A 51,291-nucleotide genomic window follows, 5' to 3' on the forward strand; every position below is an offset into this window, starting at 1 on the left:
TCCTGCCAGGGTGTTGTCACGGGAATAAGGCTGTTCTTTGCGCTCTTTGAGAAGTGTCTGATATTCGCTTCCATGACTTTTGCCTAGCCTGACCCGGACTGAGTGAACGGGCAGGGAGGCTGGAATGGATAGGCAGGGAGTACAGGTCGTCGCGGTGTCGGAGAGGGAAGGTGTCAGCGCCGACATGAGTGCAGACGAAGCGGTGCTTCAGGCGCTGCGCAGCGGTTCCGCGATGCCGTTGTTGGAGGTGCTGGGCAGGCTCATGGACCTGGCTGGCGACAATGAGCAGGCCGCACGGCAGCTCATCGACAACGTGATGACGTATCAGGTGCAAGACCTTGAACAACTGCGTGTGTACAGGGAGCGGAACGACCGGCAGGCCATTGCCCGGTTGTGCCACAAGATGGCTGGGGCTGCCTGTGTGCTGAAGTACCAACCGTTGATCTCCAGCTGCCAGCAACTGAAGGAAATCTGCATCGAAGGGCCTTGGTCGGTGCTGCTGGAAAGGGCGCAGTCGGTCGAGCGGGCGCTGCTCAACCTCAAGGACATCTGCTGTGTAGCCATACGGGATGATGGGCCGATCAACCTGAGAGAACTGCCTCGTGAGCGTTAGTGCCTGCTGCACTGAAGAATGGTGCCCGGCGTCCTGTCGCGAAACCGAAAAATGCGGGTTCCACAACGAGCAGATGTCCATGCGCTGCTGTGTCCAAAGGGCTAGATGATTCCTTTTTGCCTGGCAATTTCAATCAGTGCCAGGAGATTGGACGTGTTGAATTTTTTCAAGAGCCTTACTTTGTAGGTGCTGACCGTTTTGTGGCTGATGAGCAACGTCTCGGCAATTTCCCTGTTGTTGAGACCCTGGGCCAGTAGCCTGAGCGTGGTGATTTCCCGGTTGGTCAATTGAGAGGCTGCAATGCTCTGCAATCGGTTGGTGTGGATACTTTCCTGCAATAAAACCAAAGAGCTTTCAGGAAAGTAGGTGTGCCCTGATAGCAATGCCTTTACCGCATCACCAACTTCACCCAGGGCCTCGTCCTTGCAAATGAACCCTGATGCGCCTCCGTGCAGGCAACGGACGGCAAAGTTTTTCGAATCGCTGGATGTCAATATCAGCGTTTTTACCAGAAAGTTATTAGCCTTGAAGTGAGTCAGTACGGATAACCCGTCCAGTTGGGGCAGGTCGAGGTCAAGTATGACCAAGTCCGGTTTGTACGTTCGTACCACTTGGATCGCATCTACGCCATTGTCGGCTTCGGCGGCGATATGGTGCCCATTTCGCTCAAGTATGACTCTCAGGGCAACTCTGACCAGTGGATGGTCGTCGACTATTACTATGCTTCCCATGGGGTGTTCTCTCTATAGGTGTTGCGTGTATAGGTTTTATATTTTTACTCTCTATATTTAATCTTGCTTATTGAGATTCGGCCTGTGTTGGGCGCTCGCTGCGCCGGCCGGCGGTAGACTCCTTTCATTTTTATAGGGTGACTAGCTAGTTCGTCTCGGACTACTGCCTTGCAGTCTCTTGAGCGCGGAGCTAAATGCTGCGGATTGAAGAAGTACACAGTCTTGTCTCATAAGTAAAGACGAAATCAATGGGCAGTTGATTAAGATTTTTCTGATGGGCGGTTCGGCCGTCTCTCAATTCAAAATCGAAGCTCGATCGGTAAGCTACGGCTTCCTTTGACTACCTGTTTCGGGGTGTCAAAGGTCCTGGCTAATTGTTGTCGACTAATCGACTTGGACTTTGAATGAGAGAGGCTTGAGGCTGTCGTGGCTGAAGTGATTTGGTCATGGCTGAGCCGGAGAGTTCGATCAATTAGATCAACTTTCTTTGCCGATCGATATGAACAAGGAAATCACATGAAACGTACATCTTTTTTGTCCCTGGCAACTTCCGGCTTGATGCTGGCCGCGCTGGTACCTTCGTTGTCCTATGCCACCGACGGCGTGATCAACTTCTCCGGCAGCATCACTGACGCGACCTGCGACATCAACGGCAAGGCGCCGGGCGAAGGCAACATCACCAACGTGGAACTGGGTCGTATCTCGCCGTCTACCTTCGTGAAGGTTGGCGACGCCTCGGCGTTCGAGAAATTCCAACTGGTACTGTCCGGCGCCAAGTGCACCGATGGCAGCAAGGTCGCCATCGACTTCGATCAGGTGGGGAACGTCGACTCCGCTAGCGGTAACCTCAAGCTGATCGGCAGCGCTCCGGCAACCGGCGTACAAATCCAGATCTACAACGACGACACCGCGGCGGGCAGCAAAATCCAACTCGGCCAGGCGGAAGCTTCGCCACAAACCGTCACTGTCAAGGACAACACCGCGATTCTCAAGTACAAGGCCAACTACGTCGCGACTACCGCCGGTGTTACAGCCGGTTCGGGTATTTCCTTCGTTCGCTACACCCTTTCGTACAAGTAAGCCCCACTAACGCTCAAGGAGTAAGTCATGACGCCGAAAGCGCATGCTGTTTATTCTTTCGTTCTCGGCGTTATGTTCTTGGGCGTATGTTCTGGAGCGGCACAGGCGTCGATCATCATTGAAGGGACTCGTTTGGTTTACCCAGGGGATGCCCGTGAAGTAACAGTGAAGATCAATAATGCCGGTGCCTCTCCGGTTCTGGCACAAAGCTGGTTGGACGACGGCGATGCGAGTAAGAACCCCGAGGAAATCAAGGTTCCCTTCCTGTTGTCTCCTGCTGTTATCCGATTGGATAAAAATAGTTCCGCCGCAATACGCATCACTTATACAGGTGAGGAACTTGCAAGGGACCGTGAGTCATTGTTCTGGCTCAATGTGCTGGAAACGCCTCCTCGTAAAGAAGCCGACGAAAATGTCTTGCAGTTTACTTTCAGGACTCGGATCAAGGTGTTTTTCCGTCCCGGCAACTTGAGTTCGGGGGCGGATCGGGCACCGAACCAACTTGAATGGAAATTGGATGAAACAGCCAAGGGGGTAACGGGTACGCATGCGGCTATAAAAGTTACTAACCCTACGGCCTTTTATATTTCTTTCGGTAAAGTCGAAGTCGCCACGGACAAACAACGTATTGCTGTCAACGACGCAATGGTCGCGCCATTCAGTAGCGAGACTTTTCCGCTGCCGGCAAATGCTCCGCGAATAGATCGCAAGTCTTCTGTTCATTACGAAGTCATCAATGACTTTGGCGGGCGACGTGTGCTTGAGAAACCGTTGTCGCTGTAACAGTGCTTTTTACCAAGAGCCTCTGTCATGTCTATAGCGTCGCGCAATACTGGTATCGAATATGTTGAATCTCCAGTGCAGTCACCTGGTCGTCTTGACCTGCGCGTTAGTTGTGCGCGGGTTGAATTCAGGGCGACTCTTGTTGTGCCTGGTTTCCATGGCGACCTTTGTCATGTCGACTGAAACACGCGCCGAGCCCCCGTCAGAAGGGCAACCTCGAGTGCCGGCTCAAACGCCCGCCGACTCGTCGAGCCAGGACGTGGTGTTCGACTCCCAGATGTTGTTCCAGGGCGAAGGCGCGAACATCGATACCAGCCGCTTCGAACGCCAGGGCTTTCTCATTCCAGGTCGCTATCGCATCGACTTGTTGGTCAATGGCCAATGGCGCACGACCGAAGAGATCGAACTTCGCGACAGCCACGGACCGCAAGGCGGGCAACCCTGCTACGACCGTGCGTTGTTGCTGCGTGCCGGCATCGACCTGGACAAGGCGTCTGCCGACCCGAAGGCGGAAGCCATGCCGGATGGATTCTATTGCGGGCCACTGAGCCGCTACATTCCTGGCGTGAGCGCGAAGGTCGACCTGACGAAACTGAAGATCGATCTTTCCGTGCCGCAGTATTTCCTCAGCCAGTCGCAGTCCAGGACCTATGTCGATCCGGCGAACTGGGACCATGGCGTTCCGGCGGCGCTGCTCAACTACAACACCAACCTGTTCAGTTCACAGAGCCACGGGCGCAGCCAGAGCAGCGGTTACGCCGGGCTGAACATGGGGCTCAATATCGGTGCGCTGCACTTGCGTCATAACGGCACCCTGACGTGGTCGCCGCAGGCCGGCAGCGACTACCAGCGCGGTTATATCTATGCGCAGACGGAAGTGCCGGACTGGCGTTCGCAGTTGCTGGTGGGGGAAAGCACCACCAGCGCGGAACTGTTCGATTCGGTGTCGTTTCGCGGTGCGCAGTTGTTCAGCGACGACCGGATGCTCCCCGACAATCAGCGTGAGTACGCCCCGGTGGTACGAGGCACGGCTGCTTCCAATGCCAAGGTGTCGGTGTATCAGCGTGGTTATCTGATTTCCGAAACATCCGTGGCGCCCGGTCCGTTCGAGATTACCGACTTGCAGGCCGCCAGCTTTGGTGGCGACCTGGAAGTCAGGGTCACCGAGGCCAACGGACAGACCAGCAGCTATACCGTGCCGTTCGCCACGACGGTGCAGTTGTTGCGCCCGGGCACTTCCCGTTACAACGTCACTGCCGGGCAGATCATCGATCCCGGGTTGCGCGGCGACACCCAATACGTGCTGCAAGGGACCGCGCAGCGCGGCCTCGACAACAGCTTCACCGGCTATGTTGGTACCGCGCTTACCGGCAGCTACATGTCGGCCTTGATCGGCAGCGCGATCAACACCTCGGTGGGCGGTTTTGCCGCCGACCTGACCCAGGCCCGGACCGAACTGCCCCGCGGCGGCGACATGGTGGGCGCGAGCCTGCGGCTTTCCTACAGCAAGAACCTGCCCGGGAGCGGCACCAACTTCTCGTTGCTGGCGTACCGCTATTCCACCAGCGGCTACCTGGGGCTGCACGATGCGGTCGCCCTGGAAGACCTGGCCCGGCGGGGCGAGGAGGTCGAGTCGTTCGCCCGGGTGCGCGACCGGCTGGACGTGAATGTCAGCCAGCAACTGGGGCCTGGCGCCGGGAATCTCTACCTCAGCGGGTCTGCGTTGCAGTACTGGAATCGCAAGGGCCAGGCGCTGAACTTTTCCATGGGCTACAGCGATCAGTGGCGGGGCAACAGCTATTCCTTGACGGTGCAGCGCATGCAGGACGGTGGCTCGTTCGGCCGTGGCGCGGACCGCAACAATACCGTGGTCAGTTTCAACCTCTCGATCCCGTTGGGGCGCGAGAGCCGCGGCGCGACGGTCATCAACAGCTTCCTCAGCCATGACCAGCGCACCGGCAACCACCTGACCAGTGGCGTTTCCGGCAACCTGGACGAGCGCGGCGATGCTTCCTATGCACTGTCCTTCTCGCGAGACGAGCAGCAGCGCCAGACCACCAGCAACGCCAGCCTCAATTACAGCCTGCCGCAGGTTGCCCTGAGTTCCAGTTTTTCCCGGGGGGACGATTATCGGCAGGGTTCTGTCGGCGCTTCCGGCGGGATGATCCTGCACCCGGGCGGACTGACGTTCGCCCAGTTCCTCAGCGAGACCCCGGGGCTGGTGCACGCCCCCGATGCCGAAGGCGCGGGTGTGGGGTACAGCGGTGCGCGGGTCGATAGCAGCGGCTACGCCGTGGTGCCGAGCCTCACTCCGTATCAGCTCAATACCGTCGATGTCGACCCGCAGGGCATGGCCGACGACGTCGAGTTGCAGGCCAGTTCGCGCAGTACCGCGCCGACGGCCGGGTCGGTGGTGATGCTGTCTTACCCGACGCGCAAGGCCCGGGCGTTCCTGGTCACCAGCCGACAACCCAATGGCGCGCTGTTGCCGTTTGCCGCGCTGGCGTTCGATGCCCAGAGCGGGGCGGAGCTGGGCGCGGTCGGCCAGGGCAGCCGCCTGGTGCTGCGCAGCGAAAAAGACCAGGGGTCGATCCGGGTCGAATGGGGCAGCGAGCCTGCGCAACAATGCCTGATCGACTATCGCCTGCCCAAGCGCGACAAGGCGTCCGCGAAGGGCTACGAGGTGTTCGACCTGCCGTGTCGCGCCTTGGCTGCCCGCGCGGTGCCCGCCCCGGCGGGGAGGCTCTGATGTCGCGGACCTGCCTGGCGTGGATCTGCCGTTGCCTGTCGATGCTGCTGGCGATGACGTTTGCGACCTGCGCCCAGGCGGCGCTGTCGATTACCGGCACGCGCTTCATCTACCCGGCCGCTACCTCGGCCCTGACGGTCAGGGTCGGCAATACCGGCGATGCGCCGATCCTGTTGCAGGCCTGGCTGGACAAAGGGGATACGCACGCCGACCCGAGCCACCTTGTCGTGCCGTTCGTGCTGTCGCCACCGATTTCCCGGCTCGACCCGCAGCAGCGCAGCGCCCTGACGGTGCGCTACACCGGCGAAGCCTTGCCCGCCGACCGCGAGTCGGTGTTCTGGATCAACTTTCTTGAAGTGCCTCCGCTGACGGCGACCGACAGCAATGTGCTGCGCCTGGCCTATCGCATGCGAATGAAGCTGCTTTATCGCCCAGCTGGCCTTTCCGGCAAGGCCGACGAGGCGATCCGGCAGGTGGCCTGGAGCCTCGACCAGAGCCCCGGCCCGGATGGCCGGAGCACCCTGCTGGCCACCAGCCGGGCGCCTTATTACGTGTCCATACCGCAGTTGGAACTGCGCGGTGGCGTTCAGTCGATCAGCGTGCAGGGGATCACCGTCGAGCCATTTGGCACGACGCGTATTGCCCTGCCCGCAAGCAAAGAGGCCGCCGCGAAGGCGACGGCCATCCATTACCAGGTTGCGATAGACAGTGGGGAAACGCTCAGTGGAAGTGCGCGGTTACAACAGTAGTTTGGCGACGAGCCAATGGGAACGCCATGCCCGGACGCCGCACGCACGGCGGTTCGGTCCACGCCTGGGCGGGTCGTGTCTGGCCCTGGCTGCGCTCCTGCCGCTGACGGCGCTGGCCCAGGTCCAGGTGCCCAACGCCGGCCAGGCGATCCGCAATATCGAAGCGGTCCAGCCGACGACGCCGGTGCCTTCAGACGTGGATCTGGACCTGCCCAAGGCCGAGTCCGCAAGCCCGCCGCCCAGTGCTCCGGATACCTCGGGGATCCGCGTCCAGGTCAGCGATTTCGTCATTGTCGGCAACCAGGTGTTCTCCGTGGAGCAACTGCGCCCGCTGCTGGCCGACCTGCAAGGCCAGGAGCTGGACCTGAACGGTTTGCGCGGTGCCGCGCAGCGCCTTACCGACTACTACCAGAAACAAGGCTACGTGCTGGCCCGGGCGTTCCTGCCGCCGCAGGACATCGACAACGGCGTGGTGCGGATCGAGGTGATGGAAGGGCGCTACGGCAACATCGAGGTGCAAAACAGCTCGCGGGCCCTCGACAAGGTGATAGCGGCGCCGCTGTCGGCCCTGCGCAATGGCGAGGCGGTACGCGACGCTTCGCTCGAGCGCAGCCTGCTGCTGTTGAGCGACCTTCCCGGCGTCCAGGCCAAGGGCACCTTGCGTCCGGGCCAGGAGCGCGGGACCACCGACCTGGTGGTCGATGCCGAGCCCGGGCCGCTGGTGAGCGGCACCCTGGAGGCCGACAACTTTGGCGGTTTTTACACCGGCGAGTACCGCCTGGGGGGCAGCCTCAACCTGAACAACCCCCTGCGCCTTGGCGACCAGCTCAGCCTGCGCGTCTTGAGCAGCGACAAGACGCAACGTTACTACCGCGCCGCCTACCAGTTGCCGGTCGGCCCGTGGTCGACCCGGGTCGGTGCCTCGTACTCGAAGATGAGCTACCGCCTGGGCAAGAGATTCGAGGTTCTCGATGCCCATGGGCTTGCCAGCATCCGTAGCTTTTTCGTCTCCCAGCCGCTGGTGCGCAGCCGCGTTTTCGACCTCAACCTGCAGCTGCAATACGACGACAAGCGGCTGCGCGACGATATCGATTTCTACAGTGACAGCAATAGAAAGCAGATCGACCTGTGGACCCTGGGGCTCAGTGGCAACGGCCAGGACCATCTGTTGGGCGGTGGACGGAGCTTCTTCGATCTCTCGTATGCCAGCGGCCGTTTGCATTTCGGCGATCGCGGTTATGAGGCCGGCGACCGGCGCACTGCGGGGACCGCTGGCGGCTTTTCCAAGCTGACGTTCAACGTCGCGCGGGTGCAGCGCCTGAGCGATCGCTTCCAGCTTTATACCCAGCTCAATACGCAGTGGGCTCCTTCCAACCTGGACAGCTCGGAAAAGCTCGGCCTCGGCGGGCCTTACGGTGTGCGCGGGTATCCCCTGGGGAACGGCAGCGGCGACCAGGGCTGGCAGGCGAGCGCGGAACTGCGTTACGCCCTGGCCCCGCGCTGGCAGCTCAGCGCCTTCGTCGACAAGGGCGAGGTCAAGTTCAACAAGCTGCCGTGGACGCCGGAGCGCAATACCCAGCGGCTGTCGGCGGCGGGGGTTGGCGCCACCTGGGTGGGACCTTCGCAGCAGGTCAGCCTGACGACTGCCTGGCCGCTGAGCGGCCAGGACAAAAACGACGAGTCGCAGCACTCCCCGCGGTTCTGGATCAATGCGACGCAATATTTTTAGGCCCGCCGGTTCGGCGGGAGCAGGGCCGTTCTGCAAATGGTTTGCAGGACGTTTGTGAGCGAAGAGGAAGATAAGCATGAACAAGGTATATGCACTGGTCTGGAACCAGGCCCAGGCTTGCTGGAGCGTTGCGCCCGAAGGCGCGCGGCGTCGGCGCAAGGCCGGGGTGCGCAAGGGGATGCTGGTGGCCGCGGTCAGCTTGTTGGGCAGTGGAATGATGTCATCGGCGTTCGCCTTGCCGACAGGGGAAAAGATTATTTCCGGTACCGGCGATATCTTGACCTTCGGTAATGGCAAGGAAATGTCGATCAACCAGCACTCTGACAAGCTGATCACCAACTGGAACGACTTCAGCGTGAATGCCGGAGAGAAAGTCACGTTCAACCAGCCGGGTAAAAACGCGGTGGCGTTGAACCGGGTGGTCGGCGTCAATGCCAGTGATATCCAGGGGCAGATCAACTCCAACGGCCAGGTGTTCCTGGTCAACCCCAACGGCGTGCTCTTCGGCCAGGGCGCCCGAGTGAACGTGGGCGGCCTGGTGGCCTCGACCAAGAACCTGAGCGACGACGACTTCAAGGCCGGCAACTACAAGTTTTCGGGCACCTCGCCAGCGGAAATCATCAACAACGGCACCATCACCGCGGCTGAAGGCGGCAGCGTGGCGTTGCTGGGTTCCAGCGTCAGCAACAACGGTGTCGTGCAGGCGCAGATGGGCCGTGTTGCCCTGGGCGCGGGCGATGCCTTCACCGTGAACTTCGACGGTAACAACCTGCTCAACCTGCAGGTCGACGGCGCGGCGGTGAATGCCCTGGTGAAAAACGGCGGCCTGCTCAAGGCCGACGGCGGCCAGGTGCTGATGACCAGCAAGACGGCCGGCACCATGCTGCAGACTGTGGTCAACAACCAGGGTTCGATCGAGGCCAATACCCTGCGCGGCGTGGCCGGCAAGATCACCCTCGACGGCGGCGACCTGGGCACGGTGCTGGTGGGCGGCGCGATGAGCGCCAGCGCCGTCGGCACCCTGGGCAACGGTGGCGTCATCGAGACCAAGGGCGGGAAAACCGAAGTACAGCTGGCGACCCGGGTCAACACCCTGGCCAGCAACGGCCAGACCGGTAGCTGGAAGATCAGCTCGTCCGAGGTCAAGGTCAGCCCGACGGCAGCTTCGGGGCGCAACACGGCCTACGCTGATACCCTGGGTCGCAACCTGGCGACCACCAATATCGAACTGGCCAGCAGCGTCGGTGACATGGTGGTGGGCGGTCCTATCACCTGGAACAGTGGCAACAAGCTGACCCTGTCGACCAATGGCAACCTGGAGCTCAACGGCGGGCTGACCAGCACCGGCGCCAACGCCCGGGTCGAAATGAACTCCAAGCAAGCGATCAAACTCAACGGCAACGTAAGCCTCAGCGGGGCCAACAGCAGCCTGGGGCTGAACCACGCCAGCGGCTATTCGCTGGCGCCGAACGCCACGGTCACGCTGTCTGGCGCCGGGGCGGGGTTCGACTCGAACGGCTCCAAGTACGGGGTCATTCAAAATACCGCGCAGTTGCAGAATATCAACACCAACCTCAACGGCCTGTATGTCCTGGGTAATAGCATCAAGGGCTACGGCGCTTTCAAATCCATCGGCGGCAATAACGCCTTCGCCGGCGCGTTCGATGGCCTGGGCAACACCATCAGCGGCTTCACTGTGACCAATACCGGTCCCAACGTCGGCCTGTTCGCGGCGAACTCGGGCAGCATCAGCAACCTGAAACTGGCCAGCATGACCATCAACGGCACCACCACCAGCGCCGGCTTCAGTAATATCGGCGGGCTGGTGGGCCTGAACACCGGCACCCTGACCAACGTCAGCGCCACAGGTCTGCGGGTGAACGGTAACGTCAATAACACCAACGTGGTCGGTGGCCTGGTCGGGCTCAACGCGGGCGGAGTTGTCGACCGCGCGTCGATGACGACGTCCAATGTCTGGGGCAATGCCTACACCTCCTCAATCGGTGGCCTGGTCGGCGAAAACACTACGGGCGCCATGGGGGCGGGCAGTATTGCCAACAGCATGGCTAATGTGGCCGTCTCCGGTTATATGCAGCGCAATGCGGTAGGTGGCGTTGGCGGGCTGGTCGGCAGCAACAAGGGCGGTTACATCGCCGACTCCTCGAGCGCCGGTAGCGTCGTCAGCAGTTCTGCGGGCCTGAACGTCGGCGGCCTGGTCGGCTACAACCAGAGCGGTGTGATCGAGCGCACCAGTTCTTCGGCCTCGGTGCGCGGTACTGGCGCCAGCAACATCGGCGGCCTGGTCGGGCTCAACGTCAACAGCGCGATCAAGGAGTCCAGCGCCAGCGGCGCAGTCAACGGCAATGGTAGCGTGGCGATCGGCGGTCTGATCGGTTCCAACCAGAGCAGCAAATTGTTCGACATCAAGTCGACCGGCACGGTCTACGACATGGCGGGCGCCAGTGTTGGCGGCCTGGTCGGGCTGAACAGCTATGGTCAGGTCGATACGGCTGAGGCCCTGGGCAACGTTACTGCCGGTATCAATGCTAACGCCGGCGGACTGATCGGCAACAACTACAGCGGCTCCGTCAGCCATGCGGTGGCACGTGGCAAGGTCACCGCCGGTTCTACGGCTCATGTTGGCGGGCTGGTCGGTCTCAATGACGGCGACCTGAACGCAGTCGAAGCCAGCGGCGATGTGGTCGGTGGGGTCAACAGCTTCGTCGGTGGCCTGGTGGGTACCAACGGTCGCAACCAGAACAACATCATCGACACGGCCTCGGCCAAGGGCAATGTCTTCGGTGGGTCGCGCAGCATGGTTGGCGGGCTGGTAGGGCAGAACCATGGCCAGGTCGTCAACTCCCTGGCCCAGGGCATGGTCGGTGGTGGCGGCTACGCGACACTGGGCGGCCTGGTGGGTCTGAACCGCGGCAACGTGCGTCAATCGCTGGCGACCGGCAAGGTCGACTTCAAGCCGAATCTGTATCAAACCTATGGCGGCCTGGTCGGCGTCAACTACGGGGAAATGCTCTACAACTCGGCCATGGGCGACGCCAGCATGGTGCCACTCGCCGGCCTCAACTATGGCGTGATCCAGTAACCCCACCAACTGCCTGCTGACAGGCAGGCGCAACGGCCCCGATACGTCAGGCCCTGGCAGGGCGTATCGGGGTTTATCAGGATTTATCCCCTCTTTTTGGGTGGTCGGTGTTACCGGCCATCGATGCCTATCGAGCCTCGGCCGCAGTGGTCGCTGTAGACGCCAGCCTGCGCCCGGCTCAACAAGGAATGCTCCCATGACCCAGCCATCGGCGTTCAGCCGCGCAAGCCATCGACCTCGACGCTACCGCTTTATCCAGGCCCTGGCTTGCCTGCTGCCCGGCCTGTTCGTTGGCGCGGCGCACGCCGTCATTGTGGAGAGCCAGGCGATCCAGTGTGAATTCACCAACGGCGCCGGCAGGCCCTGGGTGGAAGTGACGCCCCTGACCAGCAGCACACCGGTCGGTTCGGTGCTGTGGCAGCGACCGGTCTCCCTGGTGACCAACTACCGTTATGGCGGCATGACAGGCAGCACCCCTCATGAGCTGGTCTCGGCCGCGCACTGGACGGCGGGCACGCCGCTGTCCGACGCCGTGGCGCCGACCAACGTCAGCGGCATCGGCTTCAAGATCACCGCGAGCTCCAGCGACGGTATTCTCCGGGACATCACCCAGACTTCCCGGCCCGTGGCCATGGCCAAGGTCCCGGTACGCTATGACACCAGCGCCGGGCAGAACCAGCGTTCGCTGATGGTGACCAACTACGTCCAGTCGCTGATTCTCACGGTCCCGCCCAGCCAGTTGCCCAGTGGCGAACTGCGAGTCGACCGGGTCGACGGCAGCTCGGCGCTGATGCTGTATTCGGTCGACCTGCTCAAGGACGTCGCCAGCCTGGGCGCCGAGGTCAGCATTCCGGGCAACAACATTCCCCTGGGCATTTGTCGCAGGCCCTATGCGTTGATGGGCCCCGCCATTCTTGATATGGGCGGGGGCGGAATCACCGTACCCAATACCTGCGTGGTCGAGTCGTACCGCACCGTCCCGGTGAAGCTGGGGCGTTTTTCCCTGGCCACCTTTCCCAGCGTCGGCTCCACTTCGGCGCAGGTGCCGTTCAAGATCGAGCTGAGCCAGTGCGCGGTGAATGCCCGGCCGAAAATCACCTTCACCGACAAGATCGCCACCCATACCGATCCCACGGTGCTGAACCTGAGCGCCTCGCCCAATGCCGCCAAGGGCTTCGGCATCATCATGATCAACGACCTGAACCAGCAGCGGATCCGGTATGACGGCAGCAGCTACGACATGCAACGGATTGGCGACAGCGCGGTGATTCCCCTGCGCGCCGGCTACATCCGCACCGGCAGCGATGCCGAACTCAAGACCGGCGACGCCGACGGCGCGGCGGAGTTCACCTTCACCTTCCCCTGAGGCCGCGGCGCGATCCCGATAGACGCGATTGCGGGGCCTTTCTACACTGGGCTCCGACCTGGGGATGGAGAACTCGCGGATGAATCGCAACGAACTGCGCAAGGCCGATATCAACCTGATGGTGGTGTTCGAAACCCTGATGCTCGAACGCAATGTGACCCGGGCGGCGGAGAAGCTGTTTCTCGGCCAGCCGACCATCAGTTCGGCGCTCAACCGGTTACGAGCGATTTTCAACGATCCGCTGTTCATTCGCGTCGGCCACCGGATGGAGCCGACCGCCCGCGCCGAGGAGTTGATCCAGCACCTGTCGCCGGCGCTGGACGCCTTGTCCCTGGCCTTGAGCCTGACCCGGGATTTCGACCCCGCCAGCAGCACCATGACCTTTCGCATCGGCCTTTCCGACGACGTCGAGTTCAGCCTGCTGCCGCCCCTGTTGCGGGCCTTGCGCCTGGAAGCGCCGAACGTCGTGTTCGTGGTGCAGCATGTCGATTACTGGCGGGTCCCGGACCTGCTGGCCTCGGGCGACATCACCGTGGGCATCACCCAGACCCGCGAGCTGCCGGCCAATGCCAAGCGCAAGCTGTTGCGGCATATCCGCCCCAGCGTGTTGCGCGCCGATGCCAGCGATACGCCGCTGACCCTCGACGAATACTGCTCCCGGCCCCATGTGCTGGTGTCGCCCACGGCCAATGTCCGCGGGTTTGCCGACGACTGGCTGGCAGAGATCGGCCGGCAGCGCCAGGTGGTGCTGTCGGTGCCGCAGTACAGCGCGCTGCCGGCGCTGCTCGCGGGTACCGACATGATCGCCAGCCTGTCGGACTATGCCGCGGCGGCCATGGCCGCGTCAGGGCAACTGTTCCAGGAACCGTTCCCGTTCAAGACCCCGAACCTGGACCTGTCCATGGTCTGGCTCAGCCATGTCGACAGCGACCCGGCCGAACGTTGGTTGCGTTCGCGGCTGGAGACCTTCATGAGCGACCGTGAGCCGGGCGGGGCGGCCGTGCCCAAGGCGCTCTGAACTGCGCCGCGAGAGGCTTTGCTGTGTCTGCTGGCGGTGCCGCAGGATTTCTGCGAAAGCCGGCCAGCGCGCGGCAGGGCCTGCGTCTATAGCAGGCCCTGTTGCGCACAGACCTTGACCACCTGCTCGCGAAACCAGGTGTTGGCGCTGTCCTGGTCGGTGCGTTCGCTCCATTGCATGTCCAGGGTGAACCCCGGCAGGCCGTTGGGCGCTTCGCAATGGCTGAACACCGCGTCGTTGGTCAGCAGCGCCTGGACGCGCCGCGGCAGGGTCAGGATGAAGTCGGTGCCGGTGATCATTTTCAGCGCTGCGCTGTAGCTGTTGGAGCGCGCGACGATCTGCCGCCGGTGGGCCTGGCGGGTCAGCCAGCCGTCGACCATGTTGGTGGTCGAGGTCCAGGGCGTGGGGTAGACATGCCGCCGCTCGATGAACGCCTGCAGGCTGAAACGCGGCTCCAGCGGCGGCGTCGCGCGTTTGTCGAAGACGCACACCAGGTCGTCCTCGAGCAGCATCTGCGACTTGAGGTCGGCGTGGCTGTGGTGAAAGTTCGGGCCGAAGCAGATCACCAGGTCCAGGCTGCCGTCGCGCAGTTCGTCGGCGGGGATGTCGGTTTCCAGCTTGTGCACGTTGACCGTCACCGGCAGGTCGGCGAAGTCGAAGCCCTTGAGCAGCCGCGGCAGGATCAGCAGCTCGAAGTATTCCGGCGCGCAGATATTGAAGGTCACGGCCTCGCGGGTCGGGTCGAAAGCCTGGGCCCCGGAGTGGCACAGGTTGATGCTGTCGAGAATCTTCAGCACGTGGCTGTACATGGTGGTGGCTTTGTAGGTCGGACGCATCCCGGTGCGGGTGTTGATGAACAGTTCGTCCTCGAAGCCGGTGCGCAGTTTTTTCAGGCAGTAGCTGACGGTCGACTGGCTGACGCACAGGGTTTCGGAGACCCCGGTCACACTGCTTTGCTCGTACACGGCGACGAACACCATCAGGTCCTGCATGTCGAGCTTTCTAAGCAAGTTGCTGTTCAGCATCGGTTCCGTCTCGTTGGGCACCTCGCGCCGGTCGCGCGTAAACTCGCCAGATGCTAACGGAACGATCGTCCTAATTGAATCCTCGGGCCGGGGTTTCGCGGACAGCCAGGGGACAAATAATTCCGAGAACACGACCTGCGCGCAATGGCGCGGCGTGTCCCTTGGTTGGCGCCCCCGGCTCATGGGTCATGGGAAGTGCCGATGGTAGTGCCGAGGATCGAAGCGCAGGACCATCAGGATCATCAGCAGCATGACCGCGGTAAGCGCCCACCAGGCGCCCTCGAAACTGCCCAGGCGGTCGCGGATCATCCCGGCGAGCAGCGGCGACATGCCGGCGATCAGGTAGCCGATGCCTTGCACGAAGGCGGTCAGCCCGCCGGCGCGGCGCGGGTTGTCCAGGTGGTCGAGGGCGACGATCAGGCTCATGGGAAACAACCCGCCGATGCCCAGGCCGAGCAGGCACGGCCAGAGCAGGCTCGGCTGCCGGGGGCTGAGGATCAGCCCGCAGAAACCGACGACGATCAACAGCAGCAGCGCGACCAGCACCAGGCGCCGGTCGCGGCTGCGGTTGGCGATGGCCGGGGTGGCCAGGCCCGAGACCACCTCCATGGCGGTAAGCAGGCCCAGCAGCAGGCCGGCGTCCTGCTCGCTCCAGCCCAGCTCCACGTAATAGGGAGCCAGCCAGGCCAGCACACAGGTGTAGGACGCCGTGCCCAGGCCGAAGAAGATTGCCAGCAGCCAGGCGCGGCGGTTGCCAGCGAACGATTCGTGGCGGGTCGCGCTGCCCGGCAGCCTTGGCAGGGCCGCCCGTTGCGCGGACCAGAACAGCAACGCCAGTACCGCCAGCGCCGCCCAGATCGCCAGGCCCAGGCGCCAGCTGCCGGTGCGGTTCATCACCAGCGGCGCGAAGGACGCCGCGACGGCCGCGCCGCCCATGATCGAGGTGACGTACAGGCCCATGAACAGCGAGACGTTGTCGGCAAAACGCGACTTGATCAGCGCCGGCATCAGCGCCTGGATCAGGGCGATGCCGATGCCGGCGAACACGGCGCTGACAATCAGCCCGGTAGCCGAATCGAGGAACAGCCGCGCCACGGTCGCGACGCCAATGACCAGCAGCGAAACCACCACGCTGCGGTGCTCGCCCAGGTACTGGCCGATCCGCATGCCGAAGAACATCGCCAGGCCCATGGCCATGACCGGCAGCATGGTCAGCAACGCGGCGCCGCTGAAACTCAGGGCGATATCGCCGCGGATGCCGGACAGCAGGGGGCCGACGGCGGCCATCGAGGGCCGCAGGTTCAGGGCCACCAGGATCACGCTGAGCATCAGCCAGAAAGCGGGGCGGGTTGTTGCGCGAGCGTTTTCCATCAGCAGGCCTTGAAGGGGGCAGGTGCTGATTAGGCAGGTGCCGGCGCAAGGCCGGCAAATCAGAAAGTCGGTGGCGGTATCTAAAAATCAAATACCCGATACCGCCCCCTGTAGGAGCGAGCTTGCTCGCGATAGCCGCGCAGCGGCGGGGGACCCGACACCGCGCGTCATCGGCGCGGATTTATCGCGAGCCAGGGAAGGCGATCAGAACGGCTTGGTCGGCAGGTACTTGCCATCCAGGGTGATCACTGCGCGCGAGCCGCCTTCCGGGTCTTCGACTTTCTGGATGTCGAGCTTGAAGTTGATGGCGCTGATGATGCCGTCGCCGAATTGCTCGTGGACCAGCGCCTTGAGGGTCGAACCGTAGACCTGGAGCATTTCGTAGAAGCGGTACACGGTCGGGTCGGTGGGGATGCCGCCCGGGATGCTGCCGCGCGACGGAATGCTTTGCAGCAGGCGGCTGGCGTCCTGGTCCAGGCCGAGCTTGGCGCAGACCAACTCGGCGGCCGCTGCCGGCAGGGCGTGCTGGCCGAGCAGGGCGGCGGTGACGAATGCCAGGCTCAGCCCGGTGCCGTCGGCGAGCTGTTGCCACGACAGGTCCTTGCGCGCCTTGGCATCGATGATGGTGTCGGCCAGGGCCAGGCGTGGGGCTTGGGCGAATTGCGATTGCAGCATGTCGAGTTCCTCGTTGGGGATGGTGAAACCGTTGTTGAAAAAGCCGCGCTCAAGCCGCGTGTCGCGGTTTGCCGGCCAGGGCGCAGGTGTGTGGGTACTCGGCCAGGGGCACGAAAGCCTGGCTTGGGCCGTCCAGTGCGGCAATGCCGCCGCTTTCGATGTCGTAGACCCAGCCGTGCAGGTTCAGCCGGCCTTGTTCCAGGGCCAGGGCGATGGCCGGATGCGTCTTCAGGTTAGCCAATTGGGCGATCACGTTTTCCCGCACCAGGGCATCCAGGCAGGCCTGGGCCGAGGCGTGCTGGCGAGCGGCGTTGACCACCCTGGCCGACTCGGCGTGGCGCAGCCAGTTGGCGACGGCCGGCAGGTGGTCCAGGCAGGTGCAGTTGGCGATGGCGGTCATGGCGCCGCAGTCCGAATGCCCGCAGATCACAATGTCGCCGACCCCGAGCACCGCCACCGCGTACTCCACGCTGGCCGAGACGCCGCCGGGTTCCGGCCCGTAGGAGGGCACGATATTGCCGGCGTTACGGATCACGAACAGGTCGCCAGGCTCCTGCTGGGTCAGCAGTTCCGGCACCACGCGGCTGTCGGAGCAGGTGACGAACAGGGTGCTGGGGGTGTGGCGGGTGGCCAGTTGCTTGAACAGCGCGCTGCGTTGCGGAAAGGCTTCGCGCTGGAATTTGAGAAAGCCGTCGATGATGGCCTGCATGGTGGTTCTCCTTGCATCGCTGAGGGCACAAGGATGGAAAATTTCAGCTATAGGGTCCAAGACTGGCTTGTTATGCTTTCCATAAGCACTGCCTATAGTTGAGCGCCTCGCTCAGGAGACAACATGCTGCTGCGTCATATCCGTTACCTGCTGGCAGTGGCCGACCATGGCAACTTCACCCGCGCCGCCGAAGCCTTGCATGTGTCCCAGCCGACGCTGTCGCAACAGATCCGGCAACTGGAGGACAGCCTCGGTGCGCCGCTGTTCGATCGTTCGGGGCGCACGGTGCGCCTGACCGACGCCGGCGAGGCCTACGCGCGGCACGCGCGCCTGGCCCTGCAAGACTTGCAGGCCGCCCAGCGCGCCATGCACGACGTGCAGGATCTGCAGCGCGGCTCGTTGCGCCTGGGCATGACCCCGACCTTCACCGCTTACTTGGCGGGCCCGCTGCTGAGCCGTTTCAACCAGCGTTATCCAGGCATCGCCCTGAGCGTCGAGGAGATGAGCCAGGACCAGCTGGAAGCGGCCCTGGCCGAAGACCGCCTGGACCTGGGGATCGCCTTTGCCGGGCAGCACCTGCCGGACATCGACAGCCAGCGCCTGTTCGAGGAGCGTCTGAGCCTGATGGTCAGCCGCGAGCACCACCCCGAGGCGCCGCCAGGGCTGACGGCGGCGGAGCTGGAGCGCCAGTCGCTGGTGCTGCTCAGCGGCGATTTCGCCACTCGCCGGCATATCGAGGGTTACTGCCGCGAGCAGGGCATTGCGCCGCGGATCGCCATCGAAGCCAACTCCATCGGCGCGATTGTCGAGATCGTCCGCCGCGGGCTGCTGGCGACCATCCTGCCGCTGGCCATTACCGAGGAGCAGCCGGGGCTGCGGCCGCTGGACCTGCAACCGGCCCTGGCGCCGCGCAGCGTGGTCATGCTCGGGCGCAAGGGTGCTTATCGCAGCGCCGCCTGCCAGGCGTTTCGCGAATTGTTGACGGCTCAGGGCGAGGGCGCGGCCAACCACTGATCGACCACGCCCTTATAGAAGCCGGTGGCCTTGCTCAAGTGCAGCCACTGGTCGACGTAGCTTTTCCAGGCGACGTCGTCGCGCGGCAGCAGGAAGGCTTTTTCGCTGTATTGCAGGTACTGCTCGGGGTTCACCGCACAGAGCCCGGGCTTGAGTTTTTGCTGGAAGCGCGCTTCGGAGGCATCGGTGATCATCACGTCGGCCTTGTTCTCCAGCAGTTGCTCGAAGATGGTCACGTTGTCGGCGAACAGGGTCAGGTTGGCCTTGGGCAGATGGGCGCGGGCGAAGACCTCGTTGGTGCCGCCCGGCGGCTCGATCAGGCGCACCGACGGCTGGTTGATCTGCTCGACGCTCTGGTAGCGCTGCTTGTCCGCGCAACGCACCAGGGGGATCTTCCCGTCGACGCCCAGGGTGTCGCTGAAGAAGGCTTTCTTCTGCCGTTCCAGGGACACCGAAATACCGCCCACGGCGATATCGCATTGCGCGAGGAAGTCCGGCATCAGGGTTTTCCAACGGGTCTTCACCCACTTCACCTCGACCCCCAGGCTTTGCGCCAGGGACTGCGCCATGGCGATGTCGATGCCTTCGTAGGCGCCGTCCGGGCGCAGGTAGGTGTAGGGCTTGTAGTCGCCGGTGGTGCAGACGTTCAGGTGTCCGCGTTCGATCACCTGGTCCAGGTGCGAGGTCGTTGGCGCGGCGAATGCCGGGGCGCCTAGGGTCAGCAGCGAGCAGAAAAGAAGGCGGGCTTTCATACGGTCGGTCCTTGAGGGCGAGGGGAGAGGCCGGAGGCGCTCCATTATTTGCGCCCGACCGACACGGGGCAAGGCGCGTCGTATGCCGGGTTTGCCGGGAAAGTTTTGGCAAAGGGCCATGCCAACTATTTGTTGGCTTCTTTTTCACGAAACGTTGATGGTCGGCTACCTAAAGTTCGTGACGTCGTGGGAAGTCATTCAATAGCTGGCTTGTTGCCGACGCACTTCTTTCAAGGAACAAGCAGATCGTCATGTTCAATATCAAACCCCTGCGTCCCGAATGGGTGACGCTGATTGCCTGCGCCTTTTTATTGCTCGGTTGCAACTTTGTGTTGTGGCAGCACCTGTTCAGCATCACCAGTTCAGACGCCTCTGGCATCGCCATGCGCGTGGCCTTCGGGGTGATGATCTTCTGTGCCTTCAATATCATCCTGACCTGGCTGGCGTTTCGCCGGGTACTTAAGCCGGTGCTGATTCTGTTATTCATGGTCAGTGCTGGCGTGGCCTATTTCATGAGCCAGTACGGGGTCTTGATCGACGCCGGAATGTTTCGCAACTTCGCCGAGACCAATGCCACGGAAGTGCGCGGCTTACTGTCGCTGAAGTTGCTCGGTTATATCCTGCTATTGGGCGTCTTGCCTTCCTGGTTAGTGTGGAAGACTCCAGTTAGTTATCGCCGCTGGCACCGCGAGTTGTTAAGCAAGTTGCTGGTTTCCTTGTTGTCGGCGGCGGCCATCGGCGGGGTGGCCCTGGCCAACTACCAGGGGCTGGCGTCGCTGTTTCGCAACCACCACGAACTGCGCTTGATGATAGTGCCGAGCAACTATGTGGGGGCTTCCATCGGCTACCTGCGCGAGCAGGTGGTGTCGGCGCGCCAGCCATTCGTCAAGATCGGCGAAGACGCCCAGCGCAATCCGACCTGGCAGGGGCATGCGCGCAAATCGCTGACGGTGCTGGTGGTCGGCGAAAGTGCCCGGGCCGAAAACTTCGGCATCCTGGGCTACGAGCGCGACACCACACCGAAACTCAGCCAGGAACAAGGCCTGATCGCCTTCACCGACGTGACCTCCTGTGGCACCGAGACCGCGGTGTCTGTGCCTTGCATGTTCTCCGACATGGGGCGCAAGAACTACGACGCCGCCAAGGCCAGGAACAGCGAGGGGCTGCTGGACGTGCTCAAGCGTGCCGGGATCGACGTGATCTGGCGGGACAACCAGTCCGGCTGCAAGGGCACTTGCGACCGGGTCACCCTCGACGACGTCAGCAACCTCAAGGACCCGGCGCTTTGCGCCAACAGCGAATGCCGCGACGAGATCCTGCTGCAGGGCCTGCAGCATTTTATCGATACTCTGGACAAGGACACCGTGCTGGTCCTGCACCAGATGGGCAGCCACGGTCCAGAGTACTTCAAGCGTTATCCCAAGGAGTACGAGCGCTTCACCCCGGTGTGCCAGAGCAATGCCCTGAACAATTGCAGCCGCGAGAGCATCGTCAACGGTTACGACAACACCCTGGTGTACACCGACCATGTGCTGTCGACCCTGATCGACCTGCTGCGCCGCAACCAGGAGAAGGTCGATACCGCCATGCTCTACCTGTCGGACCACGGCGAGTCCCTGGGCGAATACAACCTGTTCCTGCATGGCACGCCCTACATGCTCGCGCCGTCGCAGCAAAAACATGTGGCGATGCTGGCCTGGTTCTCGGACAGCTATCAGAAGGCGTTCTCGGTGGACACCCATTGCCTGCAACAGAGCCGGGAAAAACCGCTGAGCCAGGACAACCTGTTCCATTCGATGCTCGGGCTGCTGGAGGTCGACAGCCAGGTGTACAAGCCTGGCCTGGACCTGTTCGCCGGCTGTCGCGGCAGCGTGGTCGACGGCGTGCTGGCGCGGCAATGAAGCCTTGAGCGGCGTTCGACCTTTTTTTCACGACCCGGGCTGTAAGCTGTTTTCCATCCGCTACCTACAAGAGCCAGCACCTCCATGTCCGCGCACCCGCCATCCCCTATCGAGCTTGAGTTCGCCAGGCGCTACGACCAGGCGCACGCGCGCGTCTGCGGCGACGAACGTCCGCTCGGGCTGGGGCGGCGGTTGTCGTTGTGGCGGGACGAACGCCTGGTTCGCCGGGCGTTGAAGGTGGCGGGCGAGCCGGGCCTGATCCTGGACGTGGCCTGCGGCGCCGGGCGTTTCTGGCCGGTGCTGGGCGAACACGGCAACCGGGTGATCCTGGCGGCGGACCCGTCCCAGGACATGCTCACTCATGCCCGGACCCATCACCCGAGCAGCCTGCTCAACCGGGTCAGGACCTTTCAGAGCTCGTCGTTCAGCATCGGCCTGTCGGCCAATGCGGTGGACTGCATCGTCTGCCTGCAACTGTTCCCCCACGTCGCCAGCAGCGAAGCGCGCCTGGCGTTGCTGCGCGAATTCCACCGGGTCAGCCGCGACTCGGTGATCCTGGCGGTGCGTATCGACAGTCGTTTCAAGGCCGTACAGGACTGGCTGCCGGGCAACAGCGCCCTGCAACTGCAACCGGTAGCGCGGGTGCCGATCAGCAGGGCAGGGATAGAGAGCGAGTTCAAGGACGCCGGGTTCGAGGTGCTCAGCCACCAGGATTTCATTCCCGGCTGTGCCGCGTGGCGGGTCTACGTCCTGCGCAAACAGGGCTAGCTGCCCGCTCCCGGACTATTCTTGTGGCCCGGGTGCCGATTTCGCGCAGGCTCTTGTCGAGTGAATGCTCAGAAATCGCCTAGGGCGATATATACTGCGCGCCATTCTTCAAGGGAGAGCCGTGTGGCCATCGATATTCACTGGATTCGCGACAACGATAGCCTCGGTCAATTCTGCACCGAGTGGCAGCAGCTGCCATTCGTCGCCCTCGACACCGAATTCATGCGGGTCGACACCTTCTACCCGATCGCCGGCCTGTTGCAGGTCGGCGATGGCCAACGCGCTTACCTCATCGACCCCTTGACCATCGACGACTGGCAGCCGCTGGCGGCCTTGCTGGAGAACAGCACGGTGGTCAAGGTGGTGCATGCCTGCAGCGAGGACCTCGAAGTCCTGCTGCGCCTGACCGGCAGCCTGCCGGCGCCGCTGTTCGACACGCAACTGGCGGCCGGCTACCTGAACCTGGGTTTCTCTATGGGCTATTCGCGGCTGGTCCAGGAAGTGCTGGGCATCGAGTTGCCCAAGGGCGAAACCCGTTCCGACTGGCTGCAACGCCCGCTGTCGGAAACCCAGGTCAGCTACGCCGCCGAAGACGCCGTGCACCTGGCCGAAGTGTTCACCCGCCTGCGGCCGAAACTGTCCGCGGAAAAATACCAGTGGGTGCTGGAGGACGGTGCCGAGCTGGTGGCCAACCTGCGTCGCGAGATCGACCCGTACGAGCTGTACCGCGAGGCCAAGCTGGCCTGGAAACTGTCCCGCGCGCAACTGGCGGTGCTGCGTGAGCTCTGTGCCTGGCGCGAACGCGAGGCGCGGGCGCGGGACCTGCCGCGCAACCGCATCATCCGCGAGCATTCGCTGTGGCCGTTGGCCAAGACCCAGCCGGACAGCCTCGGCGCCCTGGCGAAAATCGAAGACATGCATCCGCGTACCGTGCGCCAGGACGGCGAGTTCCTGCTGGACCTGATCAAGCGTGCCGGCAGTGTCGGCCCTGACCAGTGGCCGCCTGCCGTCGCCGAGCCGTTGCCGATGGAAGCCTCGGCCCTGCTCAAGCGCCTGCGCGCCGTGGGCCAGGCCGAAGCCGAACGCCTGGGCATCGTCCCGGAACTGATGCTGCGCAAGAAAACCCTGGAAAGCCTGCTCAAGAGCGGCTTCCCCAACGGACCCTACCAATTGCCCGATTCGCTGCGTGGCTGGCGCCGCGAGTTGATGGGCCAGGCGCTGCTCGACAGCCTGGCCGCCGCCGGAGAACAGCCATGAAACGTATCTGCTCCATCTACAAAAGCCCGCGCAAGAACGAGATGTACCTCTACGTGCTCAAGAGCGACGCCCTGGAACGCGTACCGGAAAACCTGCTGCTGGCGTTCGGCAAGCCGCAGCATGCCTTCGACCTGGTGCTGACCCCGGAGCGCAAGCTGTCGCGCGAGGACATTCACCAGGTGCTGGAGAACCTCGACCAGCAGGGTTACCACCTGCAGATGCCGCCGACCGAGGACGAGTACATCGAACACTTGCCCGAAGAGTTGCTGCGCCGTAATGATCCGGTCTGACGGATACCTGTAGACGCCCTGTCCGGGGCATCGTTGAAAATGGAACCGACACCCTCTGGCGGCTGCCGCGATCGATGGAGCGATATTCTGTCGGCGGCCGCTTGTACCGTTTTTTAAGGTTTGAACCATGCGCGTTCTGATTGCCGAACACGATCACGCTATTTATGCCCGTTTGTTGCGTCAGCTGGCGCCTGACCTGGAAGTGCTGACCAGCGGCGACTCCGCCGAATTGTCGAAGCTGGCCGTGGATTGCCCGGTATGGCTCGGCCAGCCGGACCTGCTGGCTACCCTGTTGCGCCAGGGCCATCAGCCGCAGTGGCTGCAATCGACCTGGGCGGGCATCACTCCGCTGCTCGCCGACGGCCTGCCGCGCCACTACCGACTGACCCGCGCCGTGGGGATCTTCGGCCAGGTCATGGCCGAATACGTGCTCACCTACATGCTCGGCCACGAACGCGAAGTGCTCGCGCGGCTGGTCAGCCAGGTCGAGCGCAAATGGGACAATCGCACCGGCCAGAGCCTGGCCGGGCGCAAGGTGCTGATCGTCGGCGCCGGCGATATCGGTCTGAGCGTGGCGCAGTTCCTGCTGCCCTTTGGCGTCGAGCTGTACGGCATCGCCAGCGAAGCCCGGGAGCAGGCGCCGTTCATTGAAGTGGCGGCGCTGTCGGACCTGGGGCGCCTGGTCGGCGAGGCGGATTATGTGGTCAACCTGCTGCCCAACACGCCGCATACCCATGACCTGTACGACGCGGCGCTGTTCAAGCAATTCAAGCCGACCGGCCTGTTCATCAACGTCGGCCGCGGCGTCGCGGTGGTCGATGCGGACCTGGTGGATGCCTTGAAGGAAGGCCATCTGGCGGGGGCGGTGATCGATGTCTGCCGTCAGGAACCGTTGCCGCAGCGCCATCCGTTCTGGACCGCCTGGGGCTTGCTGCTGACCGGTCACAGTTCGGCGCCGACCTCGCCGACCCTGATGGCGCAGCTGTTCGTCGACAACCTGCGGGCCTATCAGGCCAAGGCGACGTTGCGCGGCGAAGTGGATTTCGCCCGGGGCTACTGAGGTCCATGTAAAAAGGGGCTGAGCGCCCCTTTTGCATGGCTTCGCGAATCCTGTAGCCGCTGCCGAAGGCTGCGCAAGGTCCGCAGGACCTCTGGCGATCTCAAGATCGGCGCCCGCGGCGTCAGAATGCCGCCCAGATCGTACGCAGCCTGCGGCAGCGGCTACGGGGATTGCATCCTTACAGGCTGAAGTCGCCTTCGGCCGCGGTTTCGTTCAGCGGGCGGCGCGGGCTTGGCGCTTCGCGGGCCTGCAGGTACTCGGCCAGGCTCGCCTTGTCACCCAGCTTGCCGACCGCCACGGCGGCATGCAGGGCGTAACCTTCGGGAATCTTCAATTCCTTGCGGGTCAGTTCCTGGTCGAAGCCGGCCATGCCGTGGGTGTGCCAGCCGCTGATGCTGGCTTGCAGGGCCAGGTGGCCCCAGGCCGAACCGGTGTCGAAGGTGTGCCACAGGGCCGGGCTTTCCTCGCTGGCGCCGGGGGCGGTGAAGGTGGTTTTCGAGATCACGATCACCAGCGCCGAGGCGTGCTGCGCCCAGCCGCGGTTGAACTCGTTGAGCAGGCCGAGGAAACGTTCCCAGTTCGGCGTGTCGCGGCGCGCGTACAGGAAGCGCCATGGCTGTGAGTTGTAGGCCGACGGCGCCCAGCGCGCGGCTTCGAAGAAGCTCAGCAGGGTTTCCTCGGGGATCGCTTCGCCGGTAAAGGCGCGCGGCGACCAGCGATCGGTGAACTGTGGGTGGATGGCGTACTCGGCAACGCGGGGATTGGCGCTCATGAAAGAGATTCCTGGCTACGTTTGAGAATGAACGGTGGGGAACCCGACGAGCGCAGTTGGGCTGGGCGATGGGGTTTTCCTGACCCTTTACGGTTTGCCGGGGGCAGCGCGGTCGAGCGCTAATGGCACCCAGGCATGGGTCTGTCCGACGAGCAAAACTACTGCGCGGCATGTCGCCTGACAAGTAGTCCGTTACCGACAGTCGCCAGTGCTTGGCCCGCGGGGCCCGGGGCACTAGACTGGCGGCCTTTTCACTGTCCGATACCGATTACCCGAACCATGGCCGCCAAAGTCGAACCCTTCTGGATACGCAAAACCCTCGAACAACTCGATCAGGAGGAGTGGGAGTCGTTGTGCGATGGTTGTGGCCTGTGCTGCCTGCAGAAGCTCGAGGACGAAGAGGACAACAGCGTCTACTACACGCGCATCGCCTGCAAACTGCTGGACCTGAAGACCTGCCAGTGCAGCGATTACGCCAACCGCCGCGATGCGGTGCCGGACTGCATCCAGCTCACCCCGGGCAAGGCCGACGAATTCAAGTGGCTGCCGCCGACCTGCGGTTATCGCCTGGTCAGCGAAGGCAAGGACCTGCCGCTCTGGCATCACCTGGTGTGCGGTGACTGCGATGCGGTGCACCACGAGCGGATTTCCCAATCCGGACGCATGCTCGCCGAAGGCAGCGTGGCCGAAGAGGACTGGGAAGATCACCTGATTTTCCGCGCCGGCTGACGCCGGGCGCGTTCAAGCTGTGATTCACGAAGGAGTGTGTATGGCTGTGGGGGCAAGGCTGGCGCTGGCCGGCTGGCTGCTGGCAATCGGCGCGCCAGGCTGGGCGGCAACGAAAGTCGATCTGGATTATCACGTGCGCTTGCTGCCGCAGAGCGACCAGGCACAGGTGCGCCTGACCCTGGCCGACGGCGCGGCGGTCCGCAGCCTGGATTTCGACCTGGGCAGGAACGGCGACTACAGCGACTTCAAGGCCGATGGCCAGTGGCAGTCCGACCCGGCCACGCCTTCCGCCGCCCAGCGTGGGGTGTGGCGCCCGGCCAGCGGCAAGGCCAGCTTGAGCTACCGGGTGCGGATCAGCCACAGCCTGAAAAAAGACAGTTTCGACAGCCGCATGACCGCGCATTGGGCCTTATGGCGCGGCGACGCGCTGGTGCCGGCGGCCCGTCTCGATCAACAGGACGGCGTCGAGCTGGTGTCGCGCCTGGAGTTCGAGCTGCCCGCCGGCTGGAAAAGCGTGGAAACCGCCTGGCCGCGGATCGGCAAGAACCGTTTCCGCATCGATAACCCCGCACGCCTGTTCGACCGGCCTACCGGCTGGATGCTGGCCGGCACGCTGGGCAGCCGCCGTACCCGCTTGGGGGAGACCGAAGTCACGGTGGCCTCGCCGCAAGGGCAGGGTATGCGGCGCATGGATGTGCTGACGCTGTTGACCTTCGTCTGGCCGCAGATCCAGGCGACCTTTCCCCGCCATCCGGGCAAATTGCTGATCGTCGGCGCGGCCGACCCGATGTGGCGCGGCAGCCTGTCCGGGCACGATTCGCTGTACCTGCACAGTCGTTTGCCGCTGGTCAGCGAAAACGGTACCAGCCCGCTGTTGCGCGAGGTGATCCAGACCTTTGCGCGGATCAACGACAGCCAGCGCAGCGACTGGATCGGCGAAGGGCTGGCGGAGTACTACGCCATCGAGTTGCTGCGCCGCGCTGGCGGCATGAGCGACGAGCGTTACCAGGCCTTGCAGGCGCGTCTGGCCAAGAACAGCCACGACGTCACCAGCCTGCGCGGCGAACAGGTGGACGCGGCGGCGGTGGCCAGGGCGGTACTGTTGTTGCAGGAGCTGGACCGGGAGATTCGCCTGAAAACCCGCAACAAGCGCTCGCTGGACGACGTGACACGGGCGTTGATGCGCCTGGAAAGCGTCGACTCCGAAGCGTTCGTCAAGCTCAGTGAAAGCGTGCTGGGGGATTCGTCGAAGGTGCTCGACAGCGACTTGTTGCGCTAGTGGAGTCGACCGCTTTGCGGTCATCGCGAGCAAGCTCGCTTCTATAGGGGATTGCGCAAGACCTGTAGGAGCGAGCTTGCTCGCGATAGCGCCGGTTCATCCTCCGCCGGGTTCGAGGCTACCGCTCAAACCCCGGCCTTGGGCGATTTCAGCGAATCGTCGCCGGTCACCGTGGCGGTACGGGTCGCCGCCTCGGCATTGGCCTTGAGGCTTTTCAGCTCCGCGCCGGCGCGTTCGATCCTGGCCCGCACGTTGTTCATGTCCTGGCGGCTTTTCTCCAGCAGGCTTTTCGCCGAACTGTGGCCGGTGATGCCGCGGGCCAGGGCGACGCCGCCGATGGCCACCTGGATCAAGCCGAACACCCCGCCGCGGCGCAGGCCCTTGCCGACCATCACCACGCCGCCGGCCAGCGAGCCGATACGCTCCCAGCCTTGTACGTTCTGGGCGGGCGGGGTCTGGAACGGGGTGCTTTCGATGCGTTCTAGCTGTTTGCTGTCGCTCATGATCGGTCTCCGAAGGGCTGGATATAAAACTGACTGCCCAGGCGCGGCGCGCGTTCCATCGAATGTTCGGCTTGCGCGGGGCGCACTCAGAACTTGGGACCGGAGCGGGTGTTGTTGCCCTTGGCCAGGCGGTCGTAAAGCACCACGTTGACGGTGGCGGCGAGGTTCATGCAACCGGTGGTCGGGATGTACACCACGTCCTCGCACCAGTCACGGATGTCCTTGTCCAGGGAGCCGTCTTCCGGGCCGAAGATATACAACGCGCGATCCGGGTGGGTGTATTCCGGCAGCGAGCGGGCGCCTTCCACCAACTCCACCGCTACCGGCACGCAGCCCAGGGGCAGGATCTTCTTCAGGTCGTCGATGCCGATCAGCGGAATGTCCTGGTGGACCTTCTTGGTGTCGGTGACGAAGTCGCGAGCCCGTTCATAGCGCTTGCCGGTGTAGAACACCGACGCGACGCCATAGCAGCCGGCGGCGCGCATCACCGAACCGACGTTCTCCGGCGACTTGGGGTTATACAAACCGATGCAGCTGTACCTTTTGTTTGCCACGAGCGGGGAGCCTTGGAGAAAAAAACGCGATTATACGGGGATTGGACGAGGGGGCGTGAGGCGCTTGGGCAGTGGCGTCCTGGCTGCTGCCATCGCGAGCAAGCTCGCTCCTACAAGGTTTACGCAATACCCGTAGGCGCGAGCTTGCTCACGAAGGAACGGTACAGGCGACGCTGTGCCCGCAAGGTTACTCGTCGTCTTTCTTCATCAACCCGGCCAGGGCGGCGAAGGGGTTGTGGGTGGCCTTGGCGACTTTCGGCGTGCTCAGGGAGCCCTCGCCGAAGTATTGCTGGTCGGTGTAGCGCGAGTGTTCGTTGTCGTGGCAGTACAGGCACAGCAGTTCCCAGTTGGAACCGTCCTGCGGGTTGTTGTCGTGGTTGTGGTCGCGGTGGTGCACGGTCAGTTCGCTCAGGCGCTTGCCGGAGAACTCGCGGGCGCAGCGTCCGCAGACATGCGGGTACATCTTCAGGGCCTTGTCGCGGTAGCCCATCTCGCGGTCGCGCTGGGCGTCGGCGAGGATGCGGTCCAGTTTGGAGGTGTTGGTCGAACTCATGGGTTCACCTTTATGCAAAGACTGATGACGGTTATGCGCCAAGTTTAGCTCAGGCCTTGAGCTTCTCGGCAATCCAGATGGTGTGGCGGGTGCCCTTGTTGCCATGGGCGAAGACCTGCACTTGCTCGGCCTTGAAACCGGCCTTGCGCAGCTTGTCGGAATACTGTTTGTCGGCGCTGGCCGACCAAACGGCCAGTACGCCCTTGGGCCGCAGCGCCCGGGCGCAGGCCGCCAGCCCGGCGGCGGAGTACAGCCAGCTGTTGGCTTTCTGGGTCAGGCCTTCGGGGCCGTTGTCGACGTCGAGCATGATCGCGTCGAACCCCTGGGGTTCGGCCTGCAGCACCTTGGCCACGTCTTCCTGGCGGATCACAGTGCGCGGGTCGAGCAACGGCCGGCCGGATTTTTCCCCCAGCGGCCCACGGTTCCATTCCACCACCCCCGGCACCAGTTCGGCGACCACCACTTCGGCGCTCTTGCCCAGGTGCTTGAGGGCCGAGGCGAGGGTGAAGCCCATGCCCAGGCCGCCGATCAGCACCCGCGAATTCGGGCGCCCGGCGACCTTGCGGCAAGGGATCTCGGCCAGGGCGTCTTCGGAACCGTGCATGCGCGTGTTCATCAATTGCCCGCCGTCGCCGCCCTGGATCTTGATGACAAAATCCTCGCCGTACTCGAACAGGCACAAGGCTCCGCCAGTTTCGGGAATCGGTGTGGTGTCCAGCAGAACGAAACGTTTCATGAGGGTCTCAATGAGGAAGGCAAACCGGCCCGGTTGGGAGTAGCCTGAGGGCTGACAATAGCGATGGAGCCATTGATGAAGCGCACTATTCTAACGGTCATTGCCCAGGCAGCGCTCTCGATAAGTGCGGCGCTGGCGATGAGCGCCGGGCACGCCGACGAACCGCTGGCCGTACCCGTGACGCCGGTGCCCACCGTCGGCTCGCCCGGCACTGCGACCCCGACCCCTTATCCGCAGGTCACGCCCCCCAGCACCCCCAAGGCCGGAGCCGCGGGCGGCGCGCCGTTGCTGCCGCCGATCGACATGCCCAAGCCGCCGAAGGACCAGCCGCTGCCGGGTTTGCAGCAGAACGAGACGAAAGCCAAAACGCCGGGCGGCTAGACCTGTTGCGACAGCAACTGCCCGTCGGCCATGCGCAGGCGTTTGGACAGCGAGACGGCGAGGGCGCGGATGATTTTCGCGGCGATCTTCGGCGCGTCGTTGAGCATTTTTTCCAGCGAGTCCTTGCCCAGGTTGAGCAACCGGCAATCGCTGGCGGCCACGCAGGTGGCCGAACGCCGCTCGCCGTCGAGCACCGCCATTTCGCCGAAGGCCCGGCCGCTGCGCAGGGTGGCGATGGTCACGCACTGGCCTTCGCCGTTGGTTTTCTGCACCGCCACCTGGCCGGAATGGATGATGCACATGAAGCTGCCGGCGTCGCCTTCGCGGAAAATCGCCTGGCCCTGGGCGATGCTACTGATGCTGAAATAGCCGGCGGCGGCGTTGAAGTCGGCCGGCAGGAGTTGATCGAACAGTCCGCAATCCATCAGCCAGTCGCGGATTTCTTTGTTCAACAAGGTGGGTTCGGGCATATCGTCACGGTCTTTTTCTTGGGGCTGTTGCGGTTCCGGGCGTTTGCGGCAGGGCCGGGAACCGGCGCTCCCGGGTTAAGACAGGAGCGCCGGCCGGAGTTCCTCAGGCGATGCCCAGAATCTTGAAAACAAATGCATATTCGAGTGCTACGTCACGTAATCCCTGGTAACGCCCGCTCATGCCGCCATGGCCGGCGCCCAGTTCGGTCTTGAGCAGCAGCAGGTGGTCGTCGGTCTTGCTGGCGCGCAACCGGGCTACCCACTTGGCCGCTTCCCAGTACTGCACGCGGCTGTCGTTGTAGCCGGCGATCACCAGGGTCGCCGGGTAGGCCTTGGCCTCGATATTCTCGTAGGGCGCATAGGCCTTGATCCGCTCATACACCTCGGGTTCCTCGGGGTTGCCCCACTCGTCGTACTCGGTGACGGTCAGCGGCAGGTCGGGGTCGAGCATGGTGTTGAGCACATCGACGAACGGCACTTCGGCGATGGCGACCTTGAACAGTTCCGGGCGCTGGTTGAGCACTGCGCCGATCAGCAGGCCGCCGGCGCTGCCGCCGCTGATAGCCAGTTGCTCGGAGGTGGTCAGGCCCTGGGCGATCAGGTGTTCGGCGCAGGCGATAAAGTCGCTGAAGGTGTTCTGCTTGTGTTCCTGCTTGCCGGCGCGGTACCAGGCTTCGCCCAACTCGCCGCCGCCGCGCACATGGGCGATGGCGAAGGCCACGCCGCGTTCCAGCAGGCTCAGGCGGGCATGGGAGAACCACGGGTCGAGGCTTTCGCCGTAGGCGCCGTAGCCGTAGAGATACAACGGGGCCGGCCGGCCCAGGGCCTCGCGCTTGATCACCAGGCTGATCGGGACCTGGGTGCCGTCGGCTGCCGTCGCCCACAGGCGCTGGCTGACATAGGCATCCGGGTCGAAGGCGCCCAGCACCGGGGTTTCCTTGAGGACTTCCTGTTCGCCGCCGGCCAACTCCAGCTGGCGGATCTGCGCCGGGCGGTTCAGCGCCTCGTAGCGCAGGCGGATGCGTTGGCTGGCGAATTCCAGGCTGTTCTGCACGTGCAGGCTGTAGGCCGCGTCCGGCAGTTGCACGCGATAGGCCGGTTGGCCTTCGGGGCGTACCTCGATGATCGGCAGGCCGCCTTCGCGCAGACTCAGGGTCATGGCCGACGCATTCAGGCTCAGGCCTTCGAGCATCACGCTGGCGTTGTGGGGGATCAGGTTCTGCCAGTCGGCCTCGACCGGCGCGTGGCCCTGGTCCGGTGCCTGGTAGAGGGCGAAGTTGATGCCGTCGCGGTTGCTGCGGATAAACCAGGTCCACTGGCCGTCGAGCAGGCCGTGGTCGACGTCGTATTCATGGTGTTCGCGCCGCGGCGCCAGGCAACTGAAGGCCTGCTGCGGCTGCGCGGCGTCGAGCACCCAGGCTTCGCTGGTGGTCTTGCTGCCCAGGGACAGCAGCAGCTGCTTTTCGGAACTCGAACGGTAGCAGTGGAGGAAAAAACGTCCGTCCGGCTCGTGGAACACTTCCTCGGCGGCGGTGCCGTCCAGGCGATAGCGGAACAGCTTGTGCGGGCGGTGGGTGTCGTCCAGCTCGCCGAAGAACAGGGTCAGGCTGTCGTTGGCCCAGGTCATGCTGCCGTCGCAATCGGCGAAGTCCAGCTCGCTGACCTTGCCGCTGGACAGCTCCTTGACGAACAGGGTGTAGACCTCTTCGCCGCTGGTATCGAGGCTGTAGGCCAGGCGCTGGTGATCGGGGCTGATGCTGAAGGCACCGAGGGAAAAGAAGCCGCCGTTGGCCAGCGCGTTCGGGTCCAGCAGCAGCTGTTCCTGGCTTTCGTCGACGCTCAGGCTGTCGTCGGCCGGGCGCGGGCAGCGGTAGTGGCGGGCGTATTCGTCGCCGGCGGTGGTGCGGGTGTAATACAGGTAAGGCCCCCAGGGGGAAGGCAGGGACAGGTCGGTCTCGAGGATCCGCCCCTTGATTTCCTGGAACAGGGTTTCGCGCAGCGCGGCCTGGTCGGCGAGGGCGGCTTCCTGGTAGCTGTTTTCGGCTTTCAGGTAGTCGAGCACGGCATCGGTGTCGCGCTCCTGGAGCCAGGCGTACGGGTCCTGGCCTTCGGCCTTGCGGGCAATCGGGGCGCGGGTGACGTGGGCGGATACGGGCATGGAGGGCTCTCGGGGCGGTGACAATTAAGGGCGTGGCAGACAGCGGTGCAGCCTGGCATGCGAAAAGTCGTTATCATAAGCGCCTCTTTGCCTGCCTTGCCATGGACACCATGACCGAGAACGACTATCTGATCGCCTGGGGGCTTTATGCCTTCGCCGCCTTGGGCTGCCTGCTGGTGTGGATGCGCCTGACCCGCTGGATGTGGCGCTGGCTGCGCGAGCCGCTGCGGATCCTGGTGGCGGTGCTGCTGTTCAGCCCGACCATCGTCGACCCGGTCAAGGACATGGTCGCCCCGGCCGTGGCCATCACGGCCCTGGACATGCTGTTCAAGGTCGGCAACAACGCCTGGCGCGCGGTTTCCGACCTGTTCATGTACGGCATGATCGCCTTTGGCCTGTACCTGGTGCTCGTCCTGATCCGCTGGCCGATCGAACGTGCCTCCAGGGCCCGCAAGGAACAGGCGCAAGCCGCGAAGGACGCGGTCCGCGCCGAGGAGCCGGACGACCAGCCTTTCGGCGGCGCCGGCGCCGATCGTTATGGCCGCCCGCCAGTGCCCGACGCCCCCCAACGCTCGCGGATCGAACCGCGCCTGTAACCCGCATTGAAGCGAGAGTCCGAGCATGTGTGAGTTATTGGGCATGAGCGCCAATGTACCGACCGATATCGTCTTCAGCTTCACCGGGCTGATGCAGCGCGGCGGGCGTACCGGCCCGCACCGCGACGGCTGGGGCATCGCGTTCTACGAGGGGCGCGGCCTGCGCCTGTTCCAGGACCCGGCGGCGAGCAGCGAGTCGGAAGTGGCCAATCTGGTGCAGCGCTACCCGATCAAGAGCGAGGTGGTGATCGGCCATATTCGCCAGGCCAACGTCGGCAAGGTCTGCCTGTCCAATACCCATCCGTTCGTGCGCGAGCTGTGGGGGCGCAATTGGTGTTTTGCCCACAACGGCCAACTGGCGGGCTTCCAGCCGGCCGCCAGCTTCTATCGTCCGGTGGGCGATACCGACAGCGAAGCGGCGTTTTGCGACCTGCTGAACCGCGTGCGCACGGCGTTTCCCGAGCCGGTGGAGGTCGAGGAACTGCTGCCGTCGCTGGTCGCCGCTTGCGCCGAATACCGCAGCAAGGGCGTGTTCAATTGCCTGCTCAGCGACGGCGACTGGCTGTTTTGCTATTGCTCGACCAAGCTGGCGCAGATCACCCGCCGCGCGCCTTTTGGCCCGGCGCGCTTGAAGGACGTCGATGTGATCGTCGACTTCCAGGCCGAAACCACGCCCAACGACGTGGTGACGGTGATCGCCACCGAACCCTTGACCGAAAACGAAACCTGGACTCGCTACGAGCCGGGCCAATGGAGCCTATGGCGGCGCGGCGAGTGCGTCGCTCACGGCCAGACCGAATAAGGACATCCCTATGTTGCTCAGTTATCTGCGGCTGGTGTTGTTTGCGGCGGGCCTGTTGGTCGGGGTCCAGGTGCCGGGGTTCATCAACGATTACGCCAAGCGCGTCGAGGCTCATCTGATCGAGGCTCAGGCCAGCCTGCAAGGGTTCCAGGGCACCGCCAACCAGTTCTTCAAGGGCGATCTGCAGGCGCTGGTCGGCCACTATCGGGCCAGCGAGGATCCGGTGTTCCGCAGCGACGCCGACAGCCTGAGCACCTTGCTCGTTCGCCAGCATGCCTTGGACAAGCAGTTCCAGGCCATGCAGGGCCCGTGGTACATCCGCCTGCTGCAAGTGGTGCTGGCCGCCGACCCGGACATCCGCAAGGAAACCTGGAACGGCTACAGCTATCAGATCCTGCTGACCCCGGAGGCGATGACCTGGGCAATGAGCGGCGCCTTGCTGCTGTCGTTCGGCCTGGAATGCCTGTACCGCCTGATCGACTGGGTGGTGCTCGGTGGCAAGCGCCTGCGCCAGAGCCGGCCGATCGAAGAGCGCGATTTGAAGGGGTTGTGATGTAGCCGCTGCCGAAGGCTGCGTAAGGTCCGCAGGACCTCTTGCGATCTGAAGGGCGACACCTGCTTCGCGGTCGTGCGCAGCCTGCCGCAGTGGCTACACGGGGTCAGCTTGCCAGGACGATGTAGTTTTCCCCGACCTTCTGTGCGTAGCGCTCCAGCACTTGCTGGCACAGCACCACCACGTCTTCCGCCCACTCCACACCCACCCGCCACGACACCACCACCTGCAAGTTCGGCGGGCGCTGGTCGATGCCCAGCAGGGTCAGCTCGCCGCGGGCCAGTTCTTCGCTGACCAGCACCGGCGGCAGGGCGCCGATGCCGAAGCCGTCGCGCAGCAGGCGGGTGATGGCCGACACCGAATTCACGCAGTTGAGCCGTGGCGCGCTGACGCCGTTGGCCTGCAGCAGGCTGAGCACGTCCTGGTGCGGCAGGGAATTCTTCGAGTAGGTGATGATGCGTTCCCGGGCCAGTTCGGCCAGGTTGGCGTAGTCGCGGTTGTAGAGGGAGTGGCTGGCGACGATCCAGCCCATCGGGTGGCTGGCCAGTTCCAGGCTGCGAATGGACTCCTGGCGCAACAGGTCGGTTTGCAGGATCAGGTCGAGAAAGCCCTTTTGCAACTGGTCGCACAGGTTCAGCGAGGTGTCGGCCACCAGCTCGATTTCCACCTGCGGGTAGTGGTCCATCATCTGCGCCACCAGCGGGCTGAGCCAGGTGTGGATCACTGTGTCCATGACGCCGATGCGAATCCGCCCGACCTTGCTCGAACGGGTCTCGATCGAGTGCTTGAGCGCCTGCATGGTGTCGATCATCTGCTCGGCGTAGTCGAGCACCTTGAGGCCTTCCGGGGTCATGGTCACGCCGCGCGAGTCGCGCAGGAACAGCTTCACCCCCAGTTCGCCCTCGAGCACGGCAATGCGGCTGGAGATCGACGCCTGGGTGGTGAAGAGCTTGTCGGCGGTCAGGCGAAAGCTTTTCAGGCGCGCCACCCAGACGAAGGTTTCGAGAAACTTCAAGTTCATGCGATCAACTTTTCTTATGTCTGGAGGCGGTTTTTATTAGTTGGACGGAGCGGGGCGCGGGCGCCAAGAATCGCTGCGTCTCACGATAAGCGTCGTCGGGGCCCAGAACAATACCAATAAAATTCAGGTGGAGATTTGCCATGAGTGCGCCCGACACGCTCGCCGCCAGCAAGGCCAAAGGCCGCGCCGGTCCCTTCGACTGGTACCGCGACATCAACCAGCAGGAGCGTCGCACGTTCTGGAGCTGCAAGGCCGGTTACGGCCTGGACGGCATGGACACGCAGATGCTCAGCTTCGTCATCCCGACCCTGATCGCGCTCTGGGGCATCAGTTCCGCCGAGGCCGGCCTGATCCACACCAGCACCTTGCTGGCCTCCGCCCTGGGCGGCTGGATCGCCGGCATCCTGTCCGACCGCATTGGCCGGGTGCGCACCCTGCAATTGACCGTGCTCTGGTTCGCCTTCTTCACCTTCCTCTGCGGCCTGGCCCAGAGCTACGAGCAATTGCTGATCGCCCGGACCCTGATGGGCTTCGGTTTCGGCGGCGAATGGACCGCCGGCGCGGTGTTGATCGGCGAGGTGATCCGCGCCGAAAACCGCGGCAAGGCGGTGGGCATGGTGCAGTCCGGCTGGGCCCTGGGCTGGGGCGTAACGGCGCTGCTGTATGCGCTGATGTATTCCCTGCTGCCGCCGGAAGACGCCTGGCGCGCCTTGTTCCTGCTGGGCATCCTGCCGGCGATCTTCGTGATTTTCGTCCGCCGCCTGGTCAAGGACCCGGAGGTCTACCGGGAAACCCGCGCCCGTGAAACCACCGACAATCCGGCGCGGTTCTACGAGATCTTCGCCCCCGGCATTCTCAGCACCACCTTGCGCGCCTCGTTGCTGGCGGCCGGTGCCCAGGGTGGCTACTACGCCATCACGTTCTGGCTGCCGACCTTTCTCAAGACCGAACGCGGCCTGAGCGTGCTGAGCACCGGCGGCTACCTGGCCATGGTGATCTTCGGCTCGTATGTGGGGTATGTGATCAGCGCTTATCTGACGGACGTTCTGGGGCGCAAGAAGAACTTCATCCTATTCGCCGCCGGCTCGTTCACCATCGTCCTGCTCTACACCCAGATGCCGGTGAGCAACGCGGTGATGCTGTGGCTGGGCTTCCCCCTGGGCTTCTTCGCGTCGGGAATCTTCAGCGGCATGGGCGCCTTCCTCACCGAGCTGTTTCCCACGCGGATCCGCGGCTCGGGCCAGGGCTTCTGCTACAACAGCGGCCGGGCCCTGGCCGCCCTGTTCCCGCTGCTGATCGGGTTGCTCAGCCAGCACATCCCGCTGGGCGCGGCCATCGGCACGTTCGCCGCGGTGTCCTACGGCATCGTGGTCCTGGCCGCCCTGAGCCTGCCGGAAACCCGCGGCAAGCAACTCGAAGCGCGCTAACTGATAACCTGTGGGCCTCCCCGCAGCCAAAACGACAAAAGCTACAGGAGCACTGACCGTGAGCCGCCTGTTATTGAATTGCGACATCGGCGAAAGCTTCGGCAACTGGACCATGGGCCTGGATGCCGAAGTGATGCCGTTCATCGATTGCGCCAACATCGCCTGCGGTTTCCACGCCGGCGACCCGAGCATCATGCGCAAGACCGTCGGCCTGGCCCTGGCCAACGGCGTGCGGGTCGGCGCGCACCCGGCCTACCAGGACCTGGCCGGTTTTGGCCGTCGGTCCATGGCCTACGGCGCCCAGGAACTGCAAGACCTGCTGCATTACCAGATCGGTGCCCTCGACGGCATTTGCCGGGCCCAGGGCGGCCGGGTGAGCTACGTCAAACCCCATGGCGCCATGTACAACGACATGATGGCCAAGCCGGCGCAGCTGCGCGCGGTGATCGAGGCCGTGGCCGCCTACGACAAGACGCTGCCGCTGATGCTCATGGCCACTCGCGACAACCGCGCGGCCCAGGCCCTGGGCGACGAATACGGCGTGACCCTGTGGTTCGAGGCCTTCGCCGACCGCGCCTACGACAGTGCTGGCCACCTGGTTTCGCGGCAGTTGCCGGGGGCGGTGCATCACGACAGCGCGACGATCATTGCCCAGGCGCTGACCATCGCTCGCGGCGAGGCGTTGCAGGCCAGCGACGGCAGTGCCTTGCAGCTGCAAGCCAATACCCTGTGCGTGCACGGCGACAACGCCAGTTCGGTGGCCGCCGTGCAGCGTATTCGCGCGGCCCTTCAGCAGTTGCCAGCATGAACATACGCCTTGAAGTGGTGGCCATCGACTGCCTGATGGTGCGCCTGTTCGACGCGATCGCCGAAGCCAACATGCCGTGGATGCTCGCTGCCAGCGAACGTCTGCGGGCGGCCTTCGGCGGACAGTTGGTCGACCTGGTGCCGTCCTACACCACGTTGATGGTGCACTACGACCTGACGGCCCTGAGCCCGTCCCAGGCCAGGGAACTGATCGACACGGCGCTGACCGATCTCACGCCCGATTCGCGCACCGGCGGGCGACGCCATGTGCTGCCGGTCTGGTACGACCATAGCGTCGGCCCCGAGCTGAGCCTGCTGTCGAAACGCAGCGGCCTGTCGGTGAGCGAAGTGATCGCGCGCCACAGCGGGCGCGAATACCAGGTGTTCGCCCTGGGGTTCGCCCCGGGCTTCGCCTTCATGGGGCTGGTGGACGAAGCGCTGGCCGCGCCGCGCCTGGACACGCCGCGCAAGCGCGTGGCGGCGGGCAGCGTGGGCATTGCCGAGCGCCAGACCGCGGCTTATCCGGTGGTGTCGCCGGGCGGCTGGAACCTGATCGGCCGCACCCCGAGCCGTCTGTTCGACCGCGAGCGCGACGGCTACAGCCTGATGCAGCCGGGCGACAGCGTGCGTTTCGCCGCGGTGGACCGCGCCGAGTTCATCCGCCTGGGCGGCGACGACACACCCCTGGAGGTGCCGGCATGAGCCGTCTGACCATTGAAGCCAGCACGCCGCTGTGCCTGTTGCAGGACGCCGGGCGGTTTGGCGTGCGCCACCTGGGCGTGACCCAGGGCGGGGCATTGGACTGGGTGTCGATGTCCTGGGCCAACTGGCTGCTGGACAACGCCCTGTATGCGCCGGTGATCGAGATCGCCCTCGGCGGTTTCAGTGTGGTGGCCGAAGAGCTGTGCCTGCTGGCGCTGGCGGGCGCCGACCTGGGCGCCTTTATCGATGAGCGCCCGCTGAGCCCGGGGCGCAGCTTTATCCTGCAAAAAGGCCAGCGCTTGCGCTTCACCCAGCCGTTTTTCGGTGCGCGGGCCTACCTGGCGGCGCCCGGCGGCTTCGACGCGCCCAAAGTGCTGGGCAGTTGCGCCAGCGTGGCCCGCGAGGAGCTGGGCGGGCTCGACGGCTTCGGCCGGCCGTTGGCCGAGGGCGCGCGGCTTGGGTATTCCGGGGCCGGGGTGAACCTCAAGGCGCTGTCCGGCAAGCAGTTGCCGGACCTGCAATCGAAGGCGCCGCTGGAGGTGATTCTCGGGGCACAGATCGGCCAGTTCAGCGGCCAGAGCCTGTTCGACGCCTTCAACAGCGCCTGGACCCTGGACAGCCGCGCCGACCGCATGGGCATGCGCCTGCTGGGGCCGCAACTGCGTTATCAAGGGCCGCCGATGATTTCCGAAGGCATTCCCCTGGGGGCGATCCAGGTGCCGCCGGACGGCCAGCCGATCGTGTTGCTCAACGACCGGCAGACCATCGGCGGTTATCCGCGCCTGGGCGCCCTGACGCCCCTGGCGCTGGCCCGATTGGCGCAATGCCTGCCGGGCAGCGAGGTGCGGCTGACGCCCGTGGTGCAAGAGACGGCGCACCGCCAGCAGGTGGAGTTTCTACGCGGTTTCGTATGACCCGGAATACCCCTGTAGCCGCTGCCGAGCTTGCGAGGCTGCGCAAGACCCATAGGGTCTCCGGCGCCAGCAAGATCGCCGCGAGCGTGCCGCTCGTGCGCAGCCTTCGGCAGCGGCTACATAGATTGTGCATGGCTGGGGTATTGAGGTGTTCGCGGTCCCTGTAGCCGCTGCCGAAGGCTGCGATAAGGCCCGAAGGGCCTTCAGGCAGACTCAAGAGCACGTCTGCTTCGCAGCCGACCACAGCCTTCGGCAGCGGCTACATGGATTGTGCATGGTTGGGGTATTGAGGTGTTCGCGGTCCCTGTAGCCGCTGCCGAAGGCTGCGATAAGGCCCGAAGGGCCTTCAGGCAGACTCAAGAGCACGTCTGCTTCGCAGCCCGCGGCAGCGGCTACAGGGATCGGCTTACTTGGACAGGAAGCGCATTCCTTCTTCGAGCCCGCGCAGGGTCAGCGGGTACATCTGGTCTTCGATCAGGTCGCGCACGATGTTGGTCGAGGCGGTGTAGCCCCAGGTGTCTTTCGGGTAGGGGTTGATCCAGATGAGCTTCTTGTACTTCTCCATGAAGCGCTGCATCCACACGTAGCCGGCTTCTTCGTTCCAGTGCTCGACGCTGCCGCCGGCCTGGGTGATTTCGTAGGGCGCCATGGCGGCGTCGCCGACGAAGATCACTTTGTAGTCGGCGCCATACTTGTGCAGCAGGTCCTGGGTCGAGGTGCGTTCCGAGCCGCGGCGCAGGTTGTTCTTCCACACCGATTCATAGATGAAGTTGTGGAAATAGAAGTACTCCAGGTGCTTGAACTCGGTCTTGCACGCGGAGAACAGCTCTTCGCAGATCTTCACGTGGGCGTCCATCGAGCCGCCGATGTCGAACAGCAACAGCAGTTTGATGTTGTTGCGCCGTTCCGGGCGCATCTGGATATTCAAAAGGCCCGCGTCGCGGGCGGTGTGGTCGATGGTGCCGTCGATATCCAGCTCGTCCGCCGCGCCCTGGCGGGCGAACTTGCGCAGCCGGCGCAGGGCCACCTTGATATTGCGGGTGCCCAGCTCGACCTGGTCGTCGAGGTTCTTGTACTCGCGCTGGTCCCAGACCTTCACTGCCTTGCCCTGGCGCTTGCCGGCGTCGCCGACGCGGATGCCTTCCGGGTTGAAGCCGCCGGAACCGAAGGGGCTGGTGCCGCCGGTGCCGATCCACTTGTTGCCGCCGGCGTGGCGTTCCTTCTGTTCTTCCAGGCGCTTCTTGAACTCTTCGATCAGCTTGTCCAGCCCGCCCAGGGACTGGATCTGCGCCCGTTCCTCTTCGGTCAGGGAGCGCTCGAATTCCTTGCGCAGCCAATCCTCGGGAATCAGCGCCTGCAAGTGGTCGTCGAGTTTCTCCAGGCCGTTGAAGTAGGCGCCGAACGCCCGGTCGAACTTGTCGAAATGCCGTTCGTCCTTCACCAGGATCGCCCGCGACAGGTAATAGAACTCGTCCATGTCGGCGAAGGTCACGCGCTGCTTGAGCGCGTTGATCAGGTCCAGCAGCTCGCGCACCGACACCGGCACCTTGGCCGCGCGCATTTCATTGAACAGGTTGAGCAGCATGGCAATGCCCTCTTAACGGGTGCCGCGACGGCTCATGAACGCCAGGCGCTCCAACAACTGGACATCCTGCTCGTTCTTCACCAGGGCGCCGGCCAGGGGCGGGATGGCCTTGGTCGGATCGCGCTCGCGCAGCACCGCTTCGCCGATGTTGTCGGCCATCAGCAGCTTGAGCCAGTCCACCAGCTCGGAAGTCGAAGGCTTCTTCTTCAGGCCCGGCACCTTGCGCACGTCGAAGAACACGTCCAGCGCTTCGCTGACCAGGTCCTTCTTGATGTCCGGGTAGTGCACGTCGACGATCTTCTGCAGGGTGGTGCGGTCGGGGAAGGCGATGTAGTGGAAGAAGCAGCGGCGCAGGAAGGCGTCCGGCAGCTCTTTCTCGTTATTGGAGGTAATGATAATGATCGGGCGTTGCTTGGCCTTGATGGTCTCGTCGATTTCGTAGACGTAGAACTCCATCTTGTCGAGTTCCTGCAACAGATCGTTGGGGAACTCGATATCGGCCTTGTCGATCTCGTCGATCAGCAGGATCACCCGCTCCTCGGACTCGAAGGCCTCCCACAGCTTGCCCTTTTTCAGGTAGTTGCGGATGTCGTGCACCTTGTCCACGCCCAGTTGCGAGTCGCGCAGGCGGCTGACCGCGTCGTACTCGTACAGGCCCTGGTGGGCCTTGGTGGTGGACTTGATGTGCCAGGTGATCAGCTTGGCGCCGAAGGACTCGGCCAGTTGCTCGGCGAGCATGGTCTTGCCGGTGCCCGGTTCGCCCTTGACCAGCAGCGGCCGCTCCAGGGTGATGGCGGCGTTGACGGCCAGCTTCAGGTCATCGGTGGCGACGTATGCGCTGGTGCCTTCGAACTTCATCTGCAATTCCTCGAACGGTAACGCCGACATGCGGCACGCAGGTCGGAAGAATAAAAACACGGTGGCCGACTATAACGCGGCGTCCGGCCGACTGTGAACGCAGACGCCCCATTCAGTCTCTGAATGGGCGGTCACTGTGGAGTCTGTAGGCGCCAGCTGACTCGCGAAGCATGCCCTGGCGCCGCGTTTTTCCTGGTGCCATGGGTCAGCGTTGCCGGTCATCGCGGGCAGGCTCGCTCCCTGGGGTAGACAGGCACTGACGCCCGGGTGTCGCAGCCGTTCGTCCCGACTGGACGCTCATGGGTGCGAGGCATACCCTTGAGAACTTTCCTCCACGCTGTACAAGGAGCCAGCCATGAGCCGTATCTTCGCTGACAACGCCCACTCCATCGGCAATACGCCGCTGGTGCAGATCAACCGTATCGCGCCGCGCGGCGTCACCATCCTGGCCAAGATCGAAGGGCGCAACCCGGGTTATTCGGTGAAGTGCCGGATCGGCGCGAACATGATCTGGGACGCTGAAAGCAGCGGCAAACTGAAGCCGGGCATGACCATCGTCGAGCCGACTTCCGGCAATACCGGCATCGGCCTGGCGTTCGTCGCCGCGGCCCGCGGTTACAAATTGATGCTGACCATGCCGGCCTCGATGAGCATCGAGCGGCGCAAGGTGCTCAAGGCCCTGGGGGCCGAGTTGGTGCTGACGGAGCCGGCCAAGGGCATGAAGGGCGCCATCGAGAAGGCCGCGGAGATTCTCGCCAGCGACCCGGCCAAGTACTTCATGCCGCAACAGTTCGATAACCCGGCCAACCCGGCGATCCACGAAAAGACCACCGGTCCGGAAATCTGGAACGACACCGACGGCGCCGTCGATGTGCTGGTGGCCGGCGTCGGCACCGGCGGCACCATCACCGGAGTGTCGCGCTACATCAAGAAGACCCAGGGCAAGCCGATCCTGTCGGTGGCGGTGGAGCCGAGCGTCTCGCCGGTGATCAGCCAGAAACTCGCTGGCGAAGAGATCAAGCCCAGCCCGCACAAGATCCAGGGCATCGGCGCCGGCTTCGTGCCGAGCAACCTCGACCTGTCGATGGTCGACCGGGTCGAGTTGGTGAGCGACGAGGAATCCAAGGCCATGGCCCTGCGCCTGATGCAGGAAGAGGGCATCCTCTGCGGCATCTCCTGCGGCGCGGCGATGGCGGTGGCGGTGCGCCTGGCGGAAACCCCCGAGATGCAGGGCAAGACCATTGTCGTGGTGCTGCCGGACTCGGGCGAGCGTTACCTGTCGAGCATGTTGTTCAGCGACCTGTTCACCGAGCAGGAAAACCAGCAGTAAACAGCAGGATCAAGGTTGCCGGCCGGCTCGCAACGGCCGTCTTGCCGGCGACTGGGTTGTCATTGCATTTGTGCTGATATGTGTCAGCTGGCGTTCAGCCACGGTGTGTTAATCAGCGTTTTGTTGCACGACCGTTAACACTGATTGTTGGTTTGTGCGGGTTTTTCCAGGGGCCCGGAGTGTTTATCATGGCCGGCTGCCATACCGGTTGAATGCTGCCCCGCCGGTGATTTATTTCAAGGAGATGTTGCATGAGCCTTTCGTTCGCCGCCAAGTTCGCGGTGTTGCTGCTATTTATCGGCAGCACTCTCTACGTGCATTTGCGTGGTAAGGCGCGACTGCCGGTGTTGCGTCAGTTCGTCAACCATTCGGCGCTGTTCGCGCCCTATAACGCCTTGATGTACCTGTTTTCCGGGGTGCCTTCCAAACCCTACCTGGACCGCAGCAAGTTCCCCGAGCTGGATGTGCTCAAGGACAACTGGGAAGTCATTCGCGACGAGGCCATGCATCTGTTCGACGAGGGCTATATTCGTGCCGCCGAGAAGAACAACGACGCCGGTTTCGGTTCGTTCTTCAAGAAGGGCTGGAAGCGCTTCTACCTCAAGTGGTACGACAAGCCGCTGCCGTCGGCCGAATTGCTGTGCCCCAAGACCGTCGAGCTGGTCAGCCGCATTCCCAACGTCAAGGGTGCGATGTTCGCCCTGCTGCCCGGCGGCAGCCACCTGAACCCGCACCGCGACCCGTTCGCCGGTTCCCTGCGTTATCACCTGGGCCTGTCCACGCCGAACTCCGACGACTGCCGGATTTTCGTCGACGGCCAGGTCTACGCCTGGCGCGATGGCGAAGACGTGATGTTCGACGAAACCTACGTGCACTGGGTGAAGAACGAGACCGACAAGACCCGGGTCATTCTGTTCTGCGACATCGAGCGGCCGCTGAGCAACCGCCTGATGACCCGCGTCAATCGCTGGATCAGCGCCTGGCTGGGGCGTGCCACCGCGCCGCAGAACCTCGACGACGAGCGCGTCGGCGGGATCAACCAGGCCTATGCCTGGAGCAAGCGCTTCAGCGACCGCATCAGTGGCGTGGTCAAGCAGTGGAAGCGCCGCAATCCGAAGCTCTACCGCGTCATGCGCCCGGTGCTGGCGGTGGTGGTGCTGACGGCCCTGGGTTATTGGCTGTTCGGATAAAACGTTGCCATGGATATCGGGCGCTGGTTATAGTCGGCGCTCGGTGATTCAGAAGATTCGCCCTTCCTCTTCAGAAAGATCAGCACATGCCCCATTCCCTCATCAACGCGGTAGTCGATTCGGCGGTCAACGCTGGCGTCGTGCCGTGCGGGAATCAGCAGCCTGTGCAGATCAGTCATTACCCCCCACCTGTCAGTAGCCCGCCGGTGCGCGCCGTCGTATCGCCGCCGAGCGTCGTCGTATCGCCGCCGAGCGTCGTCGTACGGGGCTGATCAGCAACCGCTGCTGTTCCCCGTGCCCGCCGGAAAAAACTACTGAATTTCAGCTTCGGCTGAGTTGGCTATTTGCCTGACTACAGGTGGTATTCATGTTGGTCCTATCGAAAAAGTCCGCGTTCGCGGCGGCTTCCACGAGCCTGTTCGTCCTGCTCTGGAGCAGCGGGGCGATCTTCTCCAAATGGGGGCTGGCCCATGCGTCGCCCTTCGCCTTCCTGCTGATCCGTTTCGCCATTGCCCTGTGCGCCCTGGTGCTGTTGATTCCCTTGCTCAAGCTGCGTTTGCCTCGCGGGCGCAAGCCGATGCTGTTCGCGGTGGCCACGGGGCTGGTGTTGCTGGGGGCGTACCAGATCTTCTATCTGCTGGCCCTGGACCTGAAGGTCACGCCCGGGGTCATGGCCACCATCATGGGAGTACAGCCGATCCTCACGGTGGTGATCATGGAGCGCCAGCGTTCCTGGAGCCGGATGTTCGGCCTGGCGCTGGGCCTGGCCGGGTTGATCATGGTGGTCTATCAGGGCATCGGCCTGGCCGGCATGTCGCTGGCCGGGATGCTCTTCGGCCTGCTGGCCCTGGCGAGCATGACCCTGGGCTCGATCATGCAGAAACGCATCACCGACAACCCGCTGGGCACCTTGCCGGTGCAGTACCTGGCCGGGCTGGTGCTGTGCGCACTGTTCGTGCCGTTCCAGCCGTTTCACGTCGAGCGTAGCCTCGGCTTCGTGGTGCCGGCGCTATGGATGGGGCTGGTGGTCTCGGTGCTGGCGACCTTGCTGCTGTACCGGCTGATCGCCCGCGGCAACCTGGTGAATGTCACCAGCCTGTTCTACCTGGTGCCCGCGGTGACGGCAGTGATGGACTACCTGGTCTTCGGTAACCGGCTGGCGCTGCTGAGCTGGTTCGGCATGCTGCTGATCATCGTCGGCCTGGTGTTTGTGTTTCGCAAGAACGCCTGATTCATGAGGGGCGGGCGCAGCTTTCGACTCGAGCGAGGGCTGCGCTTTTTTTGCCTGGACGCTCTTCAGATTGGCAGTGCCTGGCCGACACCAATAGTGGCTTATTGATATCTGTTTTTATTCGCATTTACCTTGTTTGTTTTTGCTTGTGAATAAGACAAACCTTAAAAGTTAAAGATCGGCTCTACACTGACGACATACTCCCCAGGCCCAAAGGAGAAGTCAGAATGAGTACCAAGCTGGTTTTGGCAGGTGTCGGCATGTTTCTGGGGTTGAGTGGCGCTTGTGTCGCAGCCCCTCAAGGCATTCAGGGAGTGATCTATTTTCACGGCAGCATCGTTGAAGAGCCTTGTACGCCCAATGCGGAGGCGGCGACCCACGGCCCTGTCGCGTTGAGCCTGCGCCAGTGCCCGACGCTTTCTCGCGGCAACGACATCCGGGTCGAGGGCGTCGGCCCCTCGCGTGCGGTGACGGCTCTCGGCCGGTCGCCCATCAACGTCAAGCTGGTGACGGACACTGGCCACGAGGGGCGCTACTACGATCAGCAGTACGCCCTGGTCGACACGGCGGGCAAGGCGGTCACGTCGGGGATGTACGTGATTACCCTGACATCGCCGTGATCCCCCCTCTATCGAGTTCATGAACGCCTGCATCGCCGACGGCTGGATGTAGCGCCGCCGGCTGGATCACGCTCAGGAATTCGGGGCATGGCCGGGTTCCCTGGGTAGAAGAGCGGCAAGCCTGATAATCAATGCCAGGCGTTGCCGCTACCCTGGGGCAGCCGCTTTGCGCCGCCGGTTACCAGGTGTCGACGAAGGTTCGCGACGAAGGGCCGGATTCGCCAGGGCTTCCCGCGGCCTGCAGCCCGCGCATCAGCCATGCGCGGCTTTCCTGCGGGTCGATCACCGCATCGATTTCCAGGTAACTGGCCATGTTCAAGGCCTTGCCTTGTTCGTAGGCCTTGGCCACCAGTTTGTCGTACAGCGCCTTGCGCTCGGCTGGCTCCGTCTGGGCCGCCAGCTCTTTGGCGAAGCCCAGGCGAATAGCGCCCTCCAGGCCCATGGCGCCGAACTCGCCGCTGGGCCAGGCGACCGTGAACAGCGGTGAGTGGAAGCTGCCCGCGGCCATGGACTGGGCGCCCAAACCGTAGCCTTTGCGCAATACCAGGGTGAAGAACGGCACGCTCAGGCTGGCGGCGGTGACGAACATGCGCGAGACGTGGCGCACCGTGCCCTGGGTTTCCGCTTCGGGGCCGACCATGAAACCGGGGGTATCGCAGAGGGACACGATCGGCAGGCCGAAGGCCTGGCACAACCGCATGAAGCGCGCAGCCTTGTCGCCGCTCGCCGCGTCGATGGCGCCGCCAAGGTGCATGGGATTGTTGGCGATCAGGCCGAACGGATGGCCCTCGATACGGATGAGCGCGGTTATCAGGCCCGGGGCGAACTGCCGACGCAGTTCCAGCACGCTGTCGCTGTCGGCCAGGGTCTCGATGACGTGGCGGATATCGTAGGCCCGCAGGCGATTTTCCGGAATCAGATGGCGCAACTCGCGCTGATCGGCGCAATGCCAATCCTGGCGCGCGCCTTGAAAGTAGGACAGGTACTGTTTGGCCACGCGCACGGCTTCGGCCTCATCCTCGACCAGCACATCGATGACGCCATTGGGGCCTTGTACCGATACCGGGCCGACCTGCTCGGGAGTGAAACTGCCCAGGCCGCCACCTTCGATCATCGCCGGGCCGGCCATGCCGATGTTGGCGTTGCGGGTTGCGATAATCACATTGCAGCAACCCAGCAGCGCCGCGTTACCGGCAAAGCAGCGTCCGGAGACGATCCCCACCGTGGGCACCCACCCAGAGAGCCGGGCCATGGCCGCGAAGGTATGGCAATCCAGGCCCGCCACGCCGACAAAATCGGTGTCCCCCGGGCGACCGCCGCCGCCTTCGGCGAACAGCACCACGGGCAGGCGCCATTGTTGTGCCAGGCCGAGCATGCGATCGGTTTTCTTGTGGTTCATCACCCCCTGGGTGCCGGCGAACACGGTGTAGTCGTAGGCGATGGCGATGCAGCGTGACGACTGCGCGACGGAGTCCGCGGCATTGACCGTGCCGATTCCGCAGATCAGGCCGTCGGCCGGGCTCAACTCCAGCAGCTCTTCGGGCGAGCGCCGGCGTCGTTGCGCCGCCAGGGCCGTGGCGCCGTATTCGATGAAGCTGCCGTCGTCCAGGAGATCCCGCAAGTTTTCCCGGGCGCTGCGTTGGCCAGTCTTGCGGCGCTTGGCCAATGCGGCGGGGCGCCGGGCGTCGGTCAGGCGCTCGTGACGTTCCAGGACTTCGGCCAGGTCGGCGCGGATATGCGCCAGGTCATGTTGTTCCTCGTGCTGCAAGGCGTCGCTGGCGATATCGGCCGGTTCGAGAAACAGCAAGGGCTGGCCGTCGCCCAGGATGTCGCCGGGCTGTGCGGACACGGCGCGCACGATGCCGCTTTGACTGACCCTGACCTCGAACTCCATCTTCATGGCTTCCAGTACCGCCACCCTTTGCCCGGCCACCAGGGCTGCGCCTTCGGTCGCTTCCAGGCTGACCAGGACGCCGGCGGTCGGCGCGGTCAGCGGCACGGTGCCGGCAGGGGCTTCGCAGTGCGGGGCAGGGGTATCGGGCGTCTGGGCCTGGCTGCTGAAATACCGATGGGATTGGGGCGTGGTTTTCAGCAGTTGGTCCAGGTTGCGCTCGACAAATCGGGTGCCGACCCGGTGGTCTTGCACGGCCTGGCATTGCAGCAGGTTCTGCAACAATTGCAGGTTGTTGCTCACGCCGGCCAGATGAAATTCGCACAGTGCGCGATAGGCACGGCGCAGCGTCGTCGGGTAATCCTCGGCATGGACGATCAGTTTGGCCAGCAGCGAATCGTAGCTGGGGTTCACCGGGTAACCGACATAGCCGTAACCGTCCACCCGCAAGCCGGGGCCGCTGGGGGGCTGGTAGGCGCTCAGCGTACCGGCGCCGGGCCGAGTGCTGCCGTCGGCTTGCAGGGTCTCCAGATTGATCCGCAGTTGCACGGCGCAACCGCGCACCGCCGGAGGCTGGCTCAGCCCCAGTTCGCTCAGCGAAGCCCCGGCGCTCAAGCGCAATTGAGTCTGTAGCAGGTCGACCCCGGTGATGGCTTCGGTGACCGTGTGTTCGACCTGGATCCGCGGGTTGGCCTCCATGAAGTAGAAGCGCTCCGGGTGTTGCTGGTCCAGGAGGAATTCGAACGTGCCGATCCCCTGGTATTTCACCGTGCCCGCGAGTTTCAGGGCCGCGGCGATCATGGCCGCGCGGGTAGCGCTGGCCAGTTCCGGACTGGGGGCGATCTCCAGCAGCTTTTGGTTGCGTCGTTGCACGCTGCAGTCGCGCTCCCAGAGATGGCTGACCGCGCCGCTGCCGTCGCCCAATACCTGGACTTCGATATGCCGCGCCTCGACCACCAGTTGCTCGACATACAGCGCGTCTTGCCCGAAGGCTGCCAGGGCCTCCGACTGGCAGCGGGTAAAGGCTTCATCCAGTTCTGTGTCGTTAAACACCGCCCGCATCCCGCGGCCGCCGCCACCCGCCAGGGCCTTGAGCATGATCGCGCCATGCTCGCCAAGGAACGCCCGGGCTTCGTCCAGGCTGACCGCGCGGTTGATTCCCCGGACCAGCGGGACGTCGCAGGTTTCGGCCAGGGCGCGGGCCGCGGCCTTGTCGCCGAACAGTTGCAGGACCTGCGGGCAAGGGCCGATGAAACGCAAGCCTGCGTCTTCGCAGAGGCGGGCGAAGCGGGCGTTTTCGGAAAGGAAACCATAGCCGGGGTGCACGGCGTCGCAGCCCTGTTCACGGGCGATGGCGATCAGTTGCTGCATGTCCAGGTAGGCCGGAACACCCCGGCCTTTGAGCGGTACCGCCAGGTCGGCCTGGCGGGTATGCAGGCTGGCGCCGTCGTCTTCGGCGTAGAGGGCGACGCTGCGGATATTCAGGTCGGCGCAGGCGCGGGCGATACGAATGGCAATCTCGCCACGGTTGGCGATCAGTAGGCGATGGAACATGGCATGACTCACGATAGGGGGTAAGGGAAGCCGAAAGGCGGCTTACAGCAATGTTTCCAGCTGGTCTTTTTTCACTTTGCCGGTGGCGGTCATGGGCAACGCGTCGACCAGGCGTATGTCCGGCACCTTGTAACTGGCCATGGCGCCCTTGCACCAGGCGACGAGGTTGTCGCGGCTGTCGTCGCTGCCAGGCTTGAGCACGATGAACGCCACCGGTACCTGGCCGCGATTCTCGTCCCGTCGCCCGATCACCGCGCACGCCAGGACAGCCGGGTGTTGTCCGAGCAAAGCCTCCAGTTCGCCGGGAAAGACGCTCATGCCGTTGACCTTGAGCATTTCCTTGCGCCGGCCCAGGTAGCGGATAAAACCCGCTTCGGTGATCAGGCCCAGGTCGCCGGTGTGCAGCCAGCCGTCTCGAAGGGTGGCGGCGGCTTCAGCCGGCTGTCCCCAGTAGCCGTGCATCAGTGAAGGGCTGCGTATGCAGAGCTCGCCTTCGCTGCCCAGCGGCAATAGCGTTCCCGTCTCGAAGTCGCACACCTTGAACTGGGTGCCGGGCACTGGCAGGCCGACGAAGGTCGGGAGGCTTTTGAGGTCGAAGTCGTCCTCTTGCAGGCCGACGGTAAAGGTGTCGCAGGTGTGGGTTTCGGTCATGCCGAAACTGAACTCGAACAGATGGCAGCCCGCCAGGGAGTGCCAGCGGGAGCGGTAGTCGCGGGTCAGCTTCTTGACGAAGGAGATGCAACCGGTCCGCTGCAATGAAGACAGATCGAATGCGCCGACATCCGGGTGTTCCAGCACTTCGGCGGCATTGTCCACCAGCAGGCCGCAATGGCTGACCCGGTAGTGCGTCACGGCCGTCATGAAGGCCAGGGCATCCCAGCGTGCCAGCAGCACCAGGCGGCAACCGGCGTAGACGGGAAACAGCAAGCCGGCGTTTTCCCCGGCAATCCAGAATTCCGGCAGGAAATTCAGCAAGACGCTGTCCGGTGTCAGGCCCAGGGCGACCGGCACGAAACTGGCGCAGGTGTAGAGCATGTCGCCATGGGTGTGCACGCAGCCTTTGGGCAGCCCGGTCGTCCCGCCGGTGTAGTTGAGGGCGGCAATGTCGTCGAGCTGCGGACGATGTTCGGGAGGGTTTGCGGTGCAGGCCGCCAGGGCGGGGTAGAAGTCGATGAAATCGTCGCCGCCGAGCTTCGCCGCGAGCAGCAGGTCCGGCACCGGAATGCTGGGGTTCGCGGGGCACAGCTCCGACAGGCTGGTGGCCAGGACGTGGCTGAGCGCGCACGGCTCACGGACGGCCCGCACCACCTCCAGCAATTGATCCAGGCACAGTAC

At 63.8% G+C, this 51,291-nt stretch carries 48 protein-coding genes; 29 read left to right on the forward strand and 19 right to left on the reverse strand.

Annotated elements, in window-relative coordinates:
* Window positions 1-184 precede the first annotated feature (184 nt).
* On the forward strand, window positions 185-613 hold the full coding sequence (locus tag BTN82_RS06765) for an Hpt domain-containing protein (RefSeq protein WP_261792938.1): 429 nt from the start codon (window positions 185-187) through the stop codon (window positions 611-613).
* A gap of 101 nt (window positions 614-714) precedes the next feature.
* Here the strand turns inward: BTN82_RS06765 and BTN82_RS06770 are convergent, their stop codons facing one another.
* Window positions 715-1,344 (reverse strand): response regulator transcription factor, encoded by a 630-nt coding sequence (locus BTN82_RS06770; RefSeq protein ID WP_075118386.1) that lies wholly within the window; start codon window positions 1,342-1,344, stop codon window positions 715-717.
* A 516-nt stretch (window positions 1,345-1,860) separates the two neighbouring features.
* Here BTN82_RS06770 and BTN82_RS06775 point away from each other — a divergent pair.
* From BTN82_RS06775 to BTN82_RS06810, 8 genes are all read left to right on the forward strand, one after another.
* Window positions 1,861-2,424 carry a fimbrial protein gene (locus BTN82_RS06775; RefSeq protein WP_075118387.1) on the forward strand — a complete coding sequence of 188 codons (564 nt, stop codon included), beginning with the start codon at window positions 1,861-1,863 and terminating at the stop codon, window positions 2,422-2,424.
* 27 nt (window positions 2,425-2,451) lie between these two features.
* Window positions 2,452-3,207, forward strand: coding sequence for a molecular chaperone (locus BTN82_RS06780; protein ID WP_075118388.1), 756 nt, complete (start codon window positions 2,452-2,454; stop codon window positions 3,205-3,207).
* 172 nt (window positions 3,208-3,379) lie between these two features.
* Window positions 3,380-5,956 (forward strand): fimbria/pilus outer membrane usher protein, encoded by a 2,577-nt coding sequence (locus BTN82_RS06785; protein ID WP_075118389.1) that lies wholly within the window; start codon window positions 3,380-3,382, stop codon window positions 5,954-5,956.
* The gene (locus tag BTN82_RS06790; protein WP_075118390.1) at window positions 5,956-6,705 is read left to right on the forward strand and encodes a molecular chaperone; all 750 of its coding nucleotides are present in this window, start codon (window positions 5,956-5,958) and stop codon (window positions 6,703-6,705) included. Before BTN82_RS06785 ends, BTN82_RS06790 begins: the two co-directional genes overlap by 1 nt.
* A gap of 64 nt (window positions 6,706-6,769) precedes the next feature.
* The gene (locus BTN82_RS06795) at window positions 6,770-8,434 is read left to right on the forward strand and encodes a ShlB/FhaC/HecB family hemolysin secretion/activation protein (protein WP_410002793.1); all 1,665 of its coding nucleotides are present in this window, start codon (window positions 6,770-6,772) and stop codon (window positions 8,432-8,434) included.
* 76 nt (window positions 8,435-8,510) lie between these two features.
* Window positions 8,511-11,534, forward strand: a complete 3,024-nt coding sequence (locus BTN82_RS06800) for a GLUG motif-containing protein (protein ID WP_075118391.1) — start codon at window positions 8,511-8,513, stop codon at window positions 11,532-11,534.
* Window positions 11,535-11,730: 196 nt separating this feature from the next.
* Entirely contained in the window at window positions 11,731-12,900 is a 1,170-nt protein-coding gene (locus BTN82_RS06805; RefSeq protein WP_075118392.1) for a fimbrial protein, read from the forward strand.
* 79 nt (window positions 12,901-12,979) lie between these two features.
* A complete protein-coding gene (locus BTN82_RS06810; RefSeq protein ID WP_075118393.1) occupies window positions 12,980-13,918 on the forward strand; it encodes a LysR substrate-binding domain-containing protein in 939 nt (312 codons plus the stop codon).
* An 86-nt stretch (window positions 13,919-14,004) separates the two neighbouring features.
* On the opposite strand, the gene BTN82_RS06815 is transcribed toward BTN82_RS06810, so the two are convergent.
* The 4 genes from BTN82_RS06815 to BTN82_RS06830 form a co-directional block, all read right to left on the reverse strand.
* Window positions 14,005-14,943, reverse strand: coding sequence for a LysR family transcriptional regulator (locus BTN82_RS06815; RefSeq protein WP_075118394.1), 939 nt, complete (start codon window positions 14,941-14,943; stop codon window positions 14,005-14,007).
* Window positions 14,944-15,129: 186 nt separating this feature from the next.
* Entirely contained in the window at window positions 15,130-16,314 is a 1,185-nt protein-coding gene (locus tag BTN82_RS06820) for a cyanate transporter (RefSeq protein WP_075118395.1), read from the reverse strand.
* 204 nt (window positions 16,315-16,518) lie between these two features.
* Window positions 16,519-16,989, reverse strand: coding sequence for a cyanase (cynS, locus tag BTN82_RS06825; protein ID WP_075118396.1), 471 nt, complete (start codon window positions 16,987-16,989; stop codon window positions 16,519-16,521).
* Between the two features lie 49 nt (window positions 16,990-17,038).
* On the reverse strand, window positions 17,039-17,698 hold the full coding sequence (locus BTN82_RS06830; protein WP_075118397.1) for a carbonic anhydrase: 660 nt from the start codon (window positions 17,696-17,698) through the stop codon (window positions 17,039-17,041).
* A 123-nt stretch (window positions 17,699-17,821) separates the two neighbouring features.
* Here BTN82_RS06830 and cynR point away from each other — a divergent pair, with 123 nt between their 5' ends.
* On the forward strand, window positions 17,822-18,712 hold the full coding sequence (gene cynR, locus BTN82_RS06835; protein WP_075118398.1) for a transcriptional regulator CynR: 891 nt from the start codon (window positions 17,822-17,824) through the stop codon (window positions 18,710-18,712).
* On the opposite strand, the gene BTN82_RS06840 is transcribed toward cynR, so the two are convergent.
* Window positions 18,685-19,464, reverse strand: coding sequence for a transporter substrate-binding domain-containing protein (locus BTN82_RS06840; protein WP_075118399.1), 780 nt, complete (start codon window positions 19,462-19,464; stop codon window positions 18,685-18,687). The genes cynR and BTN82_RS06840 overlap by 28 nt on opposite strands.
* 251 nt (window positions 19,465-19,715) lie before the next feature.
* Here BTN82_RS06840 and BTN82_RS06845 point away from each other — a divergent pair, with 251 nt between their 5' ends.
* From BTN82_RS06845 to BTN82_RS06865, 5 genes are all read left to right on the forward strand, one after another.
* Window positions 19,716-21,365, forward strand: a complete 1,650-nt coding sequence (locus BTN82_RS06845; protein WP_075118400.1) for a phosphoethanolamine transferase — start codon at window positions 19,716-19,718, stop codon at window positions 21,363-21,365.
* 84 nt (window positions 21,366-21,449) lie between these two features.
* On the forward strand, window positions 21,450-22,133 hold the full coding sequence (locus tag BTN82_RS06850; protein ID WP_075118401.1) for a class I SAM-dependent methyltransferase: 684 nt from the start codon (window positions 21,450-21,452) through the stop codon (window positions 22,131-22,133).
* A gap of 123 nt (window positions 22,134-22,256) precedes the next feature.
* Window positions 22,257-23,390 carry a ribonuclease D gene (gene rnd / locus BTN82_RS06855; RefSeq protein ID WP_075118402.1) on the forward strand — a complete coding sequence of 378 codons (1,134 nt, stop codon included), beginning with the start codon at window positions 22,257-22,259 and terminating at the stop codon, window positions 23,388-23,390.
* The gene (locus tag BTN82_RS06860; protein WP_075118403.1) at window positions 23,387-23,680 is read left to right on the forward strand and encodes a YcgL domain-containing protein; all 294 of its coding nucleotides are present in this window, start codon (window positions 23,387-23,389) and stop codon (window positions 23,678-23,680) included. The genes rnd and BTN82_RS06860 overlap by 4 nt, the downstream gene beginning before the upstream one ends.
* A gap of 127 nt (window positions 23,681-23,807) precedes the next feature.
* Complete coding sequence (locus tag BTN82_RS06865; RefSeq protein WP_075118404.1) at window positions 23,808-24,740, forward strand: D-2-hydroxyacid dehydrogenase; 933 nt, start codon at window positions 23,808-23,810, stop codon at window positions 24,738-24,740.
* A gap of 178 nt (window positions 24,741-24,918) precedes the next feature.
* Here BTN82_RS06865 and BTN82_RS06870 read toward each other — a convergent pair whose 3' ends face one another.
* Window positions 24,919-25,512: a nitroreductase family protein gene (locus tag BTN82_RS06870; RefSeq protein WP_075118405.1), complete on the reverse strand. Its 594-nt coding sequence runs from the start codon at window positions 25,510-25,512 to the stop codon at window positions 24,919-24,921.
* 279 nt (window positions 25,513-25,791) lie between these two features.
* On the opposite strand from BTN82_RS06870, the gene BTN82_RS06875 reads away from it, so the two are divergent.
* Both BTN82_RS06875 and BTN82_RS06880 read left to right on the forward strand, forming a co-directional pair.
* Entirely contained in the window at window positions 25,792-26,241 is a 450-nt protein-coding gene (locus BTN82_RS06875; protein ID WP_075118406.1) for a YcgN family cysteine cluster protein, read from the forward strand.
* Between the two features lie 40 nt (window positions 26,242-26,281).
* Window positions 26,282-27,520 (forward strand): hypothetical protein, encoded by a 1,239-nt coding sequence (locus BTN82_RS06880; protein WP_075118407.1) that lies wholly within the window; start codon window positions 26,282-26,284, stop codon window positions 27,518-27,520.
* Between the two features lie 125 nt (window positions 27,521-27,645).
* Here BTN82_RS06880 and BTN82_RS06885 read toward each other — a convergent pair whose 3' ends face one another.
* The 4 genes from BTN82_RS06885 to BTN82_RS06900 all read right to left on the reverse strand — a co-directional run bounded on the left by BTN82_RS06885 (window position 27,646) and on the right by BTN82_RS06900 (window position 29,866).
* Window positions 27,646-28,023, reverse strand: coding sequence for a DUF2892 domain-containing protein (locus BTN82_RS06885; RefSeq protein ID WP_075118408.1), 378 nt, complete (start codon window positions 28,021-28,023; stop codon window positions 27,646-27,648).
* 86 nt (window positions 28,024-28,109) lie between these two features.
* Window positions 28,110-28,577, reverse strand: a complete 468-nt coding sequence (locus tag BTN82_RS06890) for an RNA methyltransferase (RefSeq protein ID WP_007926908.1) — start codon at window positions 28,575-28,577, stop codon at window positions 28,110-28,112.
* A gap of 187 nt (window positions 28,578-28,764) precedes the next feature.
* Window positions 28,765-29,130 carry a YajD family HNH nuclease gene (locus tag BTN82_RS06895; protein WP_007926907.1) on the reverse strand — a complete coding sequence of 122 codons (366 nt, stop codon included), beginning with the start codon at window positions 29,128-29,130 and terminating at the stop codon, window positions 28,765-28,767.
* Window positions 29,131-29,179: 49 nt separating this feature from the next.
* A complete protein-coding gene (locus BTN82_RS06900) occupies window positions 29,180-29,866 on the reverse strand; it encodes a hypothetical protein (protein ID WP_075118409.1) in 687 nt (228 codons plus the stop codon).
* A gap of 75 nt (window positions 29,867-29,941) precedes the next feature.
* Between BTN82_RS06900 and BTN82_RS06905 the strand changes: the two genes are divergently transcribed.
* The gene (locus BTN82_RS06905) at window positions 29,942-30,247 is read left to right on the forward strand and encodes a hypothetical protein (RefSeq protein WP_075118410.1); all 306 of its coding nucleotides are present in this window, start codon (window positions 29,942-29,944) and stop codon (window positions 30,245-30,247) included.
* Here the strand turns inward: BTN82_RS06905 and BTN82_RS06910 are convergent.
* Entirely contained in the window at window positions 30,244-30,717 is a 474-nt protein-coding gene (locus tag BTN82_RS06910) for a cyclic nucleotide-binding domain-containing protein (protein ID WP_075118411.1), read from the reverse strand. The two genes, BTN82_RS06905 and BTN82_RS06910, sit on opposite strands and share 4 nt — an antisense overlap.
* 103 nt (window positions 30,718-30,820) lie before the next feature.
* Window positions 30,821-32,875 (reverse strand): S9 family peptidase, encoded by a 2,055-nt coding sequence (locus BTN82_RS06915; RefSeq protein ID WP_075118412.1) that lies wholly within the window; start codon window positions 32,873-32,875, stop codon window positions 30,821-30,823.
* Window positions 32,876-32,976: 101 nt separating this feature from the next.
* Here BTN82_RS06915 and BTN82_RS06920 point away from each other — a divergent pair, with 101 nt between their 5' ends.
* The 3 genes from BTN82_RS06920 to BTN82_RS06930 are packed head-to-tail and all read left to right on the forward strand — an operon-like array spanning window position 32,977 to window position 34,826.
* A complete protein-coding gene (locus BTN82_RS06920) occupies window positions 32,977-33,471 on the forward strand; it encodes an MFS transporter (RefSeq protein ID WP_075118413.1) in 495 nt (164 codons plus the stop codon).
* A 25-nt stretch (window positions 33,472-33,496) separates the two neighbouring features.
* Window positions 33,497-34,273, forward strand: a complete 777-nt coding sequence (locus tag BTN82_RS06925) for a class II glutamine amidotransferase (RefSeq protein ID WP_075118414.1) — start codon at window positions 33,497-33,499, stop codon at window positions 34,271-34,273.
* Window positions 34,274-34,283: 10 nt separating this feature from the next.
* Window positions 34,284-34,826 carry a DUF2937 family protein gene (locus BTN82_RS06930; RefSeq protein WP_075118415.1) on the forward strand — a complete coding sequence of 181 codons (543 nt, stop codon included), beginning with the start codon at window positions 34,284-34,286 and terminating at the stop codon, window positions 34,824-34,826.
* A gap of 106 nt (window positions 34,827-34,932) precedes the next feature.
* On the opposite strand, the gene BTN82_RS06935 is transcribed toward BTN82_RS06930, so the two are convergent.
* Window positions 34,933-35,847 carry a LysR family transcriptional regulator gene (locus tag BTN82_RS06935; RefSeq protein WP_075118416.1) on the reverse strand — a complete coding sequence of 305 codons (915 nt, stop codon included), beginning with the start codon at window positions 35,845-35,847 and terminating at the stop codon, window positions 34,933-34,935.
* Window positions 35,848-35,987: 140 nt separating this feature from the next.
* Here BTN82_RS06935 and BTN82_RS06940 point away from each other — a divergent pair, with 140 nt between their 5' ends.
* The 4 genes from BTN82_RS06940 to BTN82_RS06955 are packed head-to-tail and all read left to right on the forward strand — an operon-like array spanning window position 35,988 to window position 39,697.
* The gene (locus BTN82_RS06940) at window positions 35,988-37,274 is read left to right on the forward strand and encodes an MFS transporter (RefSeq protein WP_075118417.1); all 1,287 of its coding nucleotides are present in this window, start codon (window positions 35,988-35,990) and stop codon (window positions 37,272-37,274) included.
* Window positions 37,275-37,332: 58 nt separating this feature from the next.
* Window positions 37,333-38,082 (forward strand): 5-oxoprolinase subunit PxpA, encoded by a 750-nt coding sequence (locus BTN82_RS06945; RefSeq protein ID WP_075118418.1) that lies wholly within the window; start codon window positions 37,333-37,335, stop codon window positions 38,080-38,082.
* Window positions 38,079-38,783, forward strand: a complete 705-nt coding sequence (gene pxpB, locus BTN82_RS06950) for a 5-oxoprolinase subunit PxpB (protein WP_075118419.1) — start codon at window positions 38,079-38,081, stop codon at window positions 38,781-38,783. Before BTN82_RS06945 ends, pxpB begins: the two co-directional genes overlap by 4 nt.
* Window positions 38,780-39,697, forward strand: a complete 918-nt coding sequence (locus tag BTN82_RS06955) for a biotin-dependent carboxyltransferase family protein (protein WP_075118420.1) — start codon at window positions 38,780-38,782, stop codon at window positions 39,695-39,697. The genes pxpB and BTN82_RS06955 overlap by 4 nt, the downstream gene beginning before the upstream one ends.
* A 406-nt stretch (window positions 39,698-40,103) precedes the next feature.
* Here the strand turns inward: BTN82_RS06955 and BTN82_RS06960 are convergent, their stop codons facing one another.
* Complete coding sequence (locus tag BTN82_RS06960; protein ID WP_075118421.1) at window positions 40,104-41,282, reverse strand: vWA domain-containing protein; 1,179 nt, start codon at window positions 41,280-41,282, stop codon at window positions 40,104-40,106.
* 12 nt (window positions 41,283-41,294) lie between these two features.
* A complete protein-coding gene (locus tag BTN82_RS06965; protein WP_016705272.1) occupies window positions 41,295-42,140 on the reverse strand; it encodes an AAA family ATPase in 846 nt (281 codons plus the stop codon).
* A gap of 355 nt (window positions 42,141-42,495) precedes the next feature.
* On the opposite strand from BTN82_RS06965, the gene cysK reads away from it, so the two are divergent.
* Both cysK and BTN82_RS06975 read left to right on the forward strand, forming a co-directional pair.
* Window positions 42,496-43,470: a cysteine synthase A gene (gene cysK / locus BTN82_RS06970; RefSeq protein ID WP_075118422.1), complete on the forward strand. Its 975-nt coding sequence runs from the start codon at window positions 42,496-42,498 to the stop codon at window positions 43,468-43,470.
* Between the two features lie 251 nt (window positions 43,471-43,721).
* Window positions 43,722-44,660: an aspartyl/asparaginyl beta-hydroxylase domain-containing protein gene (locus tag BTN82_RS06975; RefSeq protein ID WP_075118423.1), complete on the forward strand. Its 939-nt coding sequence runs from the start codon at window positions 43,722-43,724 to the stop codon at window positions 44,658-44,660.
* Here BTN82_RS06975 and BTN82_RS30895 read toward each other — a convergent pair.
* Window positions 44,642-44,839 (reverse strand): hypothetical protein, encoded by a 198-nt coding sequence (locus tag BTN82_RS30895; RefSeq protein ID WP_148169469.1) that lies wholly within the window; start codon window positions 44,837-44,839, stop codon window positions 44,642-44,644. The genes BTN82_RS06975 and BTN82_RS30895 overlap by 19 nt on opposite strands.
* A 188-nt stretch (window positions 44,840-45,027) precedes the next feature.
* On the opposite strand from BTN82_RS30895, the gene BTN82_RS06980 reads away from it, so the two are divergent.
* Complete coding sequence (locus tag BTN82_RS06980) at window positions 45,028-45,891, forward strand: DMT family transporter (RefSeq protein WP_075118424.1); 864 nt, start codon at window positions 45,028-45,030, stop codon at window positions 45,889-45,891.
* Between the two features lie 227 nt (window positions 45,892-46,118).
* Window positions 46,119-46,511 carry a hypothetical protein gene (locus BTN82_RS06985; RefSeq protein WP_075118425.1) on the forward strand — a complete coding sequence of 131 codons (393 nt, stop codon included), beginning with the start codon at window positions 46,119-46,121 and terminating at the stop codon, window positions 46,509-46,511.
* Between the two features lie 178 nt (window positions 46,512-46,689).
* On the opposite strand, the gene BTN82_RS06990 is transcribed toward BTN82_RS06985, so the two are convergent.
* Both BTN82_RS06990 and BTN82_RS06995 read right to left on the reverse strand, forming a co-directional pair.
* Window positions 46,690-49,956 carry an acetyl-CoA carboxylase family protein gene (locus BTN82_RS06990; protein ID WP_075118426.1) on the reverse strand — a complete coding sequence of 1,089 codons (3,267 nt, stop codon included), beginning with the start codon at window positions 49,954-49,956 and terminating at the stop codon, window positions 46,690-46,692.
* 42 nt (window positions 49,957-49,998) lie between these two features.
* Window positions 49,999-51,291, reverse strand: a 1,293-nt coding sequence (locus tag BTN82_RS06995) for an AMP-binding protein (protein ID WP_075118436.1), incomplete at its 5' end; no start/stop codon positions are given.

Origin of the sequence: Pseudomonas chlororaphis (assembly GCF_001921865.1) — a bacterium.
Lineage (GTDB): Bacteria > Pseudomonadota > Gammaproteobacteria > Pseudomonadales > Pseudomonadaceae > Aquipseudomonas > Aquipseudomonas chlororaphis_D.

Coding starts and splice junctions, on each gene's coding strand:
- BTN82_RS06765 (WP_261792938.1), top strand. CDS start 185: ATGAGTGCAGACGAAGCGGTGCTTCAGGCGCTGCGCAGCGGTTCCGCG.
- BTN82_RS06770 (WP_075118386.1), bottom strand. CDS start 1,344: ATGGGAAGCATAGTAATAGTCGACGACCATCCACTGGTCAGAGTTGCC.
- BTN82_RS06775 (WP_075118387.1), top strand. CDS start 1,861: ATGAAACGTACATCTTTTTTGTCCCTGGCAACTTCCGGCTTGATGCTG.
- BTN82_RS06780 (WP_075118388.1), top strand. CDS start 2,452: ATGACGCCGAAAGCGCATGCTGTTTATTCTTTCGTTCTCGGCGTTATG.
- BTN82_RS06785 (WP_075118389.1), top strand. CDS start 3,380: ATGTCGACTGAAACACGCGCCGAGCCCCCGTCAGAAGGGCAACCTCGA.
- BTN82_RS06790 (WP_075118390.1), top strand. CDS start 5,956: ATGTCGCGGACCTGCCTGGCGTGGATCTGCCGTTGCCTGTCGATGCTG.
- BTN82_RS06800 (WP_075118391.1), top strand. CDS start 8,511: ATGAACAAGGTATATGCACTGGTCTGGAACCAGGCCCAGGCTTGCTGG.
- BTN82_RS06805 (WP_075118392.1), top strand. CDS start 11,731: ATGACCCAGCCATCGGCGTTCAGCCGCGCAAGCCATCGACCTCGACGC.
- BTN82_RS06810 (WP_075118393.1), top strand. CDS start 12,980: ATGAATCGCAACGAACTGCGCAAGGCCGATATCAACCTGATGGTGGTG.
- BTN82_RS06815 (WP_075118394.1), bottom strand. CDS start 14,943: ATGCTGAACAGCAACTTGCTTAGAAAGCTCGACATGCAGGACCTGATG.
- BTN82_RS06820 (WP_075118395.1), bottom strand. CDS start 16,314: ATGGAAAACGCTCGCGCAACAACCCGCCCCGCTTTCTGGCTGATGCTC.
- cynS (WP_075118396.1), bottom strand. CDS start 16,989: ATGCTGCAATCGCAATTCGCCCAAGCCCCACGCCTGGCCCTGGCCGAC.
- BTN82_RS06830 (WP_075118397.1), bottom strand. CDS start 17,698: ATGCAGGCCATCATCGACGGCTTTCTCAAATTCCAGCGCGAAGCCTTT.
- cynR (WP_075118398.1), top strand. CDS start 17,822: ATGCTGCTGCGTCATATCCGTTACCTGCTGGCAGTGGCCGACCATGGC.
- BTN82_RS06840 (WP_075118399.1), bottom strand. CDS start 19,464: ATGAAAGCCCGCCTTCTTTTCTGCTCGCTGCTGACCCTAGGCGCCCCG.
- BTN82_RS06845 (WP_075118400.1), top strand. CDS start 19,716: ATGTTCAATATCAAACCCCTGCGTCCCGAATGGGTGACGCTGATTGCC.
- BTN82_RS06850 (WP_075118401.1), top strand. CDS start 21,450: ATGTCCGCGCACCCGCCATCCCCTATCGAGCTTGAGTTCGCCAGGCGC.
- BTN82_RS06860 (WP_075118403.1), top strand. CDS start 23,387: ATGAAACGTATCTGCTCCATCTACAAAAGCCCGCGCAAGAACGAGATG.
- BTN82_RS06865 (WP_075118404.1), top strand. CDS start 23,808: ATGCGCGTTCTGATTGCCGAACACGATCACGCTATTTATGCCCGTTTG.
- BTN82_RS06870 (WP_075118405.1), bottom strand. CDS start 25,512: ATGAGCGCCAATCCCCGCGTTGCCGAGTACGCCATCCACCCACAGTTC.
- BTN82_RS06875 (WP_075118406.1), top strand. CDS start 25,792: ATGGCCGCCAAAGTCGAACCCTTCTGGATACGCAAAACCCTCGAACAA.
- BTN82_RS06880 (WP_075118407.1), top strand. CDS start 26,282: ATGGCTGTGGGGGCAAGGCTGGCGCTGGCCGGCTGGCTGCTGGCAATC.
- BTN82_RS06885 (WP_075118408.1), bottom strand. CDS start 28,023: ATGAGCGACAGCAAACAGCTAGAACGCATCGAAAGCACCCCGTTCCAG.
- BTN82_RS06895 (WP_007926907.1), bottom strand. CDS start 29,130: ATGAGTTCGACCAACACCTCCAAACTGGACCGCATCCTCGCCGACGCC.
- BTN82_RS06900 (WP_075118409.1), bottom strand. CDS start 29,866: ATGAAACGTTTCGTTCTGCTGGACACCACACCGATTCCCGAAACTGGC.
- BTN82_RS06905 (WP_075118410.1), top strand. CDS start 29,942: ATGAAGCGCACTATTCTAACGGTCATTGCCCAGGCAGCGCTCTCGATA.
- BTN82_RS06910 (WP_075118411.1), bottom strand. CDS start 30,717: ATGCCCGAACCCACCTTGTTGAACAAAGAAATCCGCGACTGGCTGATG.
- BTN82_RS06915 (WP_075118412.1), bottom strand. CDS start 32,875: ATGCCCGTATCCGCCCACGTCACCCGCGCCCCGATTGCCCGCAAGGCC.
- BTN82_RS06920 (WP_075118413.1), top strand. CDS start 32,977: ATGGACACCATGACCGAGAACGACTATCTGATCGCCTGGGGGCTTTAT.
- BTN82_RS06925 (WP_075118414.1), top strand. CDS start 33,497: ATGTGTGAGTTATTGGGCATGAGCGCCAATGTACCGACCGATATCGTC.
- BTN82_RS06930 (WP_075118415.1), top strand. CDS start 34,284: ATGTTGCTCAGTTATCTGCGGCTGGTGTTGTTTGCGGCGGGCCTGTTG.
- BTN82_RS06935 (WP_075118416.1), bottom strand. CDS start 35,847: ATGAACTTGAAGTTTCTCGAAACCTTCGTCTGGGTGGCGCGCCTGAAA.
- BTN82_RS06940 (WP_075118417.1), top strand. CDS start 35,988: ATGAGTGCGCCCGACACGCTCGCCGCCAGCAAGGCCAAAGGCCGCGCC.
- pxpB (WP_075118419.1), top strand. CDS start 38,079: ATGAACATACGCCTTGAAGTGGTGGCCATCGACTGCCTGATGGTGCGC.
- BTN82_RS06955 (WP_075118420.1), top strand. CDS start 38,780: ATGAGCCGTCTGACCATTGAAGCCAGCACGCCGCTGTGCCTGTTGCAG.
- BTN82_RS06960 (WP_075118421.1), bottom strand. CDS start 41,282: ATGCTGCTCAACCTGTTCAATGAAATGCGCGCGGCCAAGGTGCCGGTG.
- BTN82_RS06965 (WP_016705272.1), bottom strand. CDS start 42,140: ATGAAGTTCGAAGGCACCAGCGCATACGTCGCCACCGATGACCTGAAG.
- cysK (WP_075118422.1), top strand. CDS start 42,496: ATGAGCCGTATCTTCGCTGACAACGCCCACTCCATCGGCAATACGCCG.
- BTN82_RS06975 (WP_075118423.1), top strand. CDS start 43,722: ATGAGCCTTTCGTTCGCCGCCAAGTTCGCGGTGTTGCTGCTATTTATC.
- BTN82_RS30895 (WP_148169469.1), bottom strand. CDS start 44,839: ATGACTGATCTGCACAGGCTGCTGATTCCCGCACGGCACGACGCCAGC.
- BTN82_RS06980 (WP_075118424.1), top strand. CDS start 45,028: ATGTTGGTCCTATCGAAAAAGTCCGCGTTCGCGGCGGCTTCCACGAGC.
- BTN82_RS06985 (WP_075118425.1), top strand. CDS start 46,119: ATGAGTACCAAGCTGGTTTTGGCAGGTGTCGGCATGTTTCTGGGGTTG.
- BTN82_RS06990 (WP_075118426.1), bottom strand. CDS start 49,956: ATGTTCCATCGCCTACTGATCGCCAACCGTGGCGAGATTGCCATTCGT.